45 protein-coding genes (1 of these 45 running past the window's edge) are annotated in these 57,671 nt (G+C 66.4%); 12 read left to right on the top strand and 33 right to left on the bottom strand.

Annotated elements, in window-relative coordinates; genetic code table 11:
• From VE25_RS03410 to VE25_RS03400, 3 genes are all read right to left on the bottom strand, one after another.
• Positions 1–504: the 5' portion of a siderophore ABC transporter substrate-binding protein gene (locus tag VE25_RS03410; RefSeq protein WP_201776034.1), read on the bottom strand. The gene continues 414 nt to the left of window position 1, outside the view; only the first 504 of its 918 coding nucleotides appear in the window; the start codon lies at positions 502–504; its stop codon lies off the left edge, out of view.
• Positions 505–644: 140 nt separating this feature from the next.
• On the bottom strand, positions 645–1,559 hold the full coding sequence (locus tag VE25_RS03405) for a LysR family transcriptional regulator (protein ID WP_046107183.1): 915 nt from the start codon (positions 1,557–1,559) through the stop codon (positions 645–647).
• Between the two features lie 67 nt (positions 1,560–1,626).
• Positions 1,627–2,364 carry a sulfite exporter TauE/SafE family protein gene (locus VE25_RS03400; protein ID WP_046107182.1) on the bottom strand — a complete coding sequence of 246 codons (738 nt, stop codon included), beginning with the start codon at positions 2,362–2,364 and terminating at the stop codon, positions 1,627–1,629.
• Positions 2,365–2,751: 387 nt separating this feature from the next.
• Here VE25_RS03400 and VE25_RS23275 point away from each other — a divergent pair, with 387 nt between their 5' ends.
• From VE25_RS23275 to VE25_RS03385, 3 genes are all read left to right on the top strand, one after another.
• A complete protein-coding gene (locus tag VE25_RS23275) occupies positions 2,752–3,738 on the top strand; it encodes a cation diffusion facilitator family transporter (RefSeq protein ID WP_046107181.1) in 987 nt (328 codons plus the stop codon).
• Positions 3,735–4,037, top strand: coding sequence for an ArsR/SmtB family transcription factor (locus VE25_RS23270; protein WP_244466855.1), 303 nt, complete (start codon positions 3,735–3,737; stop codon positions 4,035–4,037). The genes VE25_RS23275 and VE25_RS23270 overlap by 4 nt, the downstream gene beginning before the upstream one ends.
• Before the next feature lie 134 nt (positions 4,038–4,171).
• Entirely contained in the window at positions 4,172–6,448 is a 2,277-nt protein-coding gene (locus tag VE25_RS03385) for an NADP-dependent malic enzyme (protein WP_046107179.1), read from the top strand.
• Between the two features lie 182 nt (positions 6,449–6,630).
• Here the strand turns inward: VE25_RS03385 and recQ are convergent, their stop codons facing one another.
• From recQ to VE25_RS03320, 13 genes are all read right to left on the bottom strand, one after another.
• Positions 6,631–8,463, bottom strand: coding sequence for a DNA helicase RecQ (recQ, locus tag VE25_RS03380; RefSeq protein WP_244466854.1), 1,833 nt, complete (start codon positions 8,461–8,463; stop codon positions 6,631–6,633).
• A 260-nt stretch (positions 8,464–8,723) separates the two neighbouring features.
• Positions 8,724–9,383: a ThuA domain-containing protein gene (locus VE25_RS03375; protein ID WP_046107177.1), complete on the bottom strand. Its 660-nt coding sequence runs from the start codon at positions 9,381–9,383 to the stop codon at positions 8,724–8,726.
• Between the two features lie 166 nt (positions 9,384–9,549).
• Positions 9,550–11,211: an acyltransferase gene (locus tag VE25_RS03370; RefSeq protein WP_046107176.1), complete on the bottom strand. Its 1,662-nt coding sequence runs from the start codon at positions 11,209–11,211 to the stop codon at positions 9,550–9,552.
• Positions 11,208–12,218, bottom strand: a complete 1,011-nt coding sequence (locus tag VE25_RS03365; protein ID WP_439328891.1) for a hydroxyacid dehydrogenase — start codon at positions 12,216–12,218, stop codon at positions 11,208–11,210. Before VE25_RS03365 ends, VE25_RS03370 begins: the two co-directional genes overlap by 4 nt.
• Positions 12,215–14,074, bottom strand: coding sequence for a DUF2264 domain-containing protein (locus tag VE25_RS03360; protein WP_046107174.1), 1,860 nt, complete (start codon positions 14,072–14,074; stop codon positions 12,215–12,217). Before VE25_RS03360 ends, VE25_RS03365 begins: the two co-directional genes overlap by 4 nt.
• Before the next feature lie 2 nt (positions 14,075–14,076).
• Positions 14,077–15,117, bottom strand: coding sequence for an ABC transporter ATP-binding protein (locus VE25_RS03355; RefSeq protein ID WP_046107173.1), 1,041 nt, complete (start codon positions 15,115–15,117; stop codon positions 14,077–14,079).
• Entirely contained in the window at positions 15,114–16,142 is a 1,029-nt protein-coding gene (locus tag VE25_RS03350) for an ABC transporter ATP-binding protein (protein WP_046107246.1), read from the bottom strand. The genes VE25_RS03355 and VE25_RS03350 overlap by 4 nt, the downstream gene beginning before the upstream one ends.
• Positions 16,132–17,268: an ABC transporter permease gene (locus VE25_RS03345; protein WP_046107172.1), complete on the bottom strand. Its 1,137-nt coding sequence runs from the start codon at positions 17,266–17,268 to the stop codon at positions 16,132–16,134. Before VE25_RS03345 ends, VE25_RS03350 begins: the two co-directional genes overlap by 11 nt.
• Complete coding sequence (locus tag VE25_RS03340; protein WP_046107171.1) at positions 17,268–18,257, bottom strand: ABC transporter permease; 990 nt, start codon at positions 18,255–18,257, stop codon at positions 17,268–17,270. Before VE25_RS03340 ends, VE25_RS03345 begins: the two co-directional genes overlap by 1 nt.
• Before the next feature lie 78 nt (positions 18,258–18,335).
• Positions 18,336–20,258 carry an ABC transporter substrate-binding protein gene (locus VE25_RS03335; RefSeq protein WP_046107170.1) on the bottom strand — a complete coding sequence of 641 codons (1,923 nt, stop codon included), beginning with the start codon at positions 20,256–20,258 and terminating at the stop codon, positions 18,336–18,338.
• Positions 20,259–20,433: 175 nt separating this feature from the next.
• Positions 20,434–22,266: a heparinase II/III family protein gene (locus VE25_RS03330; protein WP_052731700.1), complete on the bottom strand. Its 1,833-nt coding sequence runs from the start codon at positions 22,264–22,266 to the stop codon at positions 20,434–20,436.
• Positions 22,267–22,343: 77 nt separating this feature from the next.
• Positions 22,344–23,351, bottom strand: a complete 1,008-nt coding sequence (locus tag VE25_RS03325) for a LacI family DNA-binding transcriptional regulator (RefSeq protein ID WP_046107169.1) — start codon at positions 23,349–23,351, stop codon at positions 22,344–22,346.
• Between the two features lie 94 nt (positions 23,352–23,445).
• A complete protein-coding gene (locus VE25_RS03320) occupies positions 23,446–24,177 on the bottom strand; it encodes an SDR family oxidoreductase (protein ID WP_046107168.1) in 732 nt (243 codons plus the stop codon).
• A gap of 233 nt (positions 24,178–24,410) precedes the next feature.
• On the opposite strand from VE25_RS03320, the gene VE25_RS03315 reads away from it, so the two are divergent.
• Positions 24,411–25,244 carry an amidohydrolase family protein gene (locus tag VE25_RS03315; RefSeq protein ID WP_046107167.1) on the top strand — a complete coding sequence of 278 codons (834 nt, stop codon included), beginning with the start codon at positions 24,411–24,413 and terminating at the stop codon, positions 25,242–25,244.
• Between the two features lie 219 nt (positions 25,245–25,463).
• On the opposite strand, the gene putA is transcribed toward VE25_RS03315, so the two are convergent.
• Entirely contained in the window at positions 25,464–29,237 is a 3,774-nt protein-coding gene (gene putA, locus VE25_RS03310) for a bifunctional proline dehydrogenase/L-glutamate gamma-semialdehyde dehydrogenase PutA (RefSeq protein WP_046107166.1), read from the bottom strand.
• 117 nt (positions 29,238–29,354) lie between these two features.
• Here putA and VE25_RS03305 point away from each other — a divergent pair, with 117 nt between their 5' ends.
• A complete protein-coding gene (locus VE25_RS03305) occupies positions 29,355–29,816 on the top strand; it encodes an Lrp/AsnC ligand binding domain-containing protein (protein WP_046107165.1) in 462 nt (153 codons plus the stop codon).
• Between the two features lie 167 nt (positions 29,817–29,983).
• Here the strand turns inward: VE25_RS03305 and VE25_RS21665 are convergent, their stop codons facing one another.
• From VE25_RS21665 to VE25_RS03275, 6 genes are all read right to left on the bottom strand, one after another.
• Positions 29,984–30,658, bottom strand: coding sequence for an outer membrane protein (locus VE25_RS21665; RefSeq protein ID WP_052731699.1), 675 nt, complete (start codon positions 30,656–30,658; stop codon positions 29,984–29,986).
• Between the two features lie 134 nt (positions 30,659–30,792).
• Entirely contained in the window at positions 30,793–31,569 is a 777-nt protein-coding gene (locus VE25_RS03295) for an ABC transporter ATP-binding protein (protein WP_083988691.1), read from the bottom strand.
• Complete coding sequence (locus tag VE25_RS03290; RefSeq protein WP_046107164.1) at positions 31,569–32,330, bottom strand: ABC transporter ATP-binding protein; 762 nt, start codon at positions 32,328–32,330, stop codon at positions 31,569–31,571. Before VE25_RS03290 ends, VE25_RS03295 begins: the two co-directional genes overlap by 1 nt.
• Positions 32,331–32,341: 11 nt before the next feature.
• The gene (locus VE25_RS03285; RefSeq protein WP_046107163.1) at positions 32,342–33,475 is read right to left on the bottom strand and encodes a branched-chain amino acid ABC transporter permease; all 1,134 of its coding nucleotides are present in this window, start codon (positions 33,473–33,475) and stop codon (positions 32,342–32,344) included.
• A 3-nt stretch (positions 33,476–33,478) separates the two neighbouring features.
• Complete coding sequence (locus VE25_RS03280; protein WP_046107162.1) at positions 33,479–34,510, bottom strand: branched-chain amino acid ABC transporter permease; 1,032 nt, start codon at positions 34,508–34,510, stop codon at positions 33,479–33,481.
• 54 nt (positions 34,511–34,564) lie between these two features.
• Complete coding sequence (locus VE25_RS03275) at positions 34,565–35,920, bottom strand: substrate-binding protein (protein WP_046107161.1); 1,356 nt, start codon at positions 35,918–35,920, stop codon at positions 34,565–34,567.
• Positions 35,921–36,099: 179 nt separating this feature from the next.
• Between VE25_RS03275 and VE25_RS03270 the strand changes: the two genes are divergently transcribed.
• From VE25_RS03270 to VE25_RS03255, 4 genes are all read left to right on the top strand, one after another.
• On the top strand, positions 36,100–37,683 hold the full coding sequence (locus tag VE25_RS03270) for a helix-turn-helix domain-containing protein (RefSeq protein ID WP_046107160.1): 1,584 nt from the start codon (positions 36,100–36,102) through the stop codon (positions 37,681–37,683).
• Between the two features lie 134 nt (positions 37,684–37,817).
• Entirely contained in the window at positions 37,818–38,201 is a 384-nt protein-coding gene (locus VE25_RS03265; RefSeq protein WP_046107159.1) for a response regulator transcription factor, read from the top strand.
• A gap of 4 nt (positions 38,202–38,205) precedes the next feature.
• Positions 38,206–38,439 carry a hypothetical protein gene (locus VE25_RS03260; RefSeq protein WP_046107158.1) on the top strand — a complete coding sequence of 78 codons (234 nt, stop codon included), beginning with the start codon at positions 38,206–38,208 and terminating at the stop codon, positions 38,437–38,439.
• Positions 38,439–41,153 (top strand): sensor histidine kinase, encoded by a 2,715-nt coding sequence (locus VE25_RS03255; RefSeq protein ID WP_046107157.1) that lies wholly within the window; start codon positions 38,439–38,441, stop codon positions 41,151–41,153. Before VE25_RS03260 ends, VE25_RS03255 begins: the two co-directional genes overlap by 1 nt.
• A gap of 237 nt (positions 41,154–41,390) precedes the next feature.
• Here the strand turns inward: VE25_RS03255 and VE25_RS03250 are convergent, their stop codons facing one another.
• The 10 genes from VE25_RS03250 to VE25_RS03205 form a co-directional block, all read right to left on the bottom strand.
• Positions 41,391–42,233 (bottom strand): HpcH/HpaI aldolase/citrate lyase family protein, encoded by an 843-nt coding sequence (locus tag VE25_RS03250; protein WP_046107156.1) that lies wholly within the window; start codon positions 42,231–42,233, stop codon positions 41,391–41,393.
• Positions 42,230–43,444 carry a CaiB/BaiF CoA transferase family protein gene (locus tag VE25_RS03245; RefSeq protein WP_052731698.1) on the bottom strand — a complete coding sequence of 405 codons (1,215 nt, stop codon included), beginning with the start codon at positions 43,442–43,444 and terminating at the stop codon, positions 42,230–42,232. Before VE25_RS03245 ends, VE25_RS03250 begins: the two co-directional genes overlap by 4 nt.
• A gap of 2 nt (positions 43,445–43,446) precedes the next feature.
• Complete coding sequence (locus tag VE25_RS03240) at positions 43,447–44,508, bottom strand: ABC transporter ATP-binding protein (protein ID WP_046107154.1); 1,062 nt, start codon at positions 44,506–44,508, stop codon at positions 43,447–43,449.
• A 155-nt stretch (positions 44,509–44,663) separates the two neighbouring features.
• Entirely contained in the window at positions 44,664–46,763 is a 2,100-nt protein-coding gene (locus tag VE25_RS03235; protein ID WP_046107242.1) for an ADP-ribosylglycohydrolase family protein, read from the bottom strand.
• A gap of 27 nt (positions 46,764–46,790) precedes the next feature.
• Positions 46,791–47,981 (bottom strand): ADP-ribosylglycohydrolase family protein, encoded by a 1,191-nt coding sequence (locus VE25_RS03230; RefSeq protein ID WP_046107153.1) that lies wholly within the window; start codon positions 47,979–47,981, stop codon positions 46,791–46,793.
• Positions 47,982–48,194: 213 nt separating this feature from the next.
• Complete coding sequence (locus VE25_RS03225) at positions 48,195–49,613, bottom strand: extracellular solute-binding protein (protein WP_046107152.1); 1,419 nt, start codon at positions 49,611–49,613, stop codon at positions 48,195–48,197.
• A 44-nt stretch (positions 49,614–49,657) separates the two neighbouring features.
• Positions 49,658–50,560 (bottom strand): carbohydrate ABC transporter permease, encoded by a 903-nt coding sequence (locus tag VE25_RS03220; protein ID WP_046107151.1) that lies wholly within the window; start codon positions 50,558–50,560, stop codon positions 49,658–49,660.
• Positions 50,560–51,525 (bottom strand): ABC transporter permease, encoded by a 966-nt coding sequence (locus VE25_RS03215; RefSeq protein ID WP_052731697.1) that lies wholly within the window; start codon positions 51,523–51,525, stop codon positions 50,560–50,562. Before VE25_RS03215 ends, VE25_RS03220 begins: the two co-directional genes overlap by 1 nt.
• A 2-nt stretch (positions 51,526–51,527) precedes the next feature.
• Positions 51,528–52,583 (bottom strand): LacI family DNA-binding transcriptional regulator, encoded by a 1,056-nt coding sequence (locus VE25_RS03210; protein WP_046107150.1) that lies wholly within the window; start codon positions 52,581–52,583, stop codon positions 51,528–51,530.
• Positions 52,584–52,990: 407 nt separating this feature from the next.
• Complete coding sequence (locus tag VE25_RS03205) at positions 52,991–53,929, bottom strand: sugar-binding transcriptional regulator (protein WP_046107149.1); 939 nt, start codon at positions 53,927–53,929, stop codon at positions 52,991–52,993.
• Positions 53,930–54,163: 234 nt separating this feature from the next.
• Between VE25_RS03205 and VE25_RS03200 the strand changes: the two genes are divergently transcribed.
• From VE25_RS03200 to VE25_RS03190, 3 genes are all read left to right on the top strand, one after another.
• A complete protein-coding gene (locus tag VE25_RS03200) occupies positions 54,164–55,441 on the top strand; it encodes an extracellular solute-binding protein (protein ID WP_244466859.1) in 1,278 nt (425 codons plus the stop codon).
• A 67-nt stretch (positions 55,442–55,508) separates the two neighbouring features.
• Entirely contained in the window at positions 55,509–56,411 is a 903-nt protein-coding gene (locus tag VE25_RS03195) for an ABC transporter permease (protein ID WP_046107239.1), read from the top strand.
• 206 nt (positions 56,412–56,617) lie between these two features.
• On the top strand, positions 56,618–57,538 hold the full coding sequence (locus VE25_RS03190) for an ABC transporter permease subunit (protein ID WP_046107148.1): 921 nt from the start codon (positions 56,618–56,620) through the stop codon (positions 57,536–57,538).
• Positions 57,539–57,671: the final 133 nt, after the last annotated feature.

Genomic DNA, 57,671 nt, shown 5'->3' with positions numbered 1-57,671 from the left:
CTTGCGCGCATCGAACTCGGCGATCATCTCTTCGATCTCGGCGGTCTTGCCGAAGATCTCGCCGAGGACCTGCGAGTTGCGCTTGACCGAGCCTTCGAAGTCGGCCCAGTCGTTGGAGAGGTCGACGGTCGGAGCGATCCTGGCGAGCTCGGGATAGGCGGCCGAGGAGCGGCCGGCAACGATGATGAGATCCGGCTCGGCGGCGGCGACGGCCTCGTAGTCCGGCTCGAAGAGCGTGCCGACCTTGAGATAGTCCTCGCCGCTGTACTTCGACAGGTACTCGGGCAGGTTGGTGCCGGGCAGGCCGATGATCTCGACACCCAGAGCGTCGAGGGTGTCGAGCGAGGCGATGTCGAAGGTGATGACCTTGGCAGGCGTATCGGGCAGCACGGTCTCGCCCTGGGCATGGGTGACGGTGATCTCCTGCGCAAAGGCTGCTGAAGCGGCGAGCGCGAAGGCTGCGGCGGAGAAAAGCGTCAGGGGGCGGGGAGCAAAACGGAGCACGGCGGACGTCCAATCAAGGTCGAAACGAATGGCGGCAGCCGGAAAGATGACCGACCATGTCCGGTTATTAGACGCGCGACTTTTCCCTGTCAAAGGCAAATCGGACAGCAGCAGTCATGATTTTTCTGCCGACCCCGAACCTATTCGGGCGTGGGCACGTAGGTTTCGGCGCAGAGTGAGATGAAGCTCTTCATCGCGGTCGAGACCGGCCCGCTCTTGCGCCGGGCGACGAGCAGCTGGCGCAGGGCCCAGGGGTCGGCGAGCGGCGCACAGAGCAGGTCCGTGCCGGCAAGCAGGTGCAGGCTCGTCGAGCGCAGGAACCCGATGCCGAAGCCGGCTTCGACCAGGCGCACCAGCGCCGGGAAGGTCTCCACGCGCACATGCTCGCCGATGGTGTGGCCGGCCTTGCGGGCATGCTCGTTGAGGAGGCGGTCGAGGGAGCCGGCATGATGGATGCCCACTGCCTCGTGGCCGACGACGCGCTCGAAGGCGATGGCCTTGCGCGGGGCGAGCTCGGGCGCGAGGGGATGGTCGGGCGAGGCCAGCACCCAGACACGGTCGTCCTCGAAGGGGCGGGTCTCGAAGCGGGAGAAATCGTAGTTGTCGGAGACGATGGCGACGTCCGCCAATCCGTCCTCGAGCGCGGAAAGCCCGGCGGCCGCGCCCATCTCCTTGATGTCGAGGGCGATCGTCGGATGCCGTTCGGCATATTTGGCAAGGAGCTCGGGCAGGCGCCCGGAGAGCGAGGCGCTGGTGCAGGCGATGCGCAGCGATCCGCGCCGGCTGGTGGCGAACTCGGCCATCACCGTTTCGAGGTCGGCGATCTCGCGCATGACGGCGCGGGTGCGCTCGACATAGACTTCGCCGGCGGCGGTCAGGCGCACGCCCTGCGCCGAGCGGTCGAAAAGAATGACGCCGAGCCGCGACTCGAGCTCGGAGAGGCGTCGGCTGACGGCGGAGGGGGCGATGTTCTCCTTGTCGCCGGCGCGCCCGATCGAGCCTTCTTCGGCAAGGACAAGGATCAGTCGCGCGGTGACTGTGTCGAACGGGTGCATGGCGGGGATATTAGCCGCGTCTTGCCCCACCGCGAACGGAAAAGCCGCGCTTTCCAAGGGAAAGGGCTCAGGCAAGGAGCGCAATGCCGCGGGCGAGGAAGACGAGGCCGATGCAGGTGACGATGATCCGCGTCCAGGCGCGGAAGTGCACGTCGGTCATCTTCTCGAGGACGATGTTGCCGGCCTTGGTGCCGAGAACCGCGAACGGCGCGGCGATGGCCAGCGTGATCCACTCGCTCTGCGCAAGGGTGAGGGTCGCGCCGGCGTAGAAGATGATCTTGGTCAGGTGCGAGAGCACCTGCATGGCCGCCTTGGTCGCGATGATGGCGCGCCGGTCCATTTCTGTGCGGATGAAGAAGATGTCGACGGTCGGCCCTGCGACGCCCACGGTGAGATTGAGGCCGCCGCCGAGGAAGCCGCAGAGGAGCGCGTGATGCGGTTTGCCGGCATCGAGCGCGAGCCAGGACTTCGGTATCCAGACCAGGATCGGCAGCAGCCCGACGACGATGGTGACGGTTGCGAGGTCCGGCTGGTAGCGGATGAAGAACAGGATAAGCGCGGCCGCAGCGAGCCCGACCAGCATGATCGCCAGCACCCGCCAGTCGATATAGGCCCGCGTCATCCAGGCGCGCGAGCCGTTGGCGATGAGCTGGATCATGCCCTGCACCGCGATGGCCGCCGCGACGGGCATGACCAAGAGCAGCAGCCACAGGAGGATCATGCCGCCGGCCATGCCGAAGATGCCCGAAAGGGTCGAGGTGACGAAAACGGCGAAGATCATGCCGAGGGTGGCGAGGATAGGCATATCAAGCTTTCAAGATACCGCAACGGCGGCCGCTCAAGTCATTACCACTCGCTCTCTCCCAAGGTTCTGTCGGTTCGGCAAGGCCCGGTCTCGACGGGTGAAGGGTTGGGACACGATGACACCCCTCCCCGGGGTCATCCCGGCGAAAGCCGGGACCCAGTAAACAGCGCAGCTGCGATTCTGCCGTGCCCTAGTCGAGCTTCGTTCGGGGGCGGAGGAACGGCCCCTACTACAGCGCGAAGGCCGCTTGGCCGGCGCGTACTGGGTCCCGGCTTTCGCCGGGATGACATCGGCTTTTTGGAAGCAGCTTTGCCCTGCCCGTTACATCATCACTCTTGATTTCGACATTTGAACAGCTATTCAAATGATAAACGAAAGGAAGGTGCGATGACGCAGCACGAGGCCCACGATCACAGCCACGACCATGGCGATCACCAGCATGATCATACCGGGCACGATCACAGCCATGCCCCGACGGTGACGGCGGGCAACGAGCGGGTGGTTCTGATCGGGTTCGCCCTGACGTTCGGCTTCATGATCGCCGAGGTGATCGGGGGACTGCTCTCGGGTTCGCTGGCGCTGATCGCCGATGCCGGGCACATGCTGACCGACGCCATCGCCCTTGCGCTCGCCTGGGCCGGGTTCCGTTTCGGCCGGCGCCCGTCGGACCGCAAGCGCACCTTCGGCTATATGCGCCTCGAGGTGCTGGCCGGGTTCGTCAACGCCGTCTCGCTCTTCGCGCTCGTCGCATGGATCGCCTGGGAGGCGGTGGGGCGGCTCTTCGACCCGCACCCGATCCTCACCGGCCCGATGTTCACGGTCGCCGTCATCGGGCTCGCGGTCAACGTCGTCGTCTTCCTCGTACTGCGGCAGGGGGATACCGAACACGTCAACATCAAGGGCGCGATGCTGCACGTGGTCGGCGACCTCCTCGGGTCCGTCGCCGCGATCGTGGCGGCCATCGCCATCTACTTCACCGGCTGGACGCCGATCGACCCGATCCTATCGGTCCTCCTCTCGCTACTGATCCTCAGGAGCGCCTGGTCGCTGTTCAAGAACTCGCTGCAGATCCTCATCGAAGGCGCGCCCTCGGGGATCGACGTCGAAGGCATGCCCGAGGCTCTGGCCGACGCGGTGCCGGGCGTGGCAGGCGTCGAGCACGTGCATGTCTGGTCGATCACCTCCGGCCAGCCGGCGGCCACCATGGAGGTGCGGCTCGTGCCCGGCGCCGACGCGCGGGAGACCCTGAAGGCCGTCAAGGCGGCGCTCGCCGACAAATACGGCATCGGCCACTCCACCATCGAGATCGATTTCGGCGACACCGGCGCCGATTGCAGCCTGCGCGCCTCCGCCGGCAAGGGGCATACGCATTGAGCGGCGCGACCGACACGGACGTTACCATCCTCGCCGAAACCTTCCGGCTGCTCGGCGATCCGACGCGGCTGAAGGTCCTCCTCGCCTGCCTCAACGAGCCGGTGGCGGTGACGGACATCGCACGGCGGATCGAGGCGTCCCCATCCCTCGTCAGCCATCACCTGCGCCTTCTGCGCGCTGCCCGCCTCGTCACCGGAGAGCGGCGCAACAAGCAGGTCTTCTACGAAGCGGCCGACGAGCACGTGCGCCATATGCTCGCCGACATGCTGGCGCACTCGGAGGAAGAAGCCGAGGGCTAGGATTTCCGCCTCGCGGAAAACCCGACGAGGGGACTGCAGCGCCCCGGCGGGCATCGGCTATCGTGCCACTAAAGTATGATTGCCGGCCCCACGCCGCCGCCGGACAAAGGCGGGCTTTGAAAAAGGGAGGAACCATGTCCGAGGAGAAGCCCGCCAGCCTCAAGGAGGCCGCGCTCTATTTCCACGAATTCCCCAAGCCCGGAAAGCTGGAGATCACCGCGACCAAGCCGCTGGCCAACACGCGGGACCTGGCGCTCGCCTATTCGCCGGGCGTGGCCACCCCTTGCGAGGAGATCGCTGCCAATCCGCAGGACGTCTACCGCTACACATCGAAAGGCAACCTCGTCGCCGTCATCTCCAACGGCACGGCGGTGCTCGGCCTCGGCAATATCGGCGCGCTGGCGTCCAAGCCCGTGATGGAGGGCAAGGCGGTGCTCTTCAAGAAGTTCGCCGGCATCGATTCCATCGACATCGAGGTCAACGAGCAGGACCCGAAGAAATTCATCGAGATCGTCGCGCCGCTCGAGCCCTCCTTCGGCGGCGTCAATCTCGAGGACATCAAGGCCCCCGACTGCTTCGAGATCGAGGAGCAGCTGCGGGCGCGCATGAACATCCCCGTCTTCCACGACGATCAGCACGGCACCGCGATCATCGTCGCCGCCGCCGTCATCAACGCGATGAAGCTCGTCGGCAAGGACATCGGGAAGGTCAAGATCTGCACCTCCGGCGCGGGCGCGGCGGCGATCGCCTGCATGAACATGCTGATCGCGGTCGGCGCCAAGCGCGAGAACATCTGGATCGCCGACAGCAAGGGTCTCGTCACCAGGAAGCGCGACAACTCCGTCGACCGCTGGCGCGGCGCCTTCGCGCAGGACACCGACAAGACCGAGCTTGCGCAGGTGATGGCGGGCGCCGACATCTATGTCGGCCTTTCGGCCGCCGGGGCGCTGAAACCGGAGATGATGAAGGACATGGCGGAGAACCCGCTGATCCTGGCGCTCTCCAACCCGATCCCCGAGATCATGCCGGAGCTCGCCAGGCAAACGCGGCCCGACGCGATGGTGTGCACCGGGCGCTCGGATTATCCCAACCAGGTCAACAACGTCCTCTGCTTCCCCTTTCTCTTCCGCGGCGCGCTCGATTGCGGAGCGACGGTCATCAACGAGGAGATGAAGGCCGCCGCCGCCCACGCCATCGCCCGGCTCGCCCACGAACCGGGGCTCGAGGCATCGGCGCATGGCGTGCCGGCGATCTTCGGGCGCGACTATCTCATCCCCAACCCGTTCGACCAGCGGCTGATCCTGCGGATCGCGCCGGCCGTCGCCAAGGCGGCGATGGAGTCCGGCGTTGCCAAACGCCCCATCGAAGACTGGAGCGCCTATCGCGACAGCCTTCGTCGTTTCGTCTTCCGCTCGGGCATGGTGATGAAGCCGATGATCGAGCTGGCCGAAGGCAAGGGCAAGCGCATCGCCTTCGCCGACGGCGAGGACGAGCGGGTGCTGCGCGCAACGCAAGTGATCCTCGAGGACGGCATCGGCCGGCCTATCCTCATCGGGCGCCCCTCGGTCATCGAGACGCGCATCGAGCGGTTCGGCCTCACCATCAAGCCGGGCCAGGACTTCGAGGTCATCAACCCCGAGGACGACCCGCGCTACCGCGAATACGTTTCGCTCTTCCATTCGCTCGTCGGACGCAAAGGCGTGACGCCGGACACGGCACGCACGATCGTTCGCACCAATACCACCGTCATCGGCGCACTGGCGGTGAAGCGCGGGGAGGCGGATGCGCTGATCTGCGGGCTGCAGGGCCGGTTCATCAAGCACGCGCGCGACATCCAGTCGGTCATCGGGCTAGCCGACGACACGTCGCAACTCTCGGCGCTCTCGATGCTGATCATGAACCGGGGCGTGTTCTTCCTCGCCGACACCTATGTCAACATCGACCCCAGCGTCGACGAGATCGTGACGATCACGCTGCAGGCCCGCGACCACCTCAAGCGCTTCAACATCGAAGCCAAGGCCGCGCTCCTCAGCTACTCGAACTTCGGATCGCGCGAAGGGCCGACCTCGGCCAAGATGCGCGAGGTCTACGGGCGGTTGAAGACCCTCGCCCCCGACCTGATGGTCGACGGCGAGATGCAGGGGGACCTGGCCATCAGCGAGGACCTGCGGCGGACCTACATCCCGGACTCGGTGCTGCGGGGCGAGGCGAACCTCCTCATCTTCCCGAACCTCGAATCCGCCAACCTCTCGATGACGCTGCTGAAAGAGCTCAACAACGCCCTGCCCGTCGGCCCGATCCTGATGGGCACCAAGCAGCCGGCGCACATCCTGGCGCCGACGGTGACGAGCCGCGGCATCGTCAACATGACCGCGATCGCGGCAACCGAGGCGCTGGCGAACGGGGGGTAGTTTGGCACGTCCGGGTGGGAAGGCCCCCTCACCCGGATTGCCCACGCAATCCGACCTCTCCCCCAAAGGGAGAGGTGTGGCGGCTCATCGTGCACACTGCCCTCTTCACCTCTCCCTTGGGGGAGAGGTCGGCGCGAAGCGCCGGGTGAGGGGGCCTTGACCCGCTAGTCCACCACCTGGGATCACTCGTGCCGCTGCAACTCGCGCAGGAACGCTTCGCCGTAGCGCTCGAGCTTGGCCTTACCGACACCCGGGAGGTTCATCATCTCGGCAATGCTCGCGGGCTTTGCCGTCGCCATGGCGCGTAGCGTGGCGTCGTGGAAGACGACATAGGGCGGCACGCCCTGTTCGCGGGCGAGGCGCAGGCGCACGGCCTTGAGGGCATCGAAGAGGAGCTGCGTTCCCTCGGGCAGCACCACGGCGTTGGCGAGCGAGCGGCGCACGTCCGCGGCTTTTTTCGGCCGGTCGCGGCGCAGCGTCACTTTCTTCTCGCCCTTGAACACCGGGCGGGCGGCCTCCGAGAGCGTCAGCGCGCCGTGGTTGGCGTGGTCGACGACGATGTAGCCGGCGGCGGTCAGCTGGCGGACGACCGACGACCAGGTCTTGCTGTCGATGTCCTTGCCGACACCGAAGACCTGCAGCTTGCCATGCCCGAAGCGGGTGACCTTCTCGGTCTCTTTACCCATCAGCACGTCGATGACGTGGCCGGCGCCGAACCGCTGGCCGGTGCGGTAGACGGCGGCGAGAGCTTTCACCGCAGCATCGGTGCCGTCCCAGGTGTCGACGGGCGACAGGCACGTGTCGCAGTTGCCGCAATTGCCGGCATGCTGTTCGCCGAAATGGGAAAGGATCGCCCGGCGGCGGCACTCGGCCGTCTCGCAGAGGCCGAGGAGCGCATTTAGCTTGCCGAGCTCGACGCGCTTGACCTCGTCAGGGGCATTGCCCTCCTCGATCATGCGGCGGCGCTGGACGACGTCGGCCATGCCATAGCTCATCCAGGCTTCGGCAGGCAGGCCATCGCGACCCGCACGGCCGGTCTCCTGGTAATAGGCTTCGATCGAGGACGGCAGGTCGAGGTGGGCGACATAGCGCACGTCCGGCTTGTCGATGCCCATGCCGAAGGCGACGGTGGCGACGAGGCAGAGCCCCTCTTCCTTGAGGAACGCATCCTGGTTGGCGCCGCGCTCGGCCGCGGGCATCCCGGCGTGGTAGGGGAGCGCCCGGATGCCTTCGCGGTTGAGCCAGTTGGCGATGTCCTCGACCTTGGCGCGCGACAGGCAATAGACGATGCCGGAATTGCCCTTGTGGCGGGAAAGGAAGGAGAGCAGCTGCTTTCGCGCGTTGTCGCGCTCAACGATCGCATAGCTGATGTTGGGCCGGTCGAAGCTCGTTGCAAAGACGCGGGCCTCGCCCAGTTGCAGCCGCTCGATGATGTCATCGCGCGTCGCCGGATCGGCGGTCGCCGTCAGCGCCATGCGCGGCACGCCGGGAAAGAGCTCGGTGATGCGGGCAAGGTCCCGGTATTCCGGGCGGAAATCGTGGCCCCACTGGCTGACGCAATGGGCCTCGTCGATGGCAAAAAGCGCGATATCGACGCCGCGCAGCATCTCGGCAAAGCCCTGCGTCGTCAGCCGCTCGGGGGCGACGTAGAGAAGGTCGAGTTCGCCGGCCATCAGCGCCCGGCGCACCTCGCGCGCCTCGTCGGGCGCGAGCGAAGAGTTGAGCGCGGCCGCCGCCACGCCCGCCTGGCGCAACGCCTCGACCTGGTCGCGCATCAGCGCGATCAGCGGCGAGACGACAATGGCGACGCCCGGCCGGCAGATCGCCGGCACCTGATAGGTGACCGACTTGCCCGCCCCCGTCGGGAAGAGCACCACCGCATCGCCGCCCGCCACCACGTGGCGCACCACCTCCTCCTGCTGGCCGCGGAAGGCGGAGTGCCCGAAGACGGTCGCGAGCACCTCCAGCGGATCGCGGGGGCGGTAGGAGAAGAGGTTGGGTGCGGCTGAGGGCACGGGCTCTGGCAATGAACGAATCTAAGGAATTTGGCGCACCTTGGTTGAATCACGCCAGAAGGCCCGGTTCAAGGCTGAACGCCACATAAGCCGGTGATAAGCCCCCTTCCCTTCTCCCCTTGTGGGAGAAGGTGGATCGCGCGCAGCGCGAGACGGATGAGGGGTAAGCTCGGATAACGCCGGAGAGGGTTGATGGTCAGCAGCCCCCTCATCCGGCGCTTCGCGCCACCTTCTCCCACAAGGGGAGAAGGGAGGGTGCCTCAACCCCGCGGCTCTCGGGCCGCCCAGAGGAGGCCGCGCTTGAGGATTTCGCGCACGTGCGGGATTTCGAGCTCGTCGGCCGCGTGGCCGAGGGAGGAATAGAAGACGCGGCCCGCCCCGTGGTAGGTGGTAAAGACCACCGGCATCACCACGTCCTTGCGCCAGGGGTCGAACTCGCCGGAAAAGTTGGTGGTGGCCAGGACCTCAACTGCCGGATCGTAGTTGAGGTAGTACTGCTCGGAAGTGTGTTCGAAGCTGCCAATGCCGGCCATGATCGGATGGTCCGGACGGGTCACGTCGACGCGGTAAGTGATGATATTGCCGGGGTGCGCCACCCAATAGCAGCTCGCCGCATAGCGGAAGGGCACGCAGTCGCGAAAGCTCGTGGCGAGCCCCATGTGGTAGCCGGCCAAGCCCGTGCCGGCACGGATGGCGGCGGTGAGCCTTTGCCCGTTCTCGCGGTCGAGCTTGCCGTCGGTGACGCAGGGCACGACGAGGTCGTAGCCGGCGATGTCGTCGGCACCGAGCAGGTCATAATCCTCTGAGAGCGTTACCGAAAAACCTTCCGGCTCGAGCAGGGTCCGCACGACCTCGGCGCCGCGTTTGGGCTTGTGCAGTTCCATGCCGCCGAAGACGACGAGGGCTTTACGGGTGGTCATGCGGCAGTCCTCGCGCTTGTGGCATCACCCCCCTCCCATCCTCCCCCGCAAGGGGGGAGGTGCCGCATTGTGCTCGCGGCACCATCTTGCCCAATCCACAAGGCCAGCACCTCCCCCCTTGCGGGGGAGGATGGGAGGGGGGTTACAGTTGCGGCGGGAGTGCTCTTCACAACCCCATCCCCACCGGCCTGGTGCGGTGCACGCCCTTGGGCACGAACGGGAACGCGTCGGCGAGGCCGAGAAGGTCGGCGGCGAGGTGGACGACCGAGAGCCACATCTCGGTGCCCTGCAGGCTCCCCGGCTGGCCGTCGGCAAAGGGGAAGCCTTCACCAGCAAGCCAGCGCCCGGGGGCAGCGAGGATGATCGCCTCGGCGATGGCCTCGGCCTCCGCGCGGCGGTGATCGGTGGTCTGGAGGCAGAGGCGCAGCGGATGGATGGTGTCGAGGAGGTTGCAGGCGGTGTAGGTGCGGCCCGAGAAACCGCCATAGTTGCGGTAGTTGGCGATGACACTGTCGATCGCCCGCTCGGCATTGGGCACGGGCAGGCCGAACTGGGCGTAGGTGCCGCGCGTCAGTCGATAGAAACCGTTGACCGGCTGCAGCAGCCCTTCCTCGGCGGTCGACGAGCCCCAGAGGCCAGTGCCGCGATCCTGGTTCAGGGCGAGCCAGCCGAAAAGCGTCTCGCGCGTGTGGCCGGTCTCGAAATAGCGGGCGTTGAAATAGAGCGCGGTGCCGATGGCGTCGACATGCGAACCCGCCGACCAGGCGCGGGTTGTCCACGGCAGGCCATCGAGCCAGTCGCAAAGGTCGGGGGCGGAAACCTCCATCGCCGGAATGGGGTGCAGCGGGCGCGCGCCCAGCACTTCCAGCGCATAGCCGACCGAGAGGACATTGTAGAGGGCAAGGCCGTCGTCGCGCAGCGGCATGCCCGGCGCGGGTTTTCGCCAGGGATCGGGGAAGAGGCCGGTCGCCGGATCCTGCACGGCCTGGAGCGTCTTGACCGTCGCATCCCTGTCGAGTCCGTCGGGCAGCGCATCGAACGCTGTGGCGATCTCGATCGCGTCGTTGAGGTGGCGGATGCTCATCCGCTCCTGCCCATCCGCCTCGCGCGAGAGATAGCCCTGCGGCGTCAGGTGCCGCGCGACGACGCCACGCCACTCTGCCGACGCGATCTCGCCGAGCCGCCTCAGCGACGCCTCCGCTTGGGCGCGGCGGGACTGCGCGGGCCGCTCGCCGCGACGGCGGACGACCTTGGCCGGAACGCCTGCGACGATGGCCATTTCCGGCACGTCCCGCGTCACCACCGCGCCGGCGGCGATCACCGCGCCGCGCCCGACGGTGACGCCGTCGACGATGACGGCGTTGGCCCCGACCCAGACATCGTCCTCGATGACGATGCCGAGGCTCTCGTGCTTCTGGACATAAATCGGCCGGTCAGGATCGTCGAAGCCGTGGTTGAAGCCGACGATGGAGGCGTGGGAGGCGATGCGTACGCCGTTGCCGCAGGTGACCCTGCCGGAGATCGCGGCGTAGGAATTGACTGTGCAGTGATCGCCGAACGTCACGTCGCCGCGCACCAATGCATGGCCGGCGATCCAGGAGTGCTCGCCCATGACGAGGCGGCTGGTGAAGATCGCCGCTTCGGCCGCCACGTAAGCGCTCTCGGCGATCTCGGCCCCGGCGATTTCAGCCAGCCGGGCTTTCCTCGCCACATGCTCGGGCGCGACGATGTCGGCGGGCGTGCGGTCCCAGGTGAGGAACTGCAGGCGTGCGGCGTGCTCCTCCTCAGTCAACGAACTGCGTTCGGGCAGGCTTTCGGCGGCACTCATGCCAGGCGCTCCAGTATGGCCGGCTCGACGGCGTATTTCAGCGGCCGGCCGGCGACGAACCGCTCGATCTCCTCGACGGCCATCAGGCCGAGCCGCAGCCGCTCGGTGCCGGCCGCGCCCGCGACATGCGGGGTGAGGAAGACGTTGGGCAGATCATAGAGCGGCGAGGAGCGTTCGGGAATCTCCGGGTCCGTCACATCGATCACCGCCTGGATGCGGCCGCTCTCCAGCTCGGCGATCAGCGCCGCCTCGTCGACCAGCGCGCCGCGGGCGGTGTTGATGAAGGTCGCACCGTCGCGCATCAGCTTGAACTCGCGCGCCCCGATCATGTGCCGGGTGCTGGCGAGCGAGGGGGCATGGAGCGAAACGGTGTCGGAGCGCGCGAGCAGGTCATCGAGATCAGTCAATTCGGCGAGCTTGCTGACGGGGTCGCCGGGAACGACATAAGGGTCGGCGAGCAGCACTTCGACCTCGAGCGCCTCGAGGAGCGCGGCGACCTTGCGGCCGATGCGCGAGGCGCCGATGAGTCCGACGGTGCGGCGGTAGTTGCCGATCGGCTCGTCCATCAGCGCCCAGGTGGAGGTGCGCGAGGGGTCGGCCTTGTAGAGATCGCGCAGCTCGAAGACGCGCTTGTTGGCGAAGATGATGGCGGCAAGGGTATATTCTGCCACCGGCACCGCATTGGCCTCGGCGGCGTGGGTGACGAGGACACCGGCCTCATAGACCGCCGGATCGAGCATGTATTTGACCGTGCCCGCCGCATGGGCGATCAGCTGCAGTCGCGGCATCGCCGCGAGCACCTCGCGGGTAATGAACGGGCATCCCCAGCCGGTGACGAGGATTTCCGCCCGGTTGAGAAGCGCGCGTGCTTCGGCGGTGTCGAAATCCTCGATCGGCACCGGCGAGAGGATGTCGCAGACCTCGGCGAGCCGGGCGACCAGCGCCTCGTCGAAGACGTGGCGCGTCCGGTCCGTGGCCAAGGCGAAGGCGAGCTGCAGGCGCATCAGAATCTCTCCGCGACCTGGATGGCGCTGACTTCGACCCCCTCGCGGGCAAAGAGCGCTTCGAGCTCGGCAAGATCGGGCGCGGCCGGGGGATTGGCAAGCGCCGTCTCGGCCTCGCGACCGGCCGGCAGCGCGAGGGCGGCTGTCGCAAGAATTATGGTGCCCGCCGGGATGTCCCCGCGCAGCTGCGGCACGATGGTCTTGGCGGCGATGAGATTGGTGTTGGGCAGCGCCCGGTGGGCGCGGCCGGCGCGCCTTGCGCCGTCCGTCAGGTCGAGAATGACGCTGAGGTCGGTCGGCGAGCGGGCGAGCCCCCTGCCCTCGCCGTCCTCGCAGATGTCGGCGTTGAGGTTCGCCCGCGCGATGGCGAAACCGCCCTCGGTTGCATGCAGGGGGCGCGGCGTTTGGATGCGGTGGATGCGGATGTGCCAGGGCGAGGCGGGCACGAGCCAGGTCTCGACGGTCACATCGCTCCACGGCTTCCATTTCGCATAGAGCCGATCCTGCGCGATCAGCGCCACCTCGTTGCTCTCGCGCACCCGATAGTGCCGGCTGTCGTCGGAAAAACCGATCATGCCGTCGAAGGCGGCCGAGTGGTAGGCGCGCTCGTCGCTCTCGACCGAGAAGGCATAGCGCGAGGAATAGACGAGCTTGGCGTATTTCTCGGCACCGAACCGCATCTGGTAGTTCTGCTGGCCCGAGGAGAGCGCGACCGCGTTGCCGGGCGTCGCCATCATCACCATGCCGGGGTGCTTCAGCGGCACCGGCTCGGCGCTCGTTTGCGCGGGCGCCTCCTCGGCCTGCCAGAAGGGGTGATCGTCGGGCAGCGCCAGCGGCAGGAAGGCCTTCAGCGCCCAGTAGGGGGAGCCCGCCGAATTGTAGTTCTCGCTCATCAGGAGGTTCGGATAACCGTAGCCGACCGAGAGCACGCCGTCGCGGTCGGCGATCGGGAGCTTCGCCCACCAGCGCAGGTGGCGCATGAAGTGCCCCTTGATCTCGCTCCAGGGCAGAGCCTCGACATCGGCGAAGGCGAGCGCCCCCCAGATGCCGCCGCAGGCGAACCGGTAGGTGAGGCTGCGCCCGAAGGCGAGCGCACCCCCATCCTCGTCGAACCAGTGGCGGATGTCCCTGGCGAAGAGCTCGGCGCGCTCCCGGTAGCGCTTGACCCGCTCGTCGTCGCCTCGGGCGAGCTTGGCGTAGATGAGGCCATAGAAGTGCATGGCGAAGGGGATGTAGTGGTCGACACGGCGCACGTTGCCGTCGCGGTACCAGCCGTCGCCGATATAGAAGCCGTCGAGCTCCTCGAGATACTTTTGCGTCAGCGAGCGATCGAATTCGACGCCGACCTCCTCAAGCCCCAGGTCGACGAGGATACGGAAAAACTTCCAGTTGTTGTCGGCGAAGTCGTATTTGCGGATGTGGGTGAGATAGGCGGCGATGTTGTCCTTGGCGCGCTGCGGCAGCGGTTCCCAGACGAGGTGCGGCACCATGCGCAGCGTGAAGCCGATGGCCGCCATCTCGACCATGCGCTGGTCGGTCCAGCTGACCTCGCCCCAGTATTCGGGATGCTCGGGATCCATGCCGTTGGCGAGGCCCTGCCGATAGAGTTCCCAATGGTCAAAACCGCCGCCGCCGGCCGCCAGCGGGGTCACGCCCCAGAGCGGGCGGGCGAACCCCTCGACATCGGCCGCGATCCGGTCGAAATGCGCCGCGCCGCCCGAGAGCCGCACGCGCGCGCTACCCTTCGAGAAGAAGGGCAGGAGCGGGTTGAAAAGGTCGTGCAGGGCCTTCTCGACGTCGCTACGGGTGCGCAGGGGATTGCCGGCGAGCGGATTGGCGCTCAATGGATCGTAGGTCATTCTCAAGCAAGGGTCCTGGTGGAAGGCGTCACGGACGCGGGTTCGTACGCGCCCTTCAATTCGAGGGATTCGGCGAAGTGGCAGGCGACTTCCGCCTGACCGACCTTGCGCAGCGCCGGCTTTTCGCTTCGGCAGCGATCCTGCGCATGCCGGCAGCGGGTGTGGAAGGGGCAGCCCGTCGGGCGGTTGCCGAGATAGGGGATCTCGCCGCGCACCGCCTTCTCGCGCCGGTTGCGCCGCGTGGGATCGGCGATGGGCAGGGCTTCGAGCAGCACTTCGGTATAGGGGTGGCGCGGGCGCTCGAAGAGGGATTCGGTCGGCGCGTTCTCGACCACATGCCCGAGATACATCACCACCACCCGGTCCGCGATGTAGTTGACCACCCCCAGGTCGTGGCTGACGAAGATGTAGGTCAGGCCGAACTCGCTCTTGAGGTCTTCGAGGAGATTGAGGACCTGGGCCTGGATCGAGACGTCGAGAGCCGAGACCGCCTCGTCGGCGATGACGAGCTTGGGCTCGAGCACGAGCGCGCGAGCGATGCCGATGCGCTGGCGCTGGCCGCCCGAGAATGCGTGCGGATAGCGCCCCATGGCGTCAGGCGAGATGCCGACACGGGAGAGCACGTCCGCCACCCGGTTCTCGAGCTCGCGCCCGCGCGCCACCTTGTGGACGCGCAGCGGCTCGGCGACGATGTCGAAGACGCGCATGTTGGGGTTGAGCGAGGACATCGGGTCCTGGAAGATCATGCGGATGTCGCGCCGCCACGGCTTCATGGCGCGGTTGTCGAGGGCGGTGATCTCGACGGGGGCGTGGTCGGGCGGGCGATAGGTGACCTTGCCGGCGGTGACGGGCATCGCCTTGACGATGCAGCGCCCCAGCGTGGTCTTGCCGCAGCCGCTCTCGCCGACGATGGCGAGGGTTTCGCCCGGCGCGACGGAGAGACTGACATCGGAAAGCGCATCGAGGGTGCGCAGGGGCCCGACGAGGCCCGATCGGATGGTGAAGGTCTTTGAAAGGTTCTCGACGGAAAGGAGCGCGCTCATGCCAGCTCCTCCGCCCTGGTCGTGTCCTGGGTGAGCAGGTGGCAGCGCGCGACGTGCCCCTCACCGACCTGCGTGCGCTCGGGCCGAACGGTGGGGCACGGCTCGAAGGCGTGGGGGCAGCGGCTGGTGAAGGCGCAGCCCTGCGGGCGGTCCTTGGCCGAGGGCACGGTGCCCTTGATCGGCGAGAGGCGCTGCCGGTCGGCCTTCCTCGCCATGGTCGGGATCGAGCGCATCAGGGCCTGCGTATAGGGGTGCCTCGGCGCCCGGAACACCTCGAACACGTCCCCCTGCTCGACGACGTCGCCCAGATACATCACCGCCACCTCGTCGGCGATCTCGGCGACGACGCCGAGGTCGTGGGTGATGAAGAGCATGGCCATGCCGTAGTCGTCCTGCAGCTTCTTCAACAGGTCGAGGATCTGCGCCTGGGTGGTGACGTCGAGGGCCGTGGTCGGCTCGTCGGCGATGAGCAGGTTGGGCGTGCAGGCGAGCGCCATGGCGATCATCGCGCGCTGGCGCAGCCCGCCCGAGAGCTGGAAGGGATAGGTGTCGGCGCGCTCGCGGGGGCCGGGAATGCCGACCTGGTCGAGGAGCGACACGGTGCGCTCGCGCGCCTCCTTCGGCTTCAGGTCCTCGTGCAGCATGATCATCTCGTCGATCTGGTCGCCGATGGTGTGGACCGGCGAGAGCGAGGACATGGGCTCCTGGAAGATCATGGAGATCTTGTTGCCGCGGATGGCGCGCATGGACAGGCTGTCGGACTTCAGCGCGCCGATGTCGACCGTCTCCTCGCCCGGCGGGGTGAAGAGGATGCGCCCGCGGCTGATGGAGGCGTTCTGGTCGAGGAGGCGCAGGACGGCTCGGGCGGTGACCGACTTGCCGCAGCCGCTCTCGCCCACGAGGCAGAGGGTCTTGCCGGCGGTCAGCGTCAGGTCGACCTGGCGCACGGCGACGATGTCGGCCTCGTCGGGCGAGGAGAACGCGATCTCCACGTCCTCGATCTTCAGGAGGGGCTTATCTACCATGGGGGTCTGCGGCGTCACGGAGGCCGTCTCCGAAGAAGTTGAAGCAGAGGATGACGACGATCACGCAGAGCCCCGGGGCCAGCAGCCAGGGAGCGGTGGCGAGCGTCCTGATGTTCTGGGCGTCCTGAAGCAGCGTGCCCCAGGAGACGATCGGCGCCTGCAGGCCCAGCCCGAGGAAGGAGAGCGCGGTTTCGGCCAGGATCATGCCCGGCACCGCCAGGGTCGCGGCAGCGATGATGTGGCTGGTGAAGTTCGGCACCATGTGGCGGGTGACGATGCGCCAGGTGCTGGCGCCGTCGAGCTGGGCGGCGGTGACGAAGTCCTCGGTCCTGAGGCTCAGGAACCTGCCGCGCACCACGCGCGCCAGCTCCGTCCAGCCGATGAGCGACAGGATGATGGTGATGGCGAAGTAGGTCTGTAGCGCCGACCAGTCCCTCGGCATCGCTGCCGCCAGGCCCAGCCACAGCGGAATGGTGGGCATCGAGCGGATGAACTCGACGACACGCATGACGGCGCTGTCGAACCAGCCGCCGTAATAGCCGGCAAAGCCGCCGATGACGATGCCGAAGAAGAGGCTCAGCGTCACGCCCGCCAACCCGATCGAGAGCGAGATGCGGGTGCCGTGGATGAGACGGCTGAGGAGGTCGCGGCCGAGCCTGTCGGCGCCGAGTACATAGAGGGGCGTGCGCGGCTCGGTGACGCCGAAGAGCTTGACCGACATGGGGATAATACCGGCCAGCCGGTAGGGCTCGCTCTCGACGAAGAAGGCCACCGGATGGCGCACCGTCTCGTCGATGACGAAGGTACGCCGCAAGGCGACGGGGTCGATCTCGGTCTTGTAGCCGTTGACGAAGGGACCGAAATGCCAGCTGCCGTCTTCGTTACGGGCGAAGAAATGCAGGCCCTGGGGCGGCGCGTAGGTATAGCGCGCGCTATAGGCGCCGGGATCGGCGGGCGCCAGGAATTCAGCCAGCAGCGCCACGAGATAGAAGGCGGCGACGATCCAGAGGCTGACGAGGGCCAGCCGGTGGCGCTTGAAGCGCCGCCACATCAGGGCGACCTGGCTCTCGCGCACCGGACGGGCCGGAGCGAGCTTGACCGGGGTATCGAGGCTGTCGACGGCCATCAGCGGCTCCCGTAGCGAATGCGCGGATCGATCCAGGCGAGCAGGATGTCCGAAATGAGCGTGCCGATGACGGTGAGGACGCTCAAGAGCAGGATGATGGCGCCGGCCAGATACATGTCCTGGGTGGTGAGCGAGCGCAGGAGCATGGGGCCGGCCGTCGGCAGGTTCATCACCACCGAGACGATGACCGAGCCGGAAACGAGGGCGGGCAGCAGCCAGCCGATCGTCGAAACCAGCGGATTGAGGGCCATGCGCACGGGATATTTGAGGATCACCTTCCACTCGGGCAGGCCCTTGGAGCGCGCCGTGGTGACGTAGGGTTTCTTCAGCTCGTCGAGCAGGTTGGCGCGCAGGATACGGATGAGCTCGGCCGTACCGGCCGTCGCCAGCACCAGCACCGGGATCCAGGCGTGCTGCAGGAAGTCCCAGATGCGCGGCAGGCTCCAGTGGGCGTTCTCGAACCCGGGCGAGAAGAGGCCGCCGATGGTGCGCCCGAACCAGACGAACGACAGGTACATCAGGATCAGGGCGAAGAGGAAATTGGGGATGGCAAGCCCGATGAAGCCGCCGATGGTGGCGAGGTAGTCGCCGAGCGAATACTTGCGCACGGCCGCATAGACGCCGATGGGCAGCGCGATCAGCCACATGGCGATCACCGCCATGCCTTCGATGAGGAGCGAATAGCCGATACGTCCCCAGATGAGCTCCCAGACCGGGCGCTTCCACTCGAAGCTTTGGCCGAAATTACCCTGCAGGATGCCGGTGAACCACTTCCAGTATTGCACCAGATAAGGCTCGCCGAGCCCATATTGCTGACGCAGGTTCTCGATGACGCGCGGGTCGACCTGGTCACCCTGGGCGGCGAGGCTCGCCATGTAGCTGGTGAGAAAATCGCCAGGCGGCAGCTGGATGATCGCAAACGCCACGAAGGAGACGGCAAAAAGCGTCAGCAGCATTGCGAGAAAACGGCGCAGGATGAACTGGACCATGATCGGGCGCTCCTCGTTTCGGGATGTCCCCCGCGGTAGGAGAGAACCGCGGGGGATGAGGCGGGTGGAGGAAACCCGCTATTCGAAGTACCAGGTGACCGGGTCCATCGGCGCCGGGGTCGGGAAGAGCCAGGCGTTGAACATGCTCTCGGGGACGTTGCGCAGATTGTTGCGCACGATCGAGTAGGAGTTCGGCATCAAGCTGACCCCGATCACCGGGAATTGCTCCTTGGTGATGGCGAGGATCTGGCGCATCAGGTCAGCGCGCTGCTCGGGATCGCTGGAGGCACGGATCTGGTTGTAGAGATCCATCTGTTGCTTGGCCCAGTCGACAGGCTCCTCGGCGATTTCCGGCCGCGTGCCGTTGAGGGACTGCACCCAGCGATACGCCCAGACGGATTCGTCGCTGAAAGGCATGTAGTAGCGCGGGTCCTGCACCACCTCGATACCGCCATCGCCGGCCCAGACCTGGGCGTCGAAGTCGTTGCTTGGGCGCTTCTCATAGAACAGCGTGCGATCGATGTTGTTGAGCTCGATCTCAATGCCGACAGCGGCCAGTTGCAGCTGCATAATCTCGAGGATGTCGATCCATTCCGGGCGGAGCGCCGAGATGACGTCTGCCGTGATCCTGGCCGGCTGGCCGTTGCTCATCAGGCGGATGCCGTCGCCATTGGTCTCGGTCAGCCCCGCCGCCTCCAGGTGCTGGATGGCGAGTTCGGGATCGAACTCGGTGTACTGCTTGGCCAACTCCTCGTCATAGAACGGCGACTCGGGGCGTGGCGCGACCTGGAAGGGCTCGCCCTGGCCGGTGAACACCACATCGATGATCTCCTCCCGGTCGATGGCGTGGGAGAGGCCGATGCGGAAGTCCTTGTTCTGGTAAAGCTCGCGCTTGACCGGATCATCATGGTTGAAGTTGAGCTGCAGCACCAGCGTGTTGGACGCCGACGGGACGACTTCGCCCAGGTGATAACCGCCCTGCTCCTGCCCGTCGAAGAACAGGGGCCTGTTGACGACGGTCGCGATATGGCGTTCCTGGAAATCGATCTCGCCGTTGAGGGCAAGCAGCGTCAGCTCCTCGATGCTCTCGCTCACCCGCATGTCGAGATTGTCGATATAGGGCAGCTGGTTACCTTCGGCGTCGACCTTCCAGTAGTAGGGATTGCGCTTCCAGGTGACGCGCGCCGCGTTGGCGGTCAGCGTTTGGTCGATCACCCAGGGATAGAGCACCGGCAGGTCGGGATTGGAGAAGCGGATCGTCTCCCAGCCCCAGGCGCAGCGGTCCTGCAAATAAAGCGCCCAATTTGTGAAGCCCGCCGCCTGCGCCTCGGCATCGGCGTTCTCGTTGTACTTTGGGTAGAACTGGCTGCAGTAGGCCTTCTGCAGCGAGACGATGTGGATGCCTTCGACGCTCGCCATCGTTTCGAGCAGCATGCCGTTGGGCTCGTCGAAGCGGAACTTGAAGTTGTAGTCGTCGATGACTTCGAGGTGGACCGGGTTGTTGACGTTGTCGATCCAGCTACCGGCAGCGTATTCAGGGTCCTGGTAGAGTTCGACGGCGAAGGCGATGTCCTCAGTGGTGAACGGCGTGCCGTCCGACCACTTCACCCCCTCGCGCAGCTTGAACGTGTATTCGGTGGCGTCGGCGTTCGCTTCCCAGGATTCGGCAAGGTTGGGCAGTACTCCCTGCCACTGGCGGTCGTAACGTACGAGGCCCTCATAGGCCACGGTTTTGGCGATGAGGCCGTTGTCGCCGCCCCCGCGCATGCCCATGCGCCAGGTGCCGCCGTATTGGCCGATGCTTTCGGCCTCGACGACCTGCGGATTGGTCGGCAGGCGCTCGGCCACCGGCGGCAGATCGCCGCTTTCGACGAGAGCATCGAGCATCGGCGCCTGCTGCTGGGCGAGCGCCGGGGTTGCCAGGAACGCGGCGCCCGCCATCAGGACGGCGACGAGCCCGCCGGCCACCGGGGCCCGTCGGTGAAGAGTAAGCTTGTGCATGAATGTCCTCCCATTCCGGCCGCACGTTGGCGACCTCTCCTCTACGGAAAGCAAACCTAGCACAAATTTGCGTCAACGCAAGAATATTTGCTAATTTGCGTTTTTTGCATGGAGTTTGCGCAAACCCCTACCGACGTTGGCGTTTTCGTCCGGAGGATGGTTCACGCCCGCGCGATCAGGCGCAGGGACGCAGCGTCAGCGTAACGGTTCCCGATTGACAGGGCGCCGATACCGCGAAGATCACCCGGGTCAAATCCACGGAGGGCGCGTACTGCTTCTCGGCGCCGGGATGGGTTTCGGTTCGCACCAGCACCGCATGCGGATCGAACCCGACCTCCAGGGCCGCATCGCCTTTGCGCAGAACGACCCGTCCGGCCGAGAGCTCGGCCTTGCCGGTCGTCACCAGTACGCTTTCGAAGCTGCCCGGAGCACCGGCGAAGGCGAACTCGTCGGTGAGGGTCACCTGCCCGCCCGGCCGGGCGCGATCGACGTCCAGCAGACGGGTGAGGCTTTTCAGCCCCGCCTCCTGCGGATAGGCCGCCGTCATGTCGAGGAGCAGCCGATCGGCCGTGTCGTCATGCCTGTGATCGACGACGCGCGCGGCGTATTCCAGGCCGGGACCCTGCAGGTGGCCGTTGACCACCGGCACCGAATGGCCGCGCGAGGAGGCGAAGATATTCTCGTAGCGCTCTGGGCCGAAATAGGCCTTGGAGTAGCGTCCGCGGCCGGGATCGGCGATGACGGCCTCGCCTTTGGTCACGACGATCAGTGAGCCGACATCGTTCTGGTTGTGCATCTCGTCGTTGTGCCCGCCCTTGATGGCGACGGCGAGCGCCGCCGGGTCGGCAGGATCGAGCCGGCTCATCATCCAGGCCATGTCCGGGAACCAGTCATGCGCCGTACCGCCGAAGCGCGGCCCGCCTTCGGGCAAGGGCCAGAGGAACTGGCGCAGCAGCCAGCAGAACTGGTTGGACTGGCTGAGCAGGAAATCGTTGGCCGCGCCGAGCTCCTTGAGCTGCGGCAGCCCCTGCGTCTCGGCCAACAACGAGAGCAGCCCCGGATGGAAGCTCAGGTTGACGTCCGAATCGGAAAAGCTGACCCAGAGGCCAGGCGCCAGTATTGTGCGCAGCGGAAACTGGGCGATCTCGCGCACGAACGGATCGTCGAGCAGCCGGATCGTCCCGCCCGTCCGCTCGGCGAGAAGATGGGCGAAGACGACGAAATTGCCGAAGCCGTAGCTCCAGTAGTCCGGCCCCTCCGTCGAGCCGCCGCGGCTGTCGAAGGTCTCGAGATAGTCGGCCAGCGAAGCCATCGCGCGCGCCAGGATCTCGGCGAGACGGCCGTCGTCCGCTTCGAGGTAGCAGGCGGCGCCCACCGCGCCGGCTATGCAGACCGCCGTCCAGTTGTTGACCTGCTTTTGCGGCGTCGTGTGCAGCCACCAGTGGTCATGACGCTCGAGGAACGGACCGGTTGCGCGTCGCTCCACCTCATGGCGGATACGGGTCCTGAGGTTCGGCTCGAGCTTGTCGCCGAGCAGATAGTCGATCTCGGCGAGGTCGAGCGCCGTCATGGCGGCGGCAAGATCAAGGGTCGGATGGTCCGGCCGGTCGAGGGCCCGCGCATGCGCGGGCCAGGCCCAGTTGGTTTCCTCGAGCCGCGCCCACAGGAGGTCCGCGACCGCATCGAGGAATGTGCCCTGCCAGAGGAGACATTCGGCCAGCACCAGGCGATAGAGCCTGTCGCGGCGATCGCGCTGCGCATCCTCGTAAGGTTCGCGCCGGCCGGTGCGCTGGAAATCGAGATAGAGGGAGGCCGGCAGCGGCGCGATGGGCTTGGCCGCCTCCTCCTCGGCACGCCGGCGCAGGGCCGCGATCGCCGCCTGCCCCGCCCTCGCTCCGATGGCCTCCCAGGCGGCGCGGTCCGCACCCGAAGCAAAAGGCCTGAAACCGCCTGCGGGCGGCAGGCTTTCGGCGATGGTGCGCACATTGAGCAATCGCAGCGACGACATCGGTCTCCTCCGTTTTGGCGGAACCTTAGGTCGGCATTGCGTTATTTGCAATTACGCAAATTTTGCGGAAAACCACGTCAGAGACGCGAGATCGTCTGGCCCTCTATGGCCGTCACGCCGATCTCGAGCTGCTGGACAGCCGTTTCGCCTTCCATCTGCGCGATGAGCAGCCGCACGGCGCCGCGCCCGATGCCTTCACGATCGACCCGCATGGTGGCAAGGCGCGGGCTGGTCATGGCGACGATGGGCAGATCGTCGAAGCCGACGATGGAGAATTTCTCGGGCAGCCTGCCGCTGCTGCCGCCGTGCAGGCCCTCGATGATCTCGATGGCGGCCAGGTCGTTCCAGCAGAAGAGCGCCGTTGCGCCGTAGCGGCCGGAAAGGATGTCCTCGCGCACCTGCGCCACGCGGTACTTGTCGGTGCCGACGACGATCCCCTCGGCGCCGGGCGTTGCCGCGATCGCCGCCTCGAAGCCGCGTCGGCGTTCGAGGATGGTCGGGCGCGCCACGTGCGTATAGTGCAGGATGCACCGGTGCCCGGCTTCGATGAGCCGCATGGTGGCCCGGTAGGCACCGTAGAAATTGGCCGGCGAGACCGAGTTGACGCGCATCAGCGGATCGGTGCCGTTGACCAGCACCGCGGCGACCTCGCGGTCCTTGCACCATGCAATGAGCTCGTCCCAGGCGTCGATGCCGGCCAGCAGCACGCCGCTCGCCCCCGCCTGCGCCAGATGCCGCTCGATGAGATCGAGGGTGACCTGGGATTCATTGACAAGCCGCAACTCGAGCGCGAGCCCGACCTCTTCGGCCGCCGCCTTCATGCCTTCGATGATGCCGAAATAGAAATTGGACATGCCGCTGGTGGCCCCGCCGAGCGGCACCAGCGCAACCGCCCGCCGGTCGGCGGCCACGGCAGAAACATGCTTGCTCTTGTAACCGAGCGCGCGCGCCATCTTCTGCACGTCGCGGCGCACCGTCTCGCTGATGCCGACCTCGTTGGCCAGCGCGCGCGACACGGTCGACACCGACACGCCCAGGCGCGCCGCGATATCGGCCTGGTTGGGACGCCGGTTGACGATGGTCATGGGTCGAGCCGCCCTTCGCGTGGAGACGAAAGTTCTCCTTACGCAAGTTTTGCGTTTTTTGAAAGCAGCTTTTCCCGAACGTCCCCGGAAGACGTCAGGCGGTCCAGCCGCCGTCGATGATGTGGATGTGGCCCGTGGTATAGGTGGCGGTGACGAGATAGAGCGCCAGGTCCGCCACTTCCTCGGGCGTGCCGATGCGGCCGATCGGCTGGCGGGCGATGAACGCGGCCCGCGCCGCCTCGTAGTCGCCGGTCGCCTTCAGCCGCTCCTGCAGCGAGGGGCTGTCGACAGTTCCGGGGCAGATGGCGTTGCAGCGGATGCCCTTGGTCACATAGTCGGCAGCAATGGACTTGGTCAGCCCGATGACGGCGGCCTTGGAAGCCGAATAGGCGAAGCGGTTGGGCACGCCCTTCACCGAGCTTGCGACCGACGACATGTTGACGATCGCCCCGTCGCCGCGTTCCAGCATGCCCGGCAGCACCGCCTTGATGGTGCGCACCTGCGCCTTGACGTTGAGGTCGAAGGCGAACTCGAGGTCGGCGTCCGAGCATTCGAGCACCGTGCCGCTGTGGACGACGCCGGCGCAGTTGAAGAGCACGTCGATGCGGCCGATCTCGGCGCACGCGGCGTTGACAGCGTCAGTATCGAGGACGTTCAGCACCCGCGTTTCGATGTTGGGCTCCTGCCCGAGATCGGCGAGCTTTTCGGCATTGATGTCGGTGGCGATCACCCGCCCGCCGGCGCGGGCGAAGGCGAGCGCCGAAGCGCGGCCGATGCCTTGCGCAGCGGCGGTGATGAGACAGGTCTTGCCGGCAAGGCTGGCCATGAAATCCTCCGTCGATTCCTCCCTCGCGACAGGCGCACCACAATGGCTCACGCGCCAGGGCCGACGGTCGGTCGGTGCGATGCGCATGGCGGAAACGGCATTGCCTGCCGGGTTTGGAGCACCTATCAGGTGGTCAGGCAACCTAGCCGGCAGGATTTACGCCGTCAACGCCGCCGCCGGCTTGCCTGGGCCCCCGGGCCCGTGCTCTTTTCGCCCCGAAACGGAGGAGACTCATGCGCATTCTCGATACTCACCTGCACCTCGTCTACCCCGACCGGTTCAGCTACCCGTGGCTCGAGAACGCGCCGGCGATCAACAAGCCCTGGCCGGTCGATGCCTATTTCGCCGAGGCGGAGGCGCTGGGCATCGAATCGGCGTTGCACATGGAAGTGGACGTCGCCGAAAAGGACATGCTGGCCGAAACCCGCTTCGTTGCGACGGTTCACCCCCGCGTCATCGGCGCCATCGCCGCCTGCCGACCGGAGAATACGGATTTTCCCGCGTTCCTCGACGTGCTCGCGGCCATGCCGCAGGTCAGAGGCCTGCGCCGCATCCTGCACGAAGTGCCTGACGAGCTCTCGCAGACGCCATTGTTCGCCGAGAACATCCGGCGCCTCGCCGTCCACCGGCTGTCGTTCGACCTGTGCCTGCGGGCCGACCAGCTGCCCATCGGCATGGCTCTCGTCGACCAGGCGCCGGACGTGCAGTTCATCCTCGACCATTGCGGCGGGCCCGATGTCGCCGGTAAAGGCCTCGACCCGTGGCGCAGCTACATCGCCGAGTTCGCCAGGCGCCCCAACGTTGCCGCCAAGATTTCCGGCATCGTCGCCTACGCCAACCCCGACTGGACGGTGGATGACCTCAGGCCCTTTGCCGAGCACGTCATCGAGAGCTTCGGCTGGGACCGGGTCGTCTGGGGCTCGGACCACCCGGTCTGCACCAAGACCGCCAACCTCACCCGCTGGGTGGAGGCGACGAGGCAGATCATCGCCGGGGCGAGTGCGGACGAGCAGGCCAAGCTCTTGCACAGGAATGCGGAGCATTTTTATCGGGTGGGCGGGCATTGACCGTCCGCTGCACCGTCGCACCCACAACCCCGGTGTCACCCCGGCGAAGGCCGGGGCCCATCCTGAGATTACTGCTACAGCCGCAAGGTGTATGAATTCGGCACATCGACACCGCTTCCAGTGCGTGTTGATGCGCTCAGGGCTGGGTCCCGGCCTTCGCCGGGATGACAGCCGGTGGGTGCGGAAAGATTGTGCCCATCCACTCGGCTCAATCCGCCCCTAAACCAGCGCCATCAAACTCGCATTGCCGCCGGCGGCGGCCGTGTTGGTGCTGATCGAGACCTCCTCCACCAGGAGATCCAGGTTGTAGCGTCCTTCGGCCGAACCCTGCACGGTGACGATCGGGCCCGGCCATTCGGCTACTTCCCGGCTCGTCGCCAGCACCGCTTCCCGGTCGCCCTCGACGAGGACGGCCGCGACCTTTCCGGCCCCGGCGCGCCCGGTGTCGATCCGCCCGCGTACCGCCGGCGGCAACTTCGCCAGCACCCCGTTGTGCCCTTCGACAAGCGCCCGGTTGCCTGTCGCCAGGATCGCGGCGAGCTGGCGGATGAGGCCCTCTTCGCTTGCGGCGCGCGCCAGAGCGGTGCCACGCGGACGGGTGAGATAGAGGTTGCGTTCGCCGACCGGTCCCGGCAACTCGATGCTGGCGGCAGTAGCCGGATGCAAGCCGAGCATGCGGGTGAAATCCGCCAGCTCGGCGCGTCCTTCGGTCGCGAGCCAGTCCGCAAAAGCCGCGAGCCCGGCATCCGCCGCGCGCCGAGCCGGCAATCCCGGAATGTCCTGCCCGGCCTGCCGCACGAGCCTGCGCAGGTAGAGCGGGCCGCCGGCCTTGGGTCCGGTGCCGGAAAGCCCGTGGCCCCCGAAGGGCTGGACGCCGACGACGGCGCCGATCTGGTTGCGGTTGATGTAGATGTTGCCCGCCTCGACCGCCGACGTCACCTCGGCGATGGTCGTGTCGATCCGGGTGTGGAGGCCGAAGGTCAGCGCGTAACCCAGCGCATTGATCTTGCCGATCAGCTCCCCGAGCTTTTCGCGCCGGAACCGCACCACGTGCAGCACCGGGCCGAACACCTCGCGCCCGAGCTCGGCAACATCGTCGATCTCGATGATCGTCGGCGCAACGAAGGTCCCGTGGCGCGTCTCGGCCGGCAGCGGCAGGCTGGTGACGCGGTGCCCCCTGCTCCGCATCGCCTCGATGTGGTCGTAGATGGTTTTCCGCGCCTCGTCGGTTATGACCGGGCCGATATCGGTCGAGAGCCGCTCAGGGTTGCCGACGGAAAGCTCGGCAAGCGCGCCTTTCAGCATCTCGAGGGTGCGGTCGGCAGCTTCCTCCTGCAGGCAAAGGAGCCGCAGGGCCGAGCAGCGCTGGCCGGCGCTGTCGAAGGCGGAGGTGAGGACGTCGAGCACCACCTGCTCGGTCAGCGCCGAGGAATCAACGATGAGCGCGTTCTGCCCGCCGGTCTCGGCGATGAGCGGGATCGGCGAGCCGTCCGGCAGGGTGCGCTCTGCGAGTTGACCACGGATCAACCGGGCGACTTCGGTCGAGCCGGTGAACATCACGCCGCAGATGCGCGGCTCGCCGATGAGCGCGGCCCCAAGCTTGCCGTCGCCGGGCAGGATCTGCAGCACCTCGCGCGGCACGCCTGCGGCATGCAGGATGCGCACGGCCTCGGCGGCAATCAACGGCGTTTCCTCGGAGGGTTTTGCAACGACCGGATTGCCGGCGATCAGCGCGGCAGCGACCTGGCCGGTGAAGATGGCGAGCGGAAAATTCCACGGACTGATGCAGACCACCGGGCCGATGCCTTGTGTCGTCTCATCGAACCCGCGCTCAGCCTGCCCGGCGTAGTAGCGCAGGAAATCGACCGCCTCACGCACCTCGGAGACGGCATTGGCCGCCGACTTGCCGGCCTCGCGGATGGCGATGCCCATCAGGGTTTCCATCTCGCCTTCCATGGCGTCGGCCGCACGCCTGAGGCACGCGGCGCGCTCGGCGGGCGGAACGGCATTCCATCCTGCGGCGGCGCGCGATGCGACGTCCAGCGCCCGGCCGGCAAGTTCCGGCCAGGCTTCCTCGACGGTGCCGACGATGTCGCGCCGGTCGGCCGGATTGTGGACGAGGCGTTTCGTGGTGAGCCCCCCTCCCCTCTCCCCTTGTGGGAGAGGGTGCCCGAAGGGCGGGTGAGGGGTATACTTGGGAGCCTCGATCCCCTCATCCGACCCGGCTGACGCCGGACCACCTTCTCCCACGAGGGGAGAAGGGAGGGTGCCCAGCAGCGGCACCGCGCTCCAGTCGACGGAGGCGCTTTCGCTCAAATCCTTGACCAGCCGCCGCAGCGTCGGCTCACTGGAAAGGTCGATGCCGCGCGAGTTGGTCCGGCCATCGGCCAGGATGTCCCTCGGCAGGCGGATCTGCGGATGCGGCGCGCCCTGCGGGTCGATAGCCGAAGCTTCCTCGGCCGGATCACGGGCGAGATCCTCGACCGGAACCGCCTCGTCGGCGATGCGGTGGACGAAGGAGGAGTTGGCGCCGTTCTCCAGGAGGCGCCGGACGAGGTAGGCGAGCAGCGTCTCGTGGCTGCCGACGGGCGCGTAGATGCGGCACGGCCGATCGAGCTTGGCCTTGCCCACCACTTCCTCGTAGAGCGGTTCGCCCATGCCATGCAGGCACTGGAACTCGTAGTCGCCGGCACGGTAGTCCGGCCCGGCCAGCGTGTAGATCGTCGCCATGGTCTGCGCGTTATGGGTAGCGAACTGCGGGTAAACCGCGTCCTTCGCTGCCAGCAGCTTTTTCGCGCAGGCGATATAGGCGACGTCGGTATGCACCTTGCGCGTATAGACCGGAAAGTCGGCGAGCCCGTCGAGCTGGGCGCGCTTGATCTCGCCGTCCCAGTAGGCGCCCTTGACGAGGCGCACCATCAGCCGGTGGCCGGTGCGGCGGGCAAGATCGATGACGAAGTCGAGCACGGCCGGGCAGCGCTTGGCATAGGCCTGCACGACGAAGCCGATGCCGTTCCAGCCGGCGAGCCTCGGCTCCATGCAGAGCGCTTCGAGGATGTCGAGGGAGATATCGAGCCGGTCGGCTTCCTCGGCGTCGATGTTGAGGCCGATGTCGTAGGAGTGAGCGAGGAGGGCGAGCTCGACGACGCGCGGCGTCAGCTCCGCCATCACCCGTGCGTATTGGGCGCGGGCGTAGCGCGGGTGCAGCGCCGAGAGCTTGATGGAAATGCCGGGACCTTCATAGACGCCCTTGCCCTCGGCCGCCTTGCCGATGGCGTGGATCGCCTGCCGGTAGTCCTCCATGTAGCGCTCGGCGTCCCTGGCGGTGGTCGCCGCCTCGCCCAGCATGTCGTAGGAATAGCGGAAGCCCCTGGCCTCCATGGCGCGGCCGTTGCGCAGCGCCTCGCCGATGGTTTCGCCCGAAACGAACTGCTCGCCCATCATCTTCATGGCGAGGTTGACGCCGGCGCGGATCACCGGCTCGCCCGAGCGGACGATGAGCCTGGTCAGCGCTTTTGATAGTCCCTCATCGTCGACCGGCGAGACGAGCTTGCCGGTCACTACCAGGCCCCATGTCGCGGCGTTGACGAAGAGGGAGCGGCCGCGACCGAGGTGGCTCTGCCAGTCTCCTGGCGCGATCTTGTCGCGGATCAGCCGGTCCCGCGTGGCATTATCGGGGGTACGCAGCAGCGCCTCGGCAAGGCACATCAGCGCCACGCCTTCCTGGCTCGATAGCGCATATTCGTGGATCAGTCCCTCGACTGCCCCGCCCCGCTTCTTGACCCGCAGGGCCTTGACCGTCTTCAGCGCCAGCGCGCGGATTTTCCCGGCGGTCTCGGGCGGCATTTTCGCCGCAGCGATCAGCGGCGGCACGCACTGCGTTTCGGGCGTGCGGTAGGCCGCATCGATGGCAAGGCGCAGCGGCGTTTCCCGACGCTTGCGGCCGAGGAAATCGGCGAAGGACACGCGCGGCGTGGAGGCGAGAGCAGACATGGCTTGGGGTCCGGAAACTGGTTGCGAGCAGAATACGCCCCGCGAGGCCGGAGTTCCATTGCGAAACACAGGTCCATTCCGTATGTTCTACGGCAGCTTCGATATATTGGCGTAAAAATGGCGGAACTCGATAAGATCGACCGGATGATCCTTAAGGAGCTGCAGGTCGACGGACGTATTTCCAACGCCGAGCTCGCGAGCCGCATCGGGCTGGCGCCCACCTCGATGAGCGACCGGGTCAGGCGCCTGACGCGCCTCGGCTATATCGCGGGGTTCGGGGCGCGGCTCGATCCGCACAAGCTCGGGCTCGACCTCCTCGTCCTCATCGAGGTCTCGCTCGACAAGACGACGCCCGACATCTTCGACAAGTTCGCCGCGGCCGTGCGCCGCGCGCCGGAGGTGCTCGAGTGCCACATGGTCTCGGGCGGGTTCGACTACCTCGTCAAGGCGCGGCTCAAGGACATGGCGACCTACCGCGCTTTCCTCGGCGATGTACTGCTGAGCCTGCCTGGCGTGCGCGAGACGCGCTCCTATCCGGTGATCGAGGAGGTCAAGAACAATGGGCCGTTGCCGGTGTGAGGTGCTGGTGCCAAAGGCCCCCTCACCCGGCGCTTCGCGCCGACCTCTCCCCCAAGGGAGAGGTGGCGGGCTTGCTGGCGAAGTGCCCCTCTTCACCTCTCCCTTCGGGGGAGAGGTCGGCCCCGCAAGGGGCCGGGTGAGGGGGCCTTCGCGAAGCCGCAAACGCTCTAGAACTTGTAGTTCACGCCGCCGCGGATGACGCTGAAGCCGTGGGTGACGTCGGCGCTGCCGGTGGGGAGCGTGTCGTAGGTCTGCGCGCCGAGGTGGACGTACTGGTATTCGGCCTTGAACGTCAGGTTCTCGGTCGCCGCCGCCTCGAGGCCGAGGCCGGCCGTCCAGCCCCAATGGGTCTTGGACTGGGTGGTGGAGACGTCGTTGTCGTCGACCGTTCCGACGGTGCCGCGGCCATAGGCGACACCACCGGTCACGAACGGCATCACGGGGCCGAAGGTCGCGCCGGCGCGGGCGCGGATGGTTCCGTAGGAATCGATGCGCGATTCCAGCTCGACGTCGCCTGGTAGATCTTCCTTGTTGCCGATGTTGGCCCATTGCAGGTCCGCCTCGGCGCCGGCGACGAAGCCGCCGAAGTCGACGTTGTAGCCGACCTGGCCGCCGAGCGCCCAGCCGTTGATGTCCTCTTCGACATCCGGCCCGACGCCGACGGGTTCCTGCTCGAGCGTGCCGAAGCCGTAGCCGCCGTTGATGCCGGCATAAAAGCCCGACCAGTCATAGGTGGAGCCGCCGCCATAATAGGACGAGCCCGTCCAGCTCAGGTCCTGCGCCGCCGCGGGACCGGCCAGGACAAGCGCGCAACCGGCGAACAAGGAAATCGCATACTTCATGGGGGCACCTGCGAGACGTAAAACTGGTCCCTCAAATGCAAGGCAATGCGTTAACGGGCAGGTAAGAAGTAAGGTTAACGCGGCGGATTCTGCCCACCTGCGGATAACAGGTGCGTGTGCGCGGAAGGCGAGGTTCAGATCGCCAGGTATTCGTGCCGAAGCTCGGCGTTATCGAGCACTTCCCGGGCCGTGCCGGCGAAGGCGACCTCGCCGGTATCAAGGATCACCGCCCGGTCTGAAAGGCGCAGCGCCGCGATGGCGTTCTGCTCGACGATGATGGTGGTGATGCCCAGCGGCTTGATCTCATGCAGGATCCGCTCGATCTCCTCGACGATAACCGGGGCCAGCCCCTCGTAGGGCTCGTCGAGCAGCAGCAGCTTGATGTCGCGGGCGAGCGCGCGGGCGATGGCGAGCATCTGCTGCTCGCCGCCCGAGAGCGTCACGCCATCCTGCCGGCGCCGTTCGGCCAGGCGCGGAAAGTGCTGGTAGATGCGATCGAGCGCCCAGCCCTTGCCGGGCGCGACCTGGGCGAGGGTGAGGTTTTCCTCGACCGTGAGCCCAGAGATGATGCGGCGATCCTCGGGCACGAGCTGGATGCCGGCGCGGGCGGCCTCATAGGCTTTCATCGCATGGACGGGCCGGCCCTCGATCCAGATCTCACCGGAGCGCAGCACCGGATTGTCGAGCCGGGCGATGGTGCGCAGCGTCGAGGTCTTGCCGGCCCCGTTGCGGCCGAGAAGGGCGAGGATCTCACCCTTGCGAATATCGAAGGAGACGCCCTGCACGATGTAGCTTTCGCCATAGTAGGCATGGATATCACGCAGCGAGAAGAACTCGGCGGGCTGTTCCCCGACGCCGGCGGCGGGCGATTCTTCTGCGACGAACTGATTGTCCATGGTGATCGCGCCCATCAATGCGCCCCTCCGAGATAGGCTTCCCGCACGCGCGGGTCGCCGCGCACCGCGTCGGGCAGGCCCTCGGCGATGATGCGCCCGCCCGCCAGCACCGATATGCGGTCGGCAAGCGAGAAGACGACATGCATGTCGTGCTCGATGATGACCTTGGTCATGCCGCGGCTCTTGATCTTCTTCAAAAGCTCGATGGTGGTGTTGGTGTCGTGCCGGCTCATGCCGGCGGTCGGCTCGTCGAGGAGCAGCAGGCGCGGCTTCTGGATGAGGCACATGGCCAGTTCCATGCGCCGCTTGTCGCCACGCGAAAGGGCGCCGGCGTGGGTCGTGCGCCGCTCGTGGAGCCCGACATCGGCAAGGATATCCTCGGCCTCCTGGCGGATGGCGGTCTCGCTGTCGAGTGTTCGCATCATGTTGAGGCGGAAGGGTCCGTCGCGCTTGGAGAGCGCCGGGATCATCACATTGTGCAGGACCGTCAGGTCCGGGAAGATCTCGGGCGTCTGGAAGACACGGGCGATGCCGATCTGATTGATCTCGTAGGGCTTGCGTCCGGTCAGCACCATGCCGTCGAAGATCACCGCGCCGCGGCTCGGCGCCAGGCGCCCGACGATCACGTTGAGGAGCGTCGACTTGCCGGCTCCGTTGGGTCCGATGATGGCGTGGGTCTGGCCCTCCTCGACCGACAGGTCGATGTCGGAGAGGGCATGGAGCCCGGCGAAGTTCTTGTGCACGTCGGCGACGTGGAGGACGACGTTGTCGGTCATTGCTGCCTCCCCTACTCGGCCGGTTGCGTGCGCGGGCTGGCGCGGCCGACGGACGCGGGCCGGCGGGCCCAGTTGAAGAGCCGCCGCACCCCTTCCATGATGCCGCCGGGCAGGAAGACGACGATCAGCACGAAGACGAGGCCGAGGGTCAGGTGCCAGCCCTCGCCGACGAACTTGCTGGTGACGGTCACCACCACGTCCTCGACGCCGTCGGGCAGGAAGGCGAAGGTGCGGTGCAGGATGCCCTCGTTGAAGGCCGAGAAGATGTTCTCGAAATACTTGATGATCCAGGCGCCGAGGACCGGGCCGACGAGCGTGCCGACGCCGCCGAGGATGGTCATCAGCACCACCTCGCCCGAGGCGGTCCACTGCATACGCTCGGCCCCGGCCAGCGGATCGGTTATGGCGAGCATCGCGCCGGCGAGCCCCGCGTACATGCCCGAGATGACGAAGGCGGCGAGCGCATAGGGACGGGTATTGAAGCCGGTATAGTGCATGCGCGTCTGGTTCGACTTGATGGCCTTGAGCATCATGCCGAACGGGGAGCCGGTGATGCGCTGGGCGATGAAGAAGGCGACGATCAGCAGACCGGCGCAGAAATAGAAGCCGGCATAGCCGAAAAGCGGCTGGCCGAAGAGCGTCGGCGACCCGCCGGTGACGCCCATCATTCTGTCGAGATGGCGCGGATCGGCGAGGGTCAGCTGCAGGCCGGTCTCGCCATTGGTGATCGGGGTCAGCACCGAATAGGCAAGATTGTAGCTCATCTGGGCAAAGGCGAGGGTCAGGATGGAGAAGTAGATGCCCGAGCGCCGCAGGCTCACATAACCGATGACGAGGGCGAAGAGCCCAGCGATGACGACGGCGAAGACGAGCGCCGGGACAGCGTCCATGGTCAGGAGCTTGAACGACCAGACCGCCGCGTAGGAGCCGACGCCGAAGAAGGCGGCGTGGCCGAAGCTCAGGTACCCGGTCAGCCCGAAGAGGATGTTAAAGCCCAGCGCAAAGATGCCGTAGATGGCGAAGCGCTGCATCAGATCCGGGTAAGCCGCGCCGAACGGCTGCAGCCAGATGGGCATGGCGAGCACGGCGATGGTGAAGCCGAGAAACAGCAGCAGGTCGTTGCGCGAGATGAGGGCGGTATTCATGCCTCACGCCTCCATCACGCCGCGCCGGCCCATGAGCCCGCGCGGACGCACCAGCAGCACGACGACGGCGACGAGATAGATTATGATCTGGTCGATGCCGGGCACCAGCGCCTTGACCTGCGTCATCGAGGCAAAGGACTGCAGGATGCCGAGCAGGAATCCGGCCGCGACTGCCCCCGGCAGCGACCCCATGCCGCCGACGACGACCACCACGAAGGAGAGGACGAGGAAGTCCATGCCGAGGTGATAATTGGGCGGCAGGAGGGGCGTGTACATCACCCCGGCCATGCCGGCGACGACGGCGGCGAGCCCGAACATGATGGTGAAGCGCCGGTCGATATTGATGCCGAGGAGCCCGACCGTCTCGCGGTCGGCCATGCCGGCGCGCACCACCATGCCGAAGGTGGTGAAACGCAGGAACGCGAAGACCGCGGCGATGACGACGGCGGAAAAGAGGAAATAGACCAACCGCCAGATGGGATAGGTGATGATCCCGGGCGTCAGGCCGATCATGGCGCCGATATCGGCGGCGCCGCGCAGGTCCGCCGGCACCGGCTGGGGAATGGGATTGGCCCCGAAGATCGCCTTGACGATCTCCTGTAGCACGATGGCAAGGCCGAAGGTGACGAGGATCTGCTCGGCATGCGGGCGCTTGTAGAAATGCTTGATGAGGCCGCGCTCCATGACGATGCCGACGATGAGCATCACGGGGATCGCGAGCAGCAGCGAGAACGGCACCGAATAGTTGACGAGCACCGCGCCGAAATCGCCGAGCCAGGCCTGCACCAAAGGCTCGCGCACCTCGACCGGCGTGCCCCAGGGGGAAAGCTGGGTCGGGTCGACCGTGACGGTCTCGAGCGTGATGAGCTTCTGGAAGGTGACGGCGCAGAAGGCGCCAAGCATGAAGAGCGCGCCATGGGCGAAATTGACGACGCCCAGTGTGCCGAACACCAGCGTCAGGCCGAGAGCGATCAGCGCATAGGCGCCGCCCTTGTCGAGCCCGTTGACGAACTGAAGCAGGATGACTTCGAACATGGCCTAACCCCCGAGGGCATGCGGCCCGCCCGGACGGGCGAGCCGCTCAATGCATCAGCACATCGGTGCGGGTTCAGCCGGGCCGAGTTCGCCGCCGAAGATGGTCGGGTCGTAGTCGACCTCCTCGCGCGGCACTTCGCGCACAACGTTGAGGACGTCGAACTGGCTCGTCGGGCTCTCGTTGCCGCGCACGACCAGCACGGACTTCATGCACTGGTGGTCGTCGGCCCGGTAGAGCGTCGCGCCGTTGCCCATACCGTCGAATTCGAAACCTTCCAGCGCCTTGATGACCTCGGGCGGATAGAAGGTGCCGGCGCGTTCGACCGCATCGGCATAGAGGAGCGTCTGCACATAGGCGGTGTGGGCCGCCTGCGACGGCGGCGAGCCATAGGCGGCGCCGAACGATTTGGTGAAGGCGACGGTGCCCGGATCCTGAAGGTTCCAGTGCCAGTTGGACGTGCCGAAGATGCCCTTGACGTTCTCGCCGGCGCCCTTGGCCATCAGCTCCGAGATGAGGGGCGTGACGATCTCGAACGTCTTGCCGTTGGCCTGGCGGTCGCGCAGGCCGAACTGCACTGCTTGCGTCAACGAGTTCACCATATCGTTGCCGTAGTGGTTGAGGATCAAGACGTCCGCGCCGGAATTGAGCACGGGCGTCAGGTACTGCGAGAAGTCGGCGGCGCCGAGCGGCGTGCGGACGGCCTGTACCGTCTCCCAGCCCAACGCCTCGGTCGCGGCTTTGATCGATTCCTCCTGCGTCCAGCCCCAGGTGTAGTCGGCGGTCAGATGATAGGCGCGCCGGTCGGCTCCGTATTCCTGGCCAAGCACGGGCCCGAGCGCGATGCCGGACTGGTAGGCATTGAAGAAGTGGCGGAAGCCGTAGCGCTTCTTGTCCTTGCCGGTGGTGTCGTTGGAGTGCGTCAGGCCCGCCATGAAGATGACGCCCATCTCCTGGCAGAGGCCCTGCACCGCCACCGCCTCGGCCGAGGACGAGCCGCCGGTGATCATAATGGCGCCGTCGCGCTCGATCATGCGGGTAGCGCCGGCGCGCGCCACGTCCGCCTTGGTCTGGCTGTCGGACGTGACGAACGCCACCTTCTTGCCGAGGACGCCGTTGCCTTTGAGGGCGGATGGGGTCAGCACGTTGATGAGCCCGCCGTCGCCCTCGCCATTGAGGTGCTGGACGGCGAGCTGATAGGCCTTCTGCTCGTCGGCGCCCTCCTCGGCATAGGCACCTGAAAGCGGCAGGTTGAGGCCGATGGTGACGGTGTCTCCGGTGGGATTGTTGCAGAACTCCTGCGCCCAGGCGCCGCGCGTGAAGATCATGGGCGAGACGCCGGTCGCCAGTACGCCCGCGAGACCCGTCTTGATGAGCGTGCGGCGGCTCATCCCCTTCCTGGAATAAGTCATTAAGTCCCTCCTCCAATGTCGCGGGGCCCGGTTCTCTGCCAAAGCACTCGCTGCCGCGAAACTATCCGCTCGTGAAAAAAGCTTCGCAATAATCATTTGTATTCAAAGGAAAATTCTGTAAATTATTGATCTTGGAGTGAGGAAAAACTGTCAATTCGTTGACAGAACGGGAGGAAGCGATGCGCGCGCCGATCGGCATCCGCATCAGCTCGCGCAGAAAAGCGCTCGGGCTCTCGCAGGTGGGCCTGGCGCGCCGTGCCGGCATCTCGGCGAGCTATCTCAACCTCATCGAGGCCAACAAGCGCGAGGTCGGCGGAACGCTCCTGCGGCGGATCGCCGAGGAACTCGACATCGAGGTCGGGGAGCTGACCGGCGAGAGCGAACACCGGCTGATCCACGAGATCGAGGAGGCCTTCGCCGATCCGGTACTGGTGGGCTCGGGGCTGGGCGCTGTGCAGGCGCGCGATCTCGTGGCGCAGAACCCGGCGGTGGCGCAGGCGATCGTGCGGTTGCACCGGGCCTATGGCGCGGCGAGCGCTGCCAGCGAAGCCTATGCCGACCGGCTGCGCGCCGATCCGCTGTTGTCCGAGCTTCTGCACCAGGTGCTCTCAGGCATCACCGCCGTCCGCTCGAGCGCCGAAATCCTCGAGGACGTCGCCGACCTCGAAGAGAACGAGCGCCGCCGGTTCGTCTCCGCAATCGGGCGCGAGACGCGAGGGCTGACTGCGGTCGCGCGCAATCTCATCGGCCAGTTCGACCAGGCAAGCGACGGCCGCCGCTCGGCGGTGCCGCGTCGTGAGCTCGATGATTTGATCTTTGCGTCCGACAATTATTTCCCCCGCCTCGAAGCAGCAGCCGATGCGGTGCGCGCCGAGCTCGACGAAATCGGCCCTTTCGGCGAGGCGACACTCATCCGCGCGCTCGGCGAGCGTTTCCGGGTCGGTGTGCGATTGGGGCATATGCAGGACCGCGACGCGCGCGGCTGGCCGGGCCAGCATGGCTATGATCCCGGCACCCGCACCGTCTGGTTCCGCAACACCACCACGCTTGCTACCCGCCAGTTCCAGCTCGCCCGGCTCTACTGCCAGATGGCGGATCCGGCCGCGATCGACGCCGAGGTCGCCTCGCCGATCCTGACGAGCGTTCCCGCGCACACCCTCGCCCACCGGGCGCTCTCCTCGTATTTCGCCGGAGCGGTGGTCTTTCCCTACGACCGGTTCCTTGCCGATGCGGAGGCGGCGCGCTACGACATCGATGCGTTGCGCGAGACCTACCGGGCAAGCTTCGAGCAGGTGGCGCACCGGCTGGTGACGCTGCGCCGGCCCAATGCCAGCGGCGTGCCGTTCGGGTTCCTGCGCTCGGACCCGGCCGGGCGCCTCACCAAGCACTTTCCCCTGCCCGGCCTGCTGCTGCCCAACAGCGGCCACGCCTGTCCGCTCTGGGCGATCTATGCCGCGTTCCGCGCGCCCGACGCGACCGTGCGGCAGATGGTGCGGTTCGCGGACGGCTCGCGTTACCTCTTCATCGCCCGCACGGTTTCGCGCCGGGTCGCGGGCTTTGCCGACCAGGCGATGCCGATCTCGGTGATGCTTGCCTGCGATGCGCTCCACGCCGACCGCACGGTCTATGGGACCGGGCTCGACCTCACCGATCATCGCGCCGACGTGCCCGTGGGTCCAGCCTGTCGCCTCTGCACCCGGGCCGAGTGCACCAGCCGACAGGAGGCGCCGCTGGCGCCCGGCGGCGAGGGCATTTTCGCATGACGCTTGGCGCGCAGCGTTGATTGCGCTTTTATGAAAGATGTTCCGGGAGGAGGAACCGGAACTTTCTGTTGGTCGCATTCTCAAACCGGAAAGTGGCTTCCACTTCCCAAGAATGCTCCGTGGGGGGAAACAGAGTGGCCATAGACGTTCTCATCGCCGAGGACGAGCCGAGCATATTGGAAGCGCTCGACTTCATCCTGCGGCGGGCGGGCTGGACCATCGGCTCGGTCACCGACGGCGAGGCCGTCGTCGAGGCGGTGCGGCGGCTGCAACCGCGCATGCTGCTGCTCGACGTGATGCTCCCGAAGCGCAGCGGCTTCGAGGTCTTGAAGCAGATCCGCATGAGCGAAGGCCTCAAGGACCTGCCGGTCCTCGTGCTGACCGCCAAGGGACAGGCGCAGGACCGGCGCATCGCCGATGAATTGAAGGCCGACGCGTTCGTGACCAAGCCCTATGCCAACGCCGAGGTGATCAGCGCCGTGAGGCAGCTGCTCGGTGAGCAGGTCGGGGAGAGGTAGGCAAGTGGATCGCGGCAAGCGTATCAGCGCCGCCTTCGTCCTCACCCTTGCCGGGCTCATCGCCATGATGCCGCCGCTGACCGGGCTCTTCCAATGGCGCACCCGCGCCTTCGGCCTGCCGGTCGAGGTGATCTACCTTTTCGCCGTCTGGGCCGCGCTCGTCCTCGGCGCGGTCCTTCTCGCTCGGGTCATGCCGGCCGATCCGCCCTCCTCCGACGCGATGGGGCGCGACGGCTGATGCTCTCGGCCGACCTCGTCATCGCCACCGCCATCGCCTATGTCGGGCTCCTCTTCCTCATCGCCTATGTGGGCGACCGGCGCACGCGCAACCGCCCCGGCGGCCTCTTGCGCTCGCCGCTCGTCTATACGCTCTCGATCTCCGTCTACTGTACGAGCTGGACGTTCTACGGCGCCGTCGGTTCGGCGGCGCGCGACGGGCTCGAATACCTCGCCATCTATCTGGGGCCGACCATTGTCTTCGTCGGCTGGTGGTTTATCCTGCGGCGCCTCGTGCGCATCAGCCACGAGCAGCGCATCACGTCGGTCGCCGATCTCCTCTCCTCACGCTTCGGCAAGTCGAGCCGGCTGGCGGTGCTGGTGACGGTCATCGCCGTCATCGCCATCGCGCCCTATATCGCGCTGCAGCTCAAAGCCGTGACCTCTTCGATCCAGGCGATCGCCGGCACCTCCGAGATGGCGCGCGGGCGGCTCGCCGGCATCGACGAGGTCGGCCTCGCTTTCGGCGTCGCAGCGGGCATGGCGCTTTTCACCATCCTTTTCGGCACGCGCAATGTCGATGCCAAGGAGCAGCACCACGGCGTCGTCGCCGCCATCGCCTTCGAGGCGGTGGTGAAATTGACCGCCTTCATCGCCGTCGGGCTTTTCGTCCTCTATGCCGGCGGCGGGTTCGAGCCGATCTTCGCCACCGCCGAGGCCAGGGGCATCGACACCTATTCGAGCGATACCTTCGGCACGCGCTGGGTGGCGATGAACCTCCTCTCGTTCGCCGCCATCATCTGCCTGCCGCGCCAGTTCCAGATCACCGTCGTCGAGAACTCCGACGAGAACCACCTGCGCGCCGCCTCCTGGGCGTTCCCGCTCTACATGCTGGCGATGAGCCTCTTCACGCTGCCGATCGCGCTTTATGGCCTGACCGCCATGCCGGCGGGCGCCAACCCCGACATGTTCGTCCTCACGCTCCCCCTCTCGGCCGGCCAGGACTGGCTGGCGCTCTTCGCCTTCATCGGCGGGTTCTCCTCGGCAACCTCGATGATCATCGTCGAATCCATCGCGCTCTCGATCATGGTCTCCAACCACATCGTCATGCCCATGGTGCTGCGGCTCGCCGCCGATGCGCGCTCGGGCAATGGGCGCGGGGTCAGCCGGCTGCTGCTCAACTCGCGCCGGTTCTCCATCGTCCTCATCCTCGGCCTCGGCTTCACCTACTTCTTCATGACGCGCGATTCCGACGCATTGGCGCCCATCGGGCTCATCTCGTTTGCCGGCGTCGCGCAGTTCCTGCCGGCGATCCTTGCCGCGCTCTTTTGGCGCGAGGCCTCGATCAAGGCGGCAACGGCAGCGGTCGCCGTCGGCTTCGTCGTGTGGGCATGGTCGAGCTTCATGCCTTCCTTCCAATCCTCTTCGGCGACGGTCGCCGCCATCATGGCCGAGGGGCCGTGGAGTATATCGTGGCTGCGGCCCGAGGCGCTCTTCGGGCTCGAAGGGCTCGACCCGCTGGTGCACGCGGTGTTCTGGAGCCTCTTCCTCAACTGCGCGACCCTCGCCATCGTCTCGCTCCTCACCAATCGCTCGGCGCTGGAGCGGCTGCAGGCCAACCTCTTCGTCAACGTCTTCGGCCGGCCGGGCGGCTCGGGGCAAAGTTTCATCCGCGGCTCGGCGACCGCCAATGACCTCTTCTTCGTTGCCCAGCGCGTCCTCGGCGACGAGCGGGCCGTGGCCCTCTTCAGCGCCGAGGCGAGCGACACCGGGCGGCTCTGGACCGATATCGAGCCGAGTCCCGCCTTCATCGGGCGACTGGAGCGCGAGCTTGCCGGCTCGATCGGCGCGGCCTCGGCGCATGTGATGCTCTCCAAGGTCGTTTCGGGCGACGCCATTTCGCTCGAGGAAGTGATGCAGATGGCCGACGAGACGCAGCAGGCCATCGAATATTCCCAGCGCCTCGAAAAGACCTCGGCGGAGCTGCGCTCGACCGCCGAGCAACTGGAGATCGCCAACCGGCAGCTGCGCGACCTCGACCAGGCCAAGGACGACTTTTTGAGCCAGGTGAGCCATGAGGTCAGGACCCCGATGACCGCCATCCGCGCCTTCTCGGAAATCCTGCTCGACACCGGTGAGTTGAAGGGCGCCGAGCGGGAGAAATTCATCTCCACGATCCACAAGGAGAGCCTGCGCCTGACGACGCTGCTCGACGAGATCCTCGACCTCTCGGCGCTGGAACGGGGCGAGCGCGGTTGGGAGAACCAGCCGGTCGACGCGGAAGCGGCGCTCGACCAGGCGGTGCAGGTATGCGATGCGCTCGCCCGGCAGCGGGGGATGGAGGTGCGCTTCGCGAGCCGAGCCGAAGCCGCAACCGTGGCGGCCGACCCCGACCGGCTGGGACAGGTGTTGATCAACCTCATCAGCAACGCCATCAAGTACAACAGCGCCGAAGCGCCGGAGGTGACCGTCTCCTCCCGGGTCGAGAACGGCGAGTATTGCATCGAGGTCAGCGACAACGGCCCCGGCATCGCCAAGGCCGATTACAGCAAGATCTTCGAAAAGTTCTATCGCGGCCGGCAGGCCGGCCCGGACCAATCCGGCGCAGGTCTGGGTCTTGCCATCAGCCGGCAGATCGTTGCGCGCATGAACGGCACGCTGGAGCTGGTCGACGGCACGAAGCGCGGCGCATGCTTCCGCGTGACGCTGCCGCTGCTCAGGGAGACAGTTGTCTAGTTTCCCTCAAGGAGCACGGCAATCGCATATGGCACCTTCCCTTCTCCCCTTGTGGGAGAAGGTGCCCGAAGGGCGGATGAGGGGTCTGCGATGCTTCAACAAGGCGCCGGTGGACGTGGCGGCATCGCGGACCCTCACCCTGATTTTCCGCTGGACACGGAAAATCGGTCCCTCTCCCACAAGGGGAGAGGGGAGGGTGCCTGCCGCCCTTTCGGAGCATGGGCGATAGCCTTCCCCTCAAGGGGGAGGGGAGTAGTCCCGTGCCTGCTCCAGGAGCCGGCGCGCCCGTTGGATCACCGGCGCATCGACCATGCGGCCGTCCACCGCGAACGCGCCCTGCTCCGTCCGGGCGGCCTCGACAACCCGGCGGGCCCAGTCCAGCTCCGCGGGGCTGGGGCTGAACGCGGCGTTGAGCAGCGGAACGATGGCCGGATGGACGCAGGTTGCGCCATCGAAACCGAAGGTCCGCGCCTCTACGGCAGCCGCTCGGATAGCCTCGTGGTCGGCATAGTCGGCAACGGAGCGCAGAAGGCCGAACGAGAGCAGCCCCTCGGCCTTGGCGGCGTAGTGGACGAGGAGCTTGGGCAGGCGCAGCACCTCGGGAGAGGGCTGCGCATCCATGGCAAGTGCCAGGTCCTCGCCGCCGCCCATCATGCCCATGAGACGCGGGCCGCGCGCGATGACCCGGGCATCGAGCACGGCGCCGGGCGACTCGATGAGCGCGATGACGCGGGTTGCGGGGCGTCCGGTGCCTTCCGCCCGCTCCAGGATCATGGCGAGATCGGCAAGATCGTTGGGGCTTTCGGTCTTGGGCAGGACCACGCCATCGGCGCCGGCCCGCACGGCCGCCGTCGCGTCTTCGGCGAGCAGGTCCGCATGGTTGTTGACGCGCACGAACACGCGCACACCGCTGCGGCGCACCGAGGGTACCGCTTCGGCCAGAGCGGCTCGCGCCGCGCCTTTATCCGCGGGAGCAACAGCATCCTCGAGGTCGAGGATCACCGCGTCGGCACCGCGCTCATGGGCCTTGGCGATGAAGCGCTCGGAACTCGCCGGCACGTAGAGCAGCGAGCGCATCATTGCGCCGGCTCCAGCGCAAGGGCCGCCGCGATGGCCTCCGCATCGAGCCCGACCTCGGCCAGAATCTCGCGGCCGTGCTCGCCCTGCGCCGGGGCCGGCCGGCGCCAGACGCCGGGTGTGGCGGAGAGACGCGGCACGATGTTGTGCATGGCGAGCGCGCCGAAGTCCTCGTCTTCCGCCTCGACGATGATCTCGCGCTCGCGATAGTGCGCATCGACCATGATGTCGGCGATGTCGTAGACCGGGCCGACGGTCGCGCCAGCCTCGCGCGTGACGGCGAGGGCCTCCTCGCTCCTGCGCTGCGCAAACCAGGCGCCGACCGCCTCGTCGACCAGGGCGCGGTTCTTCACGCGATCGGAATTGGTGGCAAAACGCGGATCGGCGTTCATGTCCGGGCGCCCGATGATCTCGAAGATGCGGCGGGCAACGCCGGGGGTCGAGCCCGAGAGCGCCAGGTACTTGCCATCGGCGCAGCGGTAGACGTTGCGCGGCGAGGCGGTGTTGGAGGCGCTGCCGACCCGTTGCTTGACCTTGCCGGTCTGCGAAAAGATCGCCGCCTCGGGCCCCAGCACCGAGTACATGGGCTCGAGCAGCGACAGGTCGATCACCTGCCCGCGCGCGAGCCCGCGCTCGCGGGCAAGGAGCGCGGTCATGGTGGCGGAGGCGCCGTAGATGCCGGCGATCATGTCGGCGAGCGCCAGGGGCGGCAGCACCGGCTCGCGATCGGGGAACCCGGTGCGATCGGCAAAGCCGCTCATCGCCTCGACGATGGTGCCGAAGCCCGGCAGATGCGCATAGGGCCCGGTCTGGCCGAAGCCGGAGATGCGCACGATGATGAGGTCCGGGTTGGCCTCAAGCAGCGCCTCGGGCGCGAGGCCCATTTTCTCCAGCGTGCCGGGACGGTAGTTCTCGATGAAGACATCCGCCGTCTCGACAAGCTTCCAGAGCGCATCCATGGCGCTCCCGCGCCGCAAGTCCAGCGTGATCGAGCGCTTGTTGCGGCCATAGGTCTTCCAGAAGAACGAGTGTCCCTCGTCCTTCCAGTCGCGCAGGGGATCGCCGGCGGGCGGCTCGACCTTGACGACATCGGCGCCGAAATCGCCGAGCTGCAGCGAGAGCATGTTGCCCGCCATCAGCCGCGACAGGTCGAGGACGCGGATGCCTCGGAGCGGCCCTTGAACCTCGGGATCGAAATGCCGGACCTCACCCATCCTCAGCGCAGCCTCGCCCCGCTCGCCTTGTCGAACAGCAGCACCCGCTGCGGGTCGATGGCAAGGCGCAGCGTCTCACCCGGGTGCAGCATCGCATGATCGCGCACCACGACGGAGATGTTCTGTCCCCCGATCGTAGCCAGCACCTCCTGCGCCTCGCCGGTCGGTTCGACGACGACGATCTCGGCCGGCACGCCGGTATCGGCAAGGCCGATGTGCTGCGGGCGGATGCCGTAGACGACCTCGCTGCCGGAAGACAGCTCCAGCGGCTGCGCAACGGGCAGCGCCGTGCCGTCGGCGAGCCGCACGTCTCGGCCGCCCTCGCCGATCTTGGCGGGTAGAAGGTTCATCTCGGGCGAGCCGATGAAGCCGGCGACGAAGAGGTTGTTGGGGTCGGCATAGAGCTCGAGCGGCGGGCCCGCCTGCTCGATCCTGCCGCCGTTCAGCACCACGATCTTGTCGGCCATGGTCATGGCCTCAGTCTGATCGTGGGTGACGTAGACGGTGGTCCTGCCGAGGCGTTGGTGCAGCGCCTTGATCTCGGCGCGCATGCGGACGCGCAGCTTCGCGTCGAGATTGGAGAGCGGCTCGTCGAAGAGGAAGGCGCGCGGGTTCCTGACGATCGCACGGCCCATGGCGACGCGCTGGCGCTGGCCGCCGGAGAGCTCCTTGGGCAACCTGTCGAGCAGGTTCTCGAGCCCCAGAATCTGCGCCGCCTCGGCGACGCGCTGCCAGATTTCGGCCTTCGGCGCGCCGGCAAGCTTTAAAGCAAAGCTCATGTTGTCGGCGACCTTCATGTGCGGATAGAGCGCATAGCTCTGGAAGACCATGGCAAGGTCGCGCTCCTTGGCCGGCATGTTGTTGACGACCTTGCCGCCGATGGTGATCTCGCCCGCCGTGATATCCTCGAGCCCGGCGATCATGCGCAAAAGCGTCGATTTCCCGCAGCCGGAGGGGCCGACGAGGACGACGAACTCGCCCTCCTCCATCTTGAGCGAGATATCGTTGAGCACGCTGACGGACCCATAGGCCTTGCCGACGTGGTTGAGTTCGATCTCAGACATTCACAGATCCTCCCGAAGGCAAGGCCCCTCACCCGACGCTGCGCGTCGACCTCTCCCCCAATAGGGAGAGGTGAAGGGGGGCACTGCCGTATGGCTCGCAACACCTCTCCCTTGGGAGAGAGGTCGGCCCGAAGGGCCGGGTGAGGGGGCCTTCCTCATGCACGTTCAACAATCTCGACGACGCCGACGCTCATGCGGCCGGGCGCGGCCATACGCAGGCCCACCATGCCGTAGGCGAAGCTGGCGTCTTTCGCCTCCAGCACCGGCTTGCCGTCGACGGAGAAGCTGAGCTTGTCGCCATCCACCGAGAAGGCGAAGGCATAGCTGCGGCCGGTTTCCGGTTTGAACGGCGCGCGGGCGAGGACGGTGGTGCCGAAGTCCTCCTTGACGATCACCACATCGTCGCCGTCAAAGCCCGCCGCGTAGAAGCGGCTGGTGCCCTGGGCACGGGCGGTGACGAGCTGCGAGGTACCGGCAAGGCGCCGGATGTCGGCGGTAACCGTCAGATCGCGGGCGTAGTAGTGCCCGGTCCACATGTCGGCGTCGCCGGCGGTGTGGGCATGGATGCGCCCGTCCTGCCTGGTCCAGTGACCGCGGTTCCAGGTGAAGCGCGAGATCGCGCCCCATTCCTGCGTCTCGACCTTGGGATCGATGCGCGCGTGACCCGCGCCCTCGATGCGGAAATCGGCGAGGAACAGGCGGCCGAGGAATTTGAGGCGGCCGAAATACTCGATCGAGATGCCGATCTCGTCGATGGCCTCGTCGCCTTCGGGAACGGTGAAGCTCACCTCCTGCCAGCCCTCGCTCGAGGGCACGTGCCAGGCGCCGGTCTCCTCGATCGTCCCGCTCATGGTGCGGCGCACATAGGGGGCGATGCGCAGGTTCCCGTCGCCGTTCCACGGGTCGAGCCAGAGCTTGAACGAGACGGTCTGGCCGGCATCGACCAAGGGCGAGAACATCGGCCGGTAGCGCTCGTCGTCGAAGTCGGCGCGGCGGTAGAACGGCTTCCAGAAGACGCGCCCGCCCTGCCCCCGCTCCAGCCGGTCGAGCAGGATCTCGAGGCTGCCGCGCGAGTCCTCCGTGTGGCGCTCGGCCGAGCCCTTGACGGCGATCTGCTTGAACCCTTCCGTGCGGAAGCCGTGGGTCGAACCGGCCAAGTCGAAATCGAAGCGCACGCCGCGCCGCGTCATGTCCTCGACCCAGAGCGCGGGCGCCTCGCGGCCGGCAAGCTCGAGCGCCAGCACTGTCAGCTCTCGGGCGAACGTCGGGATATCGACGATGTTGATGGAGCCGACGACGCCGGAAGCGACGAGGAAGTCGTTGATAGGCTTTCTATACTTGTCCCAGCCCGGCTGCAGGCCCTGGAACGTGCCGACGATGGCGCCCGCATTGCCCGCGTTGCAGTCGGTATCCCAGCCGGCCATGGTGGCGATCTCGACGGTGCGCGGCAGGTCGCCGCGTCCGTAGACGATCGCCATCACCGTCACGCCGGCATTCGGTATGATGTGGCAGACGCCCGGATAGCGGTCATAGCCCCACTCGGCCGTCAGCATGTCGCGGCAGGCGCGCCAGTCGTCGGGATGGGCCTTGTGGAAGGCGATGACGGCGTTGGCGACGCGGGCGTAAAGGCTCTCGGGCGGGATCGTCGCAAGGGCAACCGCAACGACCTCCTCGATGGTCTGCGCCTCGAAGGCGGCGGCGATGGCGGCGGCGCAGAAGCGGGCGCCGTTGAGGCCCTCGCCGTCATGGGCGACGCTCGCGGCCATTGCAGACATTTTGGCTGCCTTTTCCGGATTGCCCGGGTTCACCCAGCCCCAGCTGTCGATGAAGATCTGCCCGCCGATCTGTTCGGCAACGGTCGTGCCGTTGGTGGCGATGGAGCCCGACTGCGGGGCCGGAATGCCGGCGCGCAGGTTGCGATAGGCGGTGTGCTCCGTCGAGACGCCATAGCCGCCCCACCAGTACATGCCGTGTTCTTCGGCCGCGTAGTTGAGCCAAGTCTTGCCGACATCCTCGGCGGTGGCATCGAGCCCGTAGTCGCGCAGCGCCCGGATGAAGTAGACCGGCCCGTTGGTGTCGTCGTCGGCGGCGAAGTTCTTGAAGTCGCGCAGGTATTGCGTCACCTCACCATAGGTGCCCCGGATGCGCTCATAGCTCCAGATTGTGGGCTCCACCGGCGCGCCGAGGCGCACGCCGATGGCCTTGCCGATGAAGCCGGCATAGATCTTTTCAAGGATTTGGTCGGGAGAGAGCATCAAACGTCTTTCGGGGCAGGGTTGAAATCAGGCGATGGTGGCAAGGTCTGGAGCGCCGATGAGCGTGGCGCGGTCGGCTTCGCGCTTTTGAACCGCGGCGCGGTCGGCGGCGAGGATGGCGAGCGCCGTATCGGCGAACGCGTCGGCGGAAGCCCTGATATCCATGGCGTTGGCTTCGTCGAGCCGGCGCGCGTCGGCCGGATCAATCACCGCCTCGCCGTGCAGCGCCCCAAGGATGGCGCCGGCCATGACGCCGATGGAATCGGTGTCGCGGCCAGAGTTGATCCCGTCCTCGATCGCGCGGCGGAAATCGCCGTCGTTGAGGATGCAGAAGCCCAAGGCCAGCGGCAGCTCCTCGATGGCGGCTAGGCGCGAGGGGCGGTAGGCGTCGGTCACCCGCCCGGCATTCTCGGCCACATGGTTGACGTCATCGCCGATCGTCGAATAGCGCGCGATCGCCTCGTGGAAGGCGTCGCATACGGCGGGATGGTCGGCACCGGCGCGGCGGAGCTTGCGCGCTTCCTCAGCGATATCGGCAATGGCCGCACGGGTGCCGTCCTTGGCCAGCGCCAGCACGGTTTCGACGATGGTTTCGATATTCGTATTCGGAACGAAAGCGGCGGCGACAGCGGCGGCCATGACGCCGGCGGCCTCGAGCCCGTAGCTTTCTTGGTGGCCGGAAGCGAAGGCGATGGCCTCGTCATAGGCGGCCTTCGGGTCGCAGGCATTCACGACGCCGACGGGCGCGATGTACATGGCCGCTCCACAGTTGACCATGTTGCCGATACCGCCCTGGCGCGGATCGCAGCTCGTCAGCTGGTGGCGCTGGAATATCCACTTCTCGGGATAGAACAGGCGCTCGATGAGCATCGCCTCGCGCTGCAGCTCGGGGACCCAGCGGGGCGTCCAGGCGATCTGGCGCACCATGCCGTCGGCCATATCCCAGGCGTCGAGATGGCGCCTGACCTCGGCGTAGATCTCCATCAGCGCCAGCGTCATCAGCGTATCGTCGGTGACGATGCCGTTGCCGCGGATACGTCCGTTGCGGGCTTCCGGGGGCAGGTTCATCTTGTGCCAGGTCGTATCGAGGGAGGTTACCCGCCCATAACGTTCGCGGATGGCCTTGGCCGGGAGCTTTTCCACCGGGGCGCCCAGCGCATCGCCGAGGGCGACGCCATGGACAAGAGCGCGCACGCGGCCACGGAAGGCATCAGTCATGGGTGGGTTCCTTTGCACCTGAAGCAGTCGAACTCTCTGCCAGGTGACGGAGGAACGGCCCCCTCACCCGGCGCTGCGCGCCGACCTCTCCCCCCAAGGGAGAGGTGAGCACCGCGGCCGCGCCAGCGTCCCCTCTCCCTTTGGGGGAGAGGGACAGGGTGAGGGGGCCTTCGCCACACCCTGTCAAATGTCCTGACGCCGGCGCTAGCCACTTCACTCGCCCAGGACGCTGCGGGCGTATTCGTTGAGCCGCGCGCCGCCAGCCGATTCCCACTCGGCGACGTACTGGTCCCACTGGTCCATCGAGGCTTCGCCGGAGATGAACTTGTAGACCCACGAGCGATAGACGTTCTCGGTCGCGTCGAGGTCGGCGGCGTATTGGGCCGGGAAGACGAAGGCGTTGTCAGGCGTGTAGTACTCGGCGATCCGGTCGAGCGAGGCGACCGCCGCTTCCGATTGCCAGACGACCGGCGGCTGCCAGTTGGCCGTCGCCATGAAGCGGGCATACCAGGTCGAGATCTTGTCGGTGACTTCGGTGACGTCGCCCGAGCCGGTATAGTGCTCGCCCTCGAAGCCCATGCGGTCCATCATCTGGCCTTCGGGGCTGGCGAGGAAATCGAGGATGGCGACGACCGCCTCCTTGTTCTCGGACAGGACCGACATGGCAAAGCCGCGGCTCTCCTTGGAGACGTCGACAGCCTGCAGGCCGCGCCCGCCGGGGCCCTCGGGCGGCGCCAGGAGCACGAGCTCGGCGTCGGGCTCGACCTGGCGGAGCTTGCCGCCATAGATGTCGATCACCTCCATCGACGAGCCGAGGATGACTCCGACCCGGCCGGTGTAGAACTTGTCCTCCTTGGTGTCCCACTTGGTGGTGATGTATTCGGGGTCATAGAGGCCCTGTTCACGCAATGAGGCATAGAAGGCGATCTTGTCCCGCTCCTCCTGCGTCACGCGCGAGTGCACCCATTCGCCCGCCTCGTTCTTCATCCAGGTGGCCGAGACGCCGAAGGCCTGGTTGAAGATCGCGTCGAGCTCGTTGGTGTTGTCGGCGGTGGTGATGCCGTAGGTGTCGTCCTGCCCGTTGCCGTCGAAGTCGCCGTCGCGGATGGCGGAAAAGAGCGCCACGTAGTCCTCGACGGTCTGCGGCGCCTCGAGCCCGGACTGTTCCAGCCACTCCCTGCGTATGACCGGCTGGGGAATGCGCAGCGGATAGGGGTAGAGCAGGTATGGGTAGTTCTCGAGGCGGGCGCGATTGTGCTCGTAGAGCGCGTCCTTGAGGTATTCCGTCTGCTCGATCCATGGGCGCCAGTCCTCGAGGATGCCCTGCTCGACCATCTTGGCGTCGCCGCCCTGGAAGTAGATGAGATCCGGGATATCGCCCGAGAGTAGCATGACGCCCAGCGCATCGGCATAACCGGACGAGGGCAGATCGACGATCTGGATATCGACCTCGGTGCCGCGTTCGGCCAGCGCAGCTTCGATGCGCTCGATATGGGCGACGTCCTCGGGATTGGTGGTCAAGAGGTCCTTCGAGACGATCCGCACGGTCGCGGGCTGCGCCATGGCCGTCGCGACAAGGCCGAGGCTCAGCGCCAGAGCCGCCGTCGTGGTCAGTAGTCTCCTTGCGAGCATTGTTGTCTCCTCCGTGATTTGTGCTCGTTGTTGGGGCTTTCTCGTCATCCCTTGAGGGCCCCGGACATAGTGCCCTTGGTGAAGAACTTGAGGATGAGGGGATAGATGATGAGGATCGGTAGGATGGTCAGGATGATCATCCCGGCGTTGAGCGCCCGTATCGAAATCTGGCTGGCGCCGGTGAAATTGCTCATCGCCTGCACGCCCACCATCGAGAGCTTGTCGCCGCCGATGACGAACTGGCGCAGCACCACCTGCAGCGGCCATTTGCTCTGGTCGGTGAGGTAGATCATTGCCCGGAAGAACTCGTTCCAGTGGAAGACGAGGTAGAAGAGGGTGATCGTCGCCAGCGCCGGCCGGGCGAGCGGCAGCACCACGTGCCAGAAGATCTGGAAGGCGTTGGCCCCGTCGAGCTCCCCGGCTTCGAGGAGCTCGTTGGGGATTTCCTCGAAGAAGCGGATGAGGATAATGAGGTACCAGGCGTTGACGGCCTTGTAGAGGATCACCGACCAGTAGGTATCCAAGAGGCCGAGGCGTTTGTTGATGAAATAATCCGGGATGATGCCGGGCTCGAAGACGATGGTGATAAGCACCATCACGAAGAGGAAGCGCCGCCCCGGCAGGCCCGGACGCGACAGGCCCCAGGCCATCAGCGCCGTGAAGGTGACGTTGATCAGCGTGCCGACGCCGGTGATGAGGAGGGAGTTCATCACGCCCTGGCGCACGTTCGGGTGGTTGAGGAGCAACGTCCAGACGTCGAGCGAGAACCCCTCCGGCCAGATGGCGAGCCCGCTCATGCCCGGCACGCGGCCGGGATCGGAAAGCGAGATGGCGGCGAGGTTGAGGATCGGCTGGACGGTCACCACCACCATCAGCAGCATCGTCGAGACGATGATGGCGTATTCGATCCGCTCGAGCGGCGTGCGGCGGTCGTTGCGGCTGGCCATCACCACACCCCCTTGCCGGTCAGGCGCTTGGACACATTGTGGGCGACGATGATGAGCAGCATGCCGAGCACGGCCTTGAAGAGGCCGGCGGCGGTCGCCAGCGAGTATTCGCCGGTCTGCAGGCCGATGCGGTAGACATAGGTGTCGACGATGTCGATCGTGCCGCGCACCACGTCGTTCGACATGTTGATGACCTGGTTGAGGTCGGCCGAGAGGAACATGCCGGCGTTGAGGATGAAGAGGGTGGCGATCGTCGGCACGATGCCGGGGATGGTCACGTACCAGATCTTCTGCCAGCGGTTGGCCCCGTCCATCTCGGCCGCGTCATAAAGCTGCTGGTCGATGGCGATGATGGCGGCGAGGTAGAGGAGGCTGTCCCAGCCGGCCGAGCGCCACATCTCGGAATAGACCAGCACCCAGCGGATGGCGCCGGTGTCGGTCATGTAGGAGCGCGGCTCGAGCCCGAAGAGGCCGGCGATCTGGTTGACGACGCCGCCCGAGGGCGAGAGCGCGGCGATGAAGATGCCGGCGATCACCACCCAGGAGAGGAAGTGCGGCAGGTAGATCGCCGATTGGATGAACTTGCGCAGCGGACCCGAGCGGATCTCGTTGAGGAAGAGTGCCACGAGGATCGGCACCGGGAAGACGAAGGCCATTTTCATCGCCGAGATGATCAGCGTATTGGCCAGCACTTGCCAGAACACGGGCGAGGCGAAGAGCGTCTGGAAGTGCTGCCAGCCCACCCAGATGTTGGGCGGAATGATGCGCACCTGCTCGAAGGCGATCTTGGCTTCCCAGATCGGCAGATAATGGAAGACGACGAAGAAGACGATGCCGGGGGCCATCATCAGGTAGTAGGGCCACCAGCGCTGCGCGCCGCGGAGGAAGGCGGCGCGGCGGGATTCAGTGGGAACGTTCCCAATGATGGATGCGGTATCGAGCCGCTGTTCTTCGCCAGCCGCCATAGTCAGATTCTCCCTGCCCCCGCTTTGCGCTGGGGCGTCCCGACCGAGAGGTCGGCGAGCGAGGCGCGCTCGACCAGTCGGCACGGCAGATGAATGCGGCCGTGTTCCGGCCGTCCTTCGATTTCGTCGAAAAGCCCTTCGACGGCGCGGATGCCCATCTCGCGGCCGGGCTTGGCGATGGTGGTGAGGCCGGGCGTGGTGAAGGCGCCGGCCGGAATGCCGTCGAAGCCGAGGATCGACACATCTTCTGGACACGAAAGCCCCGCCTCGCGCGCGGCCATCATGGCGCCGATGGCCATCATGTCGTTGGCGGCAAAGACGGCGAGGTGCCCGACATGCGGGCGCTTCAGTAGCCGCTGCATGGCGAGCCGCCCGCCCTCGACGGTATATTCGCCGTCCTCCATGACGAGGATCGCCGGATCGATGTCGCGCTCGACGCAATGCTGGTGCACCGAGCGCAGGAAGCGGGCGCGCGCCAGGCGCGACTTGGGCCCGAGGATGAGGTTGGGCGCGACATGCCCCTTTTCGGCCAGGTGGTCGAGCCCCAGCCGCACGGCCTGGGCGATGTCGGAGCCGACACTCGAGGTATCGGGGAAGCGCTCGGCGCTCGAGCCGATGAGGACGAAGGGCAGGCCGAAACGATCGAGATCGTCGAAGCTGTCGGAGACGGGATTGATGATGGCGCCGTCGACCCGGGCACGGCGGAGCGCACTCAGGTGCGCGGCTTCCTTGGCCGCATCCCAGTCGGACGAGAAGACGAGGAGCGAGACGTCGTTCTGCGCCGCCCGATCCTGCGCGCCGCGGGCGACGTCGGCCCAGAACGGGTTGGCGATGTCGGGGATGACGAGGCCGAGGAGACCGCTGCGGCCCGAGCGCATGCCGACGGCAAGGTGGTTGCGCTCGTAGCCGGCGAGCCGCGCGGCCTTCAGCACCCGCTCACGCGTTTCGGCATTGATGTTGGGGGCGCCGGCGAGCGCGCGCGCAGCGGTGCTCTTGGAAACACCGGCCCTGGCTGCGACATCGATGATGGTGGGCCGGCGGCCGCCGCGCTTGCTCATATCCTCATCCCGTACCGCGATGCTTCTGCGAGACACCGTCAGGTGTGGGAACGTTACCAGCATTCAGGAGCGTGTCAAGATGGGGTGTTGGGGTGTTAAACTCGCGTTCGAATAGCGCTCACATTTTACGATATGGCGCGGGACGGGCGTGAAGTTCTCCCCTTCCTGGGGCCTTGATGGTGGTGGCAGGTAATCGCATGTGACCCCGTCCCCTTCTCCCCTTGAGGGAGAAGGTGCCCCGAAGGGGCCGATGAGGGGTCAGCGATGATGCGACACTCACAAGGCCGGTGTGAGTTGCAACATCGCAGACCCCTCACCCTGATTTTCCGCTGAACGCGGAAAATCTGTCCCTCTCCCTCAAGGGGAGAGGGGAAGGGTGCCCGAGCCGCCAATGCCGCAAAGCCGCATCAGCGGCCAGCCAGCATCGTGCGCGCCGTCTCCTCGTCGGTGACGAGGGCGGTGGCGAGGCCGGACTTGACCACCGCCTTGACGATCTCGCGCTTGTGGGCGCCGCCCGAGGCGACGATGCGGCAGGGAATGCGGCGGAACTGGTCGAGCTCGGGCGCCAGCACCTGGGCGTTGATGTCGTGGGCGACAGGCTCGCCATTCGCATCGAGGTATCGCCCGATGATGTCGCCGACGGCGCCCGCGCGTTTCAGGTCCGCGGCCTTGACGCCTTCCGGCAGCCCGTAGCGCACCTGCAGCGAGCGGTCGGAGACGTCGCCGACGCTGAGGAACGCGATGTCGACCTCGCTGATGGCCGCGAAGGTGCGGCGGAAGACGGTCTGCGAGATGATCGCGTCGCGCGATTCGGCGCTTTCGGCATAGATCGGCGCGACGAGATAGCTGCAGCGGGCGCCGAGCACCTGCGCAAACCCGCGCACGATCTCGAAGGTGTTGATCTCCGAGCCTTGGGTGAGCCCACCCATCATCGAGTGCACCTCGAGACCGGGGACATGCATGGGCGCCATGAAGTGCACTGTTTCCTTGAGCGTCGCCCCCCAGCCGACACCCAGCGAACGCGGCTTCACCTTGTTGATCGTGCGGCCGAGATAGCCCGCGGCCACACGTCCGAGCACGGAGTGCAACTGCTCCGGGTCCGCCGGGGTCGGCGCCACCACCGCGTCCTCGAGCCCGAACGCCTCACGCAGTTGCGCCTCCAGCGCCATGCAGTCGGCAAGCCCGGTGTTGAAGGACACGGAGACCAGCCCGTCCTTGAGGGCGCTCGCCAGCATCTCGTTGACGCGCCGGCGGGTGAGGCCCAGCCGCTCGGCGATCTCGGCCTGGGTCAGCCCCTCCACATGATAGAGCCACGCGGCGCGCGCGACGATGTCGGCCTGGTCCATGGAATCAACCCCGCGTCATTCACTCTTTTCACATATGTCACGTCCGTGTAACAAATGTAACATAGACCACCCGACAACCCGATGCACGGTTGGTGCCGTCCCCCGAGTGGGATGACCGCGCAAACGCCAGAAAACGCTGCTGCAGGAGGTTCCGCAATGTTCAGGCTCGATCTGAAGGACAGGCAAATGGGTCTCTATTTCCGTAAAACCGCCGCGGCCTTGCTCGCCGGCGCCATGGGGCTGACGAGCAACGCCGCCATGGCGCAGGAGAAGGTGCGCGTCGAATGGTGGCACGCCATGAGCGGGCGGCTGGGCGAGATCGTCGACCAGCTCATCGCCGATTTCAACGCCTCGCAGGATGAGTACGAGGTCGTCGGCATCAACAAGGGCAGCTATGCCGAAACGTTCGCCGCCATGATCGCGGCCTACCGCGTCGGCCAGCACCCGACGCTGGTGCAGGCGACCGAGCGCAGCTTCCTCACCATGCTCTATTCCGGCGCCGTGGTTCCGGTCGGCGAGTTGATGGAGGCGCAGGGCTACGAGATCGATTGGGACGATTTCGTCACCCCCGTCGCCGACTTCTACATCGTCGACGAAACGCCCGCGGCGCTGCCCTTCAACTCCTCGACCGCCATCCTCTGGTACAACGCCGACCACTTCCGCGCGGCCGGGTTCGATGGTCCCGCGCAGACCTGGCAGAAGCTCGACGAACAGCTCTACGCCATCAAGGAACAGGGCGTCTCCGACTGCTCGATGGCGCTTGCCGGCGACTTCATCTGGAGCATGATCGAAGGGTACTCGGCCATCAACGACTACCCTTACGCCACCAGCGCCAACGGCTATGGCGGGCTCGACACGCAGTACATCTTCAACACCACGCAGGTCGTCGGCCAGGTCGAGCGCATGAAGAAGTGGATCGATGACGATGTGCTGCAGATCGCCGGCCAGGGACTCAGCCCCACCCAGCTCTTCACCTCGGGCGACTGCTCGACCTATATCGCCTCGACCGCGACGCACGCGGCGGTGGAATCGGGCGCCGAGTTCGACTGGAGCGCGACCTTCATGCCCCATGAAGAGGGCACGGCCGAGCCCTTGAACAGCAATATCGGCGGGGCCGCCCTCTGGGTGCTGCAGGGCAAGTCGGACGAGGAGCAGGCCGGCGCCGCCGCCTTCCTCGACTTCATCGCCAAGCCGCAGACTCAGGCCTGGTGGAGCGGCGAGACCGGCTATGTGCCGGTGACCAACGCCGCCTACGAGCTGATGCTGTCGGAAGGGTTCTTCGAAGAGCACCCGACCCGCGAGATCGCCATCCTGCAACTGACCCGCGGGGAGCCGACCGAGAACTCGCGCGGCTTCCGCTTCGGCAACAGCGACCAGACCTTTGCGGTCATGAACGAGGAACTGCAATCGGTCTGGACCGGGCAGAAGACGGTGCAGCAGGCGCTCGATGCCTCGGTCGAGCGCGGCAACCAGATCCTGCGCCAGTACGAGACGCTTCATGCTGGCAAGTGAGCCCATGACCGGCCGGAGGGACGCGCCCGCGCGTCCCTTCTCCCGCTTCGCCCAGCGGCTCGTGCCCATGGCGAGCGAGAGCGGCCTCAAGGCGGCGCATTTCCGCAAGGGGGGCATCGCCGCCTGGCTGCTGGCGCCGCAGCTCCTCATCCTGCTGTTCTTCTTTTTCATCCCCTCCTGGAAGGCGCTCTCCCTCGCCTTCGTCCAGGTCGACCCGTTCGGCGGCACCACCCTCTTCGTCGGGCTCGAGAACTTCACCCGCCTCCTTGCCAGCGACTCCTACCGCGCCAGCGCGGTGTTCACCTTCTGGTTCACCATCATCCAGAACGTGGCGACGCTCGGCATCGCCGGGCTCCTCGCCTTCGCCACCGACCAGGTGATCCGCGGGCGCTTCGTCTACAAGAGCGTGATCCTTCTGCCCTACGCCATCGCGCCGGTGATCTCGGGCGTGCTCTGGGCCTTTCTCTTCAACCCGGCCGTCGGGCCGATGGCGCAGTTCCTGCATTCGCTGGGCATCCCGTGGGACCCGAACCGGCGCCCGTTCGATGCGCAGGTCCTGATCACGGTCGCGGCCGTCTGGAAGCACGTCTGCTACGACTACATCTTCCTCGTCGCCGCGCTGCTGGCCGTGCCGCAATCGCTGATCGAGGCGGCGGCCCTCGATGGGGCCGGGCCTGTGCGCCGGTTCTTCACCGTGTCGGTTCCCATCATCATGCCGACGGTCTTCTACCTCGTCATCATGAACTTCACCTACGGCCTCTTCGACACCTTCGGCATCATCGACGCGGTGACGGCGGGGGGACCGGGCGGGGCCACCAACACGCTGGTCTACAAGGTCTACCAGGACGGCTTCGTCCTCCTCGACCTCGGCTCGTCGGCAGCCCAATCGGTGATCCTGATGGCGATCGCCATCGTCTTCACCATCCTCCAGTTCCGCGCCGTCGAGCGCAAGGTCAACTACCAGGTGTAGGCATGTGGTTTGTTGAAATCGGCGGCCCATTCACCTCTCCCTTTGGGGGAGAGGTCGACGCGAAGCGGCGGGTGAGGGGGCGTTGTGGCGTGTGGAAAGGCCCCCTCACCCGGCCCTCCGCTTCGCTCCGGTCCGACCTCTCCCCCAAGGGAGAGGTGTGGGGCCCGGCAAGGCGACCTGCCCTGCAAACCGACAGGATCTAAACGATGGTCCAGCGCAATCTCGGCCTTTCCATCTTCTGCCACGTGGTGCTGTTCGTCGGCGCGGCGATGGTGTGCCTGCCGCTTTACTTCGCGTTCGTGGCCGGATCGTTGACCGTCTCCGATGTGCAGCAGACCCCCTTCCCCTGGCTGCCGGGACCGCATTTCATCGACAACGTGGTGACGGCCTGGAACGCGGAGGACTTCTCGCGGCTCTATTTCAACTCGATCCTCGTTACGGCCGGGATCGTCATCGGCAAGATCATCGTCTCGCTGATCGCCGCGTTCGCCGTCACCTATTTCCGCTTCCCGTTCCGGATGACGGCGTTCTGGCTGATCTTCGTGTCGCTGATGCTGCCGGTCGAGGTGCGCATCATCCCGACCTACGAGGCAGTGGCGGACGCCGGCGGGCCGCTGCGCTGGTTCTTTGCCACCATCGGCCTTTCCGGCTTCATCGAGAGCACCACGGGCTACCGGCTCGAGGCCGCGCTGCAGTGGAACCTCGTCAACACCTATGGCGGGCTCATTCTGCCGCTCATCGCCTCGGCCTCGGCGACGTTCCTCTTCCGGCAGTTCTTCCTCACCATTCCCGACGACCTCTGCGAGGCGGCGCGCATCGACGGGGCGGGACCGATCAAGTTCTTCTGGGACGTGCTGCTGCCGCTCTCGCGCTCCAATATCGCGGCGCTCTCGATCATCCTCTTCCTTTATGGCTGGAACCAGTATCTCTGGCCCTTGCTCTTCACCACCGAGAAGTCGATGGCGACAGTGATGCTGGGCCTCAAGAACCTGGTGCCCGTCGCCGATGCGGCGCCCGCCTGGAACATCGCCATGGCCGGCGCCTTCTTCGTCATGCTGCCGCCTGCGGCGGTCATCCTCCTCATGCAGCGTTGGTTTGCCAAAGGCCTTGTCGATTCCGGCAAATAGCGCTCACATCGATCTTCAAGGCTATCGCGTATGAATTCTGCGTCGTTGCATTCCCCCTCCCAGCCTCCCCCACACGGGACAAATGGATCGAGAATTGATAACCGCGATATTCGAACGGTGGTGGGTTCCCCCC

Origin of the sequence: Devosia geojensis (assembly GCF_000969415.1) — a bacterium.
In the GTDB taxonomy this organism is placed as follows: Bacteria; Pseudomonadota; Alphaproteobacteria; order Rhizobiales; family Devosiaceae; genus Devosia; species Devosia geojensis.
The sequence above is the reverse complement of the archived record's forward strand: the minus strand, read 5'-3'. Positions and strand labels throughout refer to the sequence as shown.

Bases quoted from the DNA above. Each gene is read 5' to 3' on its own strand.
- VE25_RS03405 (WP_046107183.1), bottom strand. From the start codon at position 1,559: ATGCACCCGTTCGACACAGTCACCGCGCGACTGATCCTTGTCCTTGCC.
- VE25_RS03400 (WP_046107182.1), bottom strand. From the start codon at position 2,364: ATGCCTATCCTCGCCACCCTCGGCATGATCTTCGCCGTTTTCGTCACC.
- VE25_RS23275 (WP_046107181.1), top strand. From the start codon at position 2,752: ATGACGCAGCACGAGGCCCACGATCACAGCCACGACCATGGCGATCAC.
- VE25_RS03385 (WP_046107179.1), top strand. From the start codon at position 4,172: ATGTCCGAGGAGAAGCCCGCCAGCCTCAAGGAGGCCGCGCTCTATTTC.
- VE25_RS03375 (WP_046107177.1), bottom strand. From the start codon at position 9,383: ATGACCACCCGTAAAGCCCTCGTCGTCTTCGGCGGCATGGAACTGCAC.
- VE25_RS03370 (WP_046107176.1), bottom strand. From the start codon at position 11,211: ATGAGTGCCGCCGAAAGCCTGCCCGAACGCAGTTCGTTGACTGAGGAG.
- VE25_RS03360 (WP_046107174.1), bottom strand. From the start codon at position 14,074: ATGACCTACGATCCATTGAGCGCCAATCCGCTCGCCGGCAATCCCCTG.
- VE25_RS03355 (WP_046107173.1), bottom strand. From the start codon at position 15,117: ATGAGCGCGCTCCTTTCCGTCGAGAACCTTTCAAAGACCTTCACCATC.
- VE25_RS03350 (WP_046107246.1), bottom strand. From the start codon at position 16,142: ATGGTAGATAAGCCCCTCCTGAAGATCGAGGACGTGGAGATCGCGTTC.
- VE25_RS03345 (WP_046107172.1), bottom strand. From the start codon at position 17,268: ATGGCCGTCGACAGCCTCGATACCCCGGTCAAGCTCGCTCCGGCCCGT.
- VE25_RS03340 (WP_046107171.1), bottom strand. From the start codon at position 18,257: ATGGTCCAGTTCATCCTGCGCCGTTTTCTCGCAATGCTGCTGACGCTT.
- VE25_RS03335 (WP_046107170.1), bottom strand. From the start codon at position 20,258: ATGCACAAGCTTACTCTTCACCGACGGGCCCCGGTGGCCGGCGGGCTC.
- VE25_RS03330 (WP_052731700.1), bottom strand. From the start codon at position 22,266: ATGTCGTCGCTGCGATTGCTCAATGTGCGCACCATCGCCGAAAGCCTG.
- VE25_RS03325 (WP_046107169.1), bottom strand. From the start codon at position 23,351: ATGACCATCGTCAACCGGCGTCCCAACCAGGCCGATATCGCGGCGCGC.
- VE25_RS03320 (WP_046107168.1), bottom strand. From the start codon at position 24,177: ATGGCCAGCCTTGCCGGCAAGACCTGTCTCATCACCGCCGCTGCGCAA.
- VE25_RS03315 (WP_046107167.1), top strand. From the start codon at position 24,411: ATGCGCATTCTCGATACTCACCTGCACCTCGTCTACCCCGACCGGTTC.
- putA (WP_046107166.1), bottom strand. From the start codon at position 29,237: ATGTCTGCTCTCGCCTCCACGCCGCGCGTGTCCTTCGCCGATTTCCTC.
- VE25_RS03305 (WP_046107165.1), top strand. From the start codon at position 29,355: ATGGCGGAACTCGATAAGATCGACCGGATGATCCTTAAGGAGCTGCAG.
- VE25_RS21665 (WP_052731699.1), bottom strand. From the start codon at position 30,658: ATGAAGTATGCGATTTCCTTGTTCGCCGGTTGCGCGCTTGTCCTGGCC.
- VE25_RS03295 (WP_083988691.1), bottom strand. From the start codon at position 31,569: ATGGGCGCGATCACCATGGACAATCAGTTCGTCGCAGAAGAATCGCCC.
- VE25_RS03290 (WP_046107164.1), bottom strand. From the start codon at position 32,330: ATGACCGACAACGTCGTCCTCCACGTCGCCGACGTGCACAAGAACTTC.
- VE25_RS03285 (WP_046107163.1), bottom strand. From the start codon at position 33,475: ATGAATACCGCCCTCATCTCGCGCAACGACCTGCTGCTGTTTCTCGGC.
- VE25_RS03280 (WP_046107162.1), bottom strand. From the start codon at position 34,510: ATGTTCGAAGTCATCCTGCTTCAGTTCGTCAACGGGCTCGACAAGGGC.
- VE25_RS03275 (WP_046107161.1), bottom strand. From the start codon at position 35,920: ATGACTTATTCCAGGAAGGGGATGAGCCGCCGCACGCTCATCAAGACG.
- VE25_RS03270 (WP_046107160.1), top strand. From the start codon at position 36,100: ATGCGCGCGCCGATCGGCATCCGCATCAGCTCGCGCAGAAAAGCGCTC.
- VE25_RS03255 (WP_046107157.1), top strand. From the start codon at position 38,439: ATGCTCTCGGCCGACCTCGTCATCGCCACCGCCATCGCCTATGTCGGG.
- VE25_RS03250 (WP_046107156.1), bottom strand. From the start codon at position 42,233: ATGATGCGCTCGCTGCTCTACGTGCCGGCGAGTTCCGAGCGCTTCATC.
- VE25_RS03245 (WP_052731698.1), bottom strand. From the start codon at position 43,444: ATGGGTGAGGTCCGGCATTTCGATCCCGAGGTTCAAGGGCCGCTCCGA.
- VE25_RS03240 (WP_046107154.1), bottom strand. From the start codon at position 44,508: ATGTCTGAGATCGAACTCAACCACGTCGGCAAGGCCTATGGGTCCGTC.
- VE25_RS03235 (WP_046107242.1), bottom strand. From the start codon at position 46,763: ATGCTCTCTCCCGACCAAATCCTTGAAAAGATCTATGCCGGCTTCATC.
- VE25_RS03230 (WP_046107153.1), bottom strand. From the start codon at position 47,981: ATGACTGATGCCTTCCGTGGCCGCGTGCGCGCTCTTGTCCATGGCGTC.
- VE25_RS03225 (WP_046107152.1), bottom strand. From the start codon at position 49,613: ATGCTCGCAAGGAGACTACTGACCACGACGGCGGCTCTGGCGCTGAGC.
- VE25_RS03220 (WP_046107151.1), bottom strand. From the start codon at position 50,560: ATGGCCAGCCGCAACGACCGCCGCACGCCGCTCGAGCGGATCGAATAC.
- VE25_RS03215 (WP_052731697.1), bottom strand. From the start codon at position 51,525: ATGGCGGCTGGCGAAGAACAGCGGCTCGATACCGCATCCATCATTGGG.
- VE25_RS03210 (WP_046107150.1), bottom strand. From the start codon at position 52,583: ATGAGCAAGCGCGGCGGCCGCCGGCCCACCATCATCGATGTCGCAGCC.
- VE25_RS03205 (WP_046107149.1), bottom strand. From the start codon at position 53,929: ATGGACCAGGCCGACATCGTCGCGCGCGCCGCGTGGCTCTATCATGTG.
- VE25_RS03200 (WP_244466859.1), top strand. From the start codon at position 54,164: ATGGGGCTGACGAGCAACGCCGCCATGGCGCAGGAGAAGGTGCGCGTC.
- VE25_RS03195 (WP_046107239.1), top strand. From the start codon at position 55,509: ATGGCGAGCGAGAGCGGCCTCAAGGCGGCGCATTTCCGCAAGGGGGGC.
- VE25_RS03190 (WP_046107148.1), top strand. From the start codon at position 56,618: ATGGTCCAGCGCAATCTCGGCCTTTCCATCTTCTGCCACGTGGTGCTG.